Here is a 57,317-nt window from a genome sequence, read left to right on the forward strand (position 1 = left end):
AGGCGCTGGCCGGTCCGCGACGAGGTGTCGTCACGGATGTCGGCGATCCCGGTCATCTTGCCGGTGTTCACCAGCTCGGCGATCTTCTGCGCCAGGTTGTCCGGGTTGACCATGTACGGCAGCTCGCTGACGACCAGGCTGGTCCGCCCCTTGGCGTCCTCCTCGATGTCGACCACCGCGCGCATCGTGACCGACCCACGACCGGTGCGGTAGGCGTCGTCGATGCCCTTGTAGCCGACGATCAGGGCGCCGTTCGGGAAGTCCGGGCCCTTGATGTTCTCCATGCACGCGGCCAGGACCTCTTCCTGGGTCGCGTCCGGGTGCTCGAGGCACCAGTTCGCGGCCGCGGCGACCTCGCGCAGGTTGTGCGGCGGGATCTGGGTCGCCATCCCGACCGCGATGCCGGCCGAGCCGTTGACCAGCAGGTTCGGGAAGCGGGCCGGGAGGATCACCGGCTCCTGCGAGCGGCCGTCGTAGTTGGGGCGGAAGTCGACCGTCTCCTGGTCGATGTCGCGCACCATCTCCATCGCCAGCGGGGCGAGCCGGCACTCGGTGTACCGCATGGCGGCGGCCGGGTCGTTGCCCGGGGAACCGAAGTTGCCCTGGCTCTGGATCATCGGCGCGCGCATCACCCACGGCTGCGCGAGCCGGACCAGGGTGTCGTAGATCGCGGAGTCGCCGTGCGGGTGGTACTGACCCATCACGTCACCGACGATGCGCGAGCACTTGGAGAAACCGCGGTCCGGTCGGTAGCCGCCGTCGTACATCGCGTAGAGGATCCGCCGGTGCACCGGCTTCAGGCCGTCGCGCACCTCGGGCAGCGCGCGGCCGACGATCACGGCCATCGCGTAGTCGAGGTACGACTGCTGCATCTCCGTCTGCAGATCGAGAGGCTCGATCCGGTCGTGGCCCGGGGAAATGGGGGTCTCGGTCATGTGAAGCTCGTCCCGTTCGGTTCAGACGTCGTACGTCGGTGAGTTCGGCGCTGGGAACCGGCTCCGGTACGACGTACCGGAGCCGGCCGGGCGCTCAGATGTCGAGGAAGCGGACGTCCTTGGCGTTGCGCTGGATGAAGTTCCGGCGCGCCTCGATGTCGTCGCCCATCAGCGTCGCGAACGTCTCGTCCGCACGGGCCGCGTCGTCCAGGGTGATCTGCAGCAGCACCCGGTTGGCCGGGTCCATCGTGGTCTCCCACAGCTCCTGCGGGTTCATCTCGCCCAGACCCTTGTACCGCTGGGTCGCGTTCTCCTTGGGGAACTTCTTGCCGGCCTCGACGCCGGCCGCGATCAGGCCGTCCTTCTCCCGCTCGGTGTAGGCCAGCTCGTGCGGGGAGTTGCTCCAGCGCAGCTTGTACAGCGGCGGCTGGGCGGCGTACACGTGACCGCGCTCGATCAGCGGCCGCATGAACCGGAACAGCAGCGTCAGCAGCAGGGTCCGGATGTGCTGGCCGTCGACGTCGGCGTCGGCCATGATCACGATCTTGTGGTACCGCAGCTTCTCCTCGTCGAAGTCCTCGTGGATGCCGGTCCCGAGCGCGGAGATGATCGCCTGGACCTCGTTGTTCTGCAGGACCTTGTCGATCCGGGCCTTCTCGACGTTCAGGATCTTGCCCCGGATCGGCAGGATGGCCTGGAACTTCGGGTCCCGCCCACCCTTCGCGGAGCCACCGGCCGAGTCACCCTCGACGATGTAGACCTCGCACTCCTCCGGGTTGGTCGACTGGCAGTCGGACAGCTTGCCCGGCAGACCGCCACCCCCCAGCAGGCCCTTGCGGTTGCGGGCCAGGTCGCGCGCCTTGCGGGCGGCCAGCCGGGCGCTCGCGGCCGCGGTGGCCTTGCGGATGATCTCGCGACCCTCCTGCGGGTTCTGCTCGAACCAGGCACCCAGCCGGTCGTTGACGACCCGCTGGACGAAGCCCTTGACCTCGGTGTTGCCGAGCTTGGTCTTGGTCTGGCCCTCGAACTGCGGGTTGCCCAGCTTGACCGAGATGATCGCGGTCAGGCCCTCGCGGATGTCGTCACCGGTGAGCCTGTCCTCCTTCTTCTTGATCATCCCCTGGTCCTCGCCGAAGGAGTTGACCAGCGAGGTGAGCGCGGCCCGGAAGCCCTCTTCGTGCGTCCCGCCCTCGTGGGTGTTGATCGCGTTCGCGAAGGTGTGCACCGACTCCTGGAACGAGCCGCTCCACTGCATCGCGACCTCGAGGCTCAGGCTGTCGTCGCCCTGCGCGGCCTCGAACGCGATCACGTTCTGGTGCACGGTCTCGCGGATGCCGGTCAGGTACTTCACGTAGTCGACCAGGCCGTCGTCGTACTTGAACGACATCTCGACCGGCTTGCCGTCCTCGGTGTGGTCCGGGCGCTCGTCGCGGATGACGAGCTCGAGGCCCTTGTTGAGGAAGGCGTACTCGCGGAAGCGGGTGGACAGCGTCTCGTAGGAGTAGACCGTCGTCTCGAACACGTCCGGGCTGGGCCAGAAGGTGATCGTCGTACCGGTGGAGTCCGCCGGACCGACCTCGGCCAGGTCCTCGTCCGGGACACCGATGGTGAACGACTGCGTGTAGGCCTTGCCGCCGGTGTTGACGTCGACCTGCAGCCGGCTGGACAGCGCGTTCACGACGGAGACACCCACACCGTGCAGACCACCGGACACCTTGTACCCGCCGCCGCCGAACTTGCCGCCGGCGTGCAGCACGGTCAGTACGACGGTGACGGCCGGCTTGCCCTCGGACTCGACGATGCCGACCGGGATGCCGCGGCCGTTGTCGACGACGCGGACGCCGCCGTCGGCCAGCAGGGTGACGACGATCTTGTCGCAGTACCCGGCGAGGGCCTCGTCCACGGCGTTGTCGACCACCTCGTAGACCAGGTGGTGCAGACCGCGTTCACCGGTGGACCCGATGTACATGCCCGGCCGTTTCCGGACGGCGTCGAGGCCCTCGAGGACCTGGATCGCGCTGGCGTCGTACTCGCGCTCCACGACGCTGGACACGATCTCGGTCAGCGGTGCCTCTTCAGTGCCGGTGCTGTCGGCGGACGGGATGGCGTCGGTCTCGGTCGGCTCGTCGGTCACCGGCTGTTGTCCTCCTCGGACCCCGCGTCAACGGGGCATCGATGCACAGTGGACGCCGCCCCTGGCGGGCCCGCTGCGGGGGATACTGGAGGGGGACCTCAGTACGCTCCGGAGCCGATCCAGCAGGTGCGGCGCTCTCAACCCCTCCAGTCTACCCGTCGAGCGAAGCAGAACCTGCCATGCGGCGGCCGAAACTCGGGTCAGGGCGTCTTTTCTCCCTCGTCACCATGTCCCCTCTCGCGGGTGGGGGCCCGGAAAGCGCTCACGGCCCCTCAGTGCCTTTTGGCCGGGTCACCACTGACCGTCTGGTTTCCGAGACGAGCAACGCCCGGACCCGGCGCACCCACCGCCCCCTAAGATCGCTGCCGTGGAAAGTCTCGACGACGTCATCGACGCCATGATCGCCGACCGGGTGATCCACCGGCACCGGCGCAAGTGGCTGATCGCCCTGGCGCTCGTCGTCGTCCTGGCCGTCGTCATCTGGCTCACCGGCGGCTTCAAGGAGTACGGCGGCCGCACCATCCCGACCGTCGACGCCCCGACCACCGTCGAGGCCGGCCGCTTCGAGTTCGGCTTCACCGAAGCCAAGATCATCCGCGAGCCCAAGACCGACTACAGCGAGGCCAAGGCCCGGGTCCAGGTCTACTTCGACCTGAAGAACACCGACGAAGAGACCAAGACCAGCATCGTGATGTCGGGCAAGATCCTGCGCCTGGTCCCCGGTGGGGGCGCCGACGTGATCGAGTCCAACGGCGCCACCTGCCACGGTGAGCTCAACGTGCTGCAGGTCTACGGCCTGCCCTCGCAGCCCTGCTTCGCCAAGTTCGACGTACCGGCCGACTTCACGGCAGACGTGGTGGAGGTCGGCGTGATCGCCGAGGAGTTCAAGTCCGACGACGGTGTCATCGGTGCCAGCGAAGAGCCGTACTGGCACTCGGGCGCGGCGCACAGCGTGGTCCGGCTCAAGGCCACAGTCGAGATTGAGAAGGACGAATGAAGCTGTACCGGCCCATCACGATCGCCGTCGGCGTGCTGTTCGTGCTGCTCGGCGGCCTGACCCGCCTGCTGGACCCGTCGTCGGTCTACGAGGACAGGACCCGGATCATCACCAAGGGCGCGATCGGTGAGGACGTGAAGCTGTTCGACTCGACCGTCACGGTGACCCGGATGCGGTTCGCCAAGTCCTTCGCCGAGGACAAGGACGACAGCCCCCGGGTCGACACCGAGGGCGTGTTCGTCGCGGTCGAGTACGACGCCGTCCGCGGCACCAAGGATCCGGGCACCAACAGCGCCACCCTGACTGCCGACGACGGCTCGGTCTACGCGCCGGTCAGCGAGATCATCGAGAGCGGCATCAACTTCACCGAACCCGGCTTCGCCCGCAGTGGCGCCCTGGTCTTCGAGGTCAACCCGAGCGACGTCGTCGGCCTGACCTTCGAACTGGCTCCGTACGGCGAACTGTTCAACACCCTGAACCAGGAGCTGGCCATCGACCTCGGCGTACCGGACGAGGAGATCGCCGAACGCTCGATCGAGCAGGCCGAGGACCAGTACGTGATTCCCGACTCCGTCGTACGGGTGGCCTGATGATGCGACTGTCCGACCGTGTGCTGCCGCTGACCGCGAAGATCTCCCTGCTGGTCGCGCTGGCCTCGCTCAGCGCTTTTCTGCTGGCCAGGACCTACCTGGGCGACCCCGAGACCGTCTACAAGGAAGGCACTGTCACCGACACCGTTTCCAAGGGGCCGGTGACGCTCGAGAACGCGCGCTGGCAACTCGGGTCGATGCAGGTCTTCACCCAGCTCGTCGACGAGGACCAGAAGAAGGTCGCTCTCGAGAACAACGTGCCGGGCTCGGTCGTCGTCGCGGTCCACCTGGCGGTGACGCCGCTGGACGGTATCAACCGGATGAGCGGCGGCGGCTTCGTCTGCGAGACCCAGCTGAGGGACGACCGCGGCAACATCTGGAAGAACCAGGACGTCGACACCCCGCTGGGGCCGTCCTCCTGCTCCGACGACGACCACCCGATGAAGCAGAACCAGCCGAACAAGCTCGTCAAGCTGTACGTCGTACCGGCGTCCGCCGTACCGCATCTGGTGGGGATTCAGGTGGGATCGACCGAAGAGTTCCGCCGGGTGCTGATCACGTTCTGAGGCTCAGACCTGGGTGGTCTGCTGCTGCTGCTGCGCCTCGGCCTCGGCCGCCTCTGCCCGGCGCTCGGCACCGACCGAGATGCACAGGTCGAAAGCCGCCGCCAGCAAGGCGATCCGCAGCGTCTCGAAGACGATGTCGCTCAGCCCGCCGGCGATCTCGGAGATCATCAGGTTCCACTTCTCGCCGTGGATTCCGATCAACCGCTGGATCCCCAGGAAGCTCCAGTCCTTGCCGAGGACCCAGAACGTGTAGACCGTGCAGACGACACCGAGGAAGACCGGGCCGACCCGGACCAGCAGGCGGAACGCGTTCAGCGTCGGGTAGAACTTCTCCCGGAAGCCGCCCAGCAGCAGGTTGGGCGCCTGGTTGGTGAGCTTCACCAACCGGCTCGGCTCTGCGGCCTCAACGGTCGCGTCGCCCAGCCGGCGTTCGACCCGGGTGCCGCGGAAGACTCCACCGCTGGACAGCACCCGGTGGCCGAACACGACCGTCGTGATGGCCAGCCAGGTCAGAGGCTCGCCCACGCCGTCCTTGAACAGCGGCCACAGGGTCTCCCAGACAAAGCCCCACAGCCACTCGAGACCACCCGGCAGCGGGATGTTGATCTTGTCGAAGAACTCCTTCGCGCCGTCCCACCAGTCCACGGTGAAGAACCAGAACTTGCGCAGGGACAGCCAGTCCTTGAAGTCGCCCACCGCGTGCGGGGTGACCAGCACGGTGATCAGAACGAAGAAGGCCTCGGCCCACACCTGCAGGAACTTGGCGGGCCGACTCGGCCAGCGGTCGTCGACCGCCTCGACCACCCGGCGGATCACCAGCAGGATCACGATCGCCGGCAGGTAGTCCTTCCAGCCGCCGTCATTGAGGTCGAAGTACTGCACACCGCCCGCGATGCCGAGTTCGACGGTGTTGCTCACCGAGAGCTCCGCGAGTCGCTCGTCCAGGAAGCCCCAGGCCGACCAGACGGCAACGAGTGGCAGCAGCGTGACCGACAGCAACTCCATCAGGCCCTGCTGGGTCGGGTCCGAGGTCTCCTCGGACTTGTTCGCGGCCGCGTCGCGCCAGCGGTAGAGCGAGGTGGCGCAGGTCCGGATCATTCCGACCGAGGCCGCGATCTGGATCAGTACGCCGAGCGAGAACAGCCCGATGCCGATGCTCTTGTGCTGGTGCTGCCCCAGCCAGATCGCGCCGCCGATCGACGCCCGGAAGCCGACGTACCCGGCCAGGAACCAGGTCACCAGCGGCAGCAGGTTGCGCCACCACAACCGGAAGGTGTCTCCGATCAGGTGGACCATCTCGCGGAAACCGTCGACGATCGTGCGCATCGCGCCGATCCTAGGGGAGGGCCGGGTCGGTCCCGCACACCGATCCCGGACTGGGAGACGGCCGGGCCGCCGAAACCCCGATATTCCTCTGAGAGCGGCATCCTGAGCGACCTCGCCGATGCCGGTGAAGGCGAAGTTGAAGCCCAGCGGTAGCGGCGAAGGGGTGCGGAGCTCGACCGTGCGGCTGACGGGCGCGTCACCGTCGGCAGCCGTGATCGCGCTGCGTGCGGCTCAGGCGGCCGCGGACTCCGCCCCAGCCGTCGTCCTCGACGCGGATGTGTACCTCCTCCGGCGAGCGGGTCACCTGGACTCCGATCCGGCGTCGTCTGCCGGCTTCCAGCACCCGGAAGGGGCTAGCTGCGGCTCAGCCGTACGTGTCGCGCGGCCCTCGGCCGCCGCGGACCGTGCGGGGGCCCTTGCGCCAGCTGGGCTGGTGCGGGCCCTGGACGTTGACGTGGGTCACGGTGCCGTCGCCGAGCTCGGCGTTGAGGCGGCGGATCAGGTCGGGGGCGAGCATCTTCAGCTGGGTCGCCCAAGCCGTCGAGCTGGTGCGGACGGTGAGCTGGGTGTCCTCGTAGCTCTCCGGCTTGCAGTGCTCGGCCATCTCCGGGCCGACGATCGACGGCCAGCGGGCCATCACGCCGTGCACGGCGACGTCGACTTCCCAGCCCTGGTCGCGCATCAGGCGGCCGAGTGTCGACGTGAGCTTCTGCGGGTCGCGGTCATCCGGCCGGGCACCGCTGACCTGGAAGCCGTCGCCGGTGCGGCGGCGCTTACGCCGTACCGGCCGGAGCGGGCCGTTCGCGGCGGCGGCGTTCTTCAGCCGCCCGGCCAGGGACTTCGCCAGGTCGAGGCCGTGCTTGTCGTGCTCCGGTTCCTCCGCCGGCAGCGTGGGGGCGTCGTCGCTCTCGTTGCCGCTGTCAGAGGAATTCCGGGGTTCAGGCACGGGTGACCGACCCGTCCCCGACCGCGAACCGTACGCCGGACAGCTCACCCGGTACGTCGGCACCGACCGCCGCCGTCACCAGCACCTGCCGCGCCGGCGCCACCAACTCGGCCAGCCGGTCGCGGCGCTGGGAGTCGAGCTCGGCGAACACGTCGTCCAGGATCAGCACCGGCTCACCTCCGTCCGCCCGCAGCAGCTCGTACGACGCCAGCCGCAGCGCGAGCGCGAACGACCAGGACTCACCGTGACTCGCGTACCCCTTCGCCGGCAAGTCCCCGAGCCCGAGCAGCACGTCGTCGCGGTGCGGGCCGACCAGCGAGACGCCGCGATCGAGCTCGTCCTGCCGCTTCTCCCGGACGGCGGCCAGCAACGCCTCGGCCAGCTGCTCACGCGACCGCATCCCGGGCTCGAGCGGGACCGACGACTTGTACTCCAGCCGCGCGTCACCCTTGCCGCGGGCAACAGCGTCGTACCCGCTGGAGACCAACGGACGCAGGGATTCCAGCAGCTCCAGCCGCGTGGCGAGCAGCTCGGAACCGGTCCGCGCGAGGTTCGAGTCCCACACCTCGAGCGTGCGCAGCTGCCCTTCGGCCGCGGACGAGCGGTTCTGCCGGCGGGCCATCTGGGCGCTGCGCAGCAACGAGTTCCGCTGCTTGAGCACCCGGTCGTAGTCCTGCCGGACGCCGGCCATCCGCGGCGTCCGCAGGGTGAGCAGCTCGTCCAGGAACCGGCGCCGCTCGGACGGATCGCCCTTCACCAGCGCGAGATCCTCCGGCGCGAACAGCACTGTCCGGAGCAGACCGAGCACTTCCCGGGGCCGGGGGACCGGCGAGCGGTTGATCCGGGCCCGGTTTGCCTTCCCAGGATTGATTTCCAGCTCGACCACGACGTCCCGCTCGTACTCACCGCGGACCTCGGTGCGCACGATCGCGCGAGACGCGCCGGCGCGCACCAGCGGCGCGTCGGTCGCGACCCGGTGCGAACCGAGCGTCGCGGTGTAGTGGATCGCCTCGACCAGGTTGGTCTTGCCGTGGCCGTTCGGACCGACGAAGGCCGTCACGCCCGGGGAGAGCTCGACCTCCGCCTGCTGGTACGACCGGAAGTCGACGAGTCCCAGGGCGGTGACGTACACCTCAGTGCTTGATCGGGGGCGTCGCGTACGACGGGTCCTCGGCGCCCTTCACCGCGTGCCCGCCGAACTGGTTGCGCATCGCGGCGATCGCCTTCATCGCCGGGGAGTCGTCCTGGCGGGACGCGAACCGCGCGAACAGCGACGCGGCGATCGCCGGCACCGGGACGGCGTGGTCGATCGCGGCCTCGACGGTCCACCGGCCCTCGCCGGAGTCGTCGGCGTAGCCGCGGATCTTGTCCAGGTGGGTGTCTTCCTTGAGCGCGTTGACCATCAGGTCGAGCAGCCAGGACCGGATCACCGTGCCCTCGCGCCAGGAGTCGAACGCCTCCGGCACGCTCTCCACGATGTCGGCCGCCTCGAGCAGCTCGAAGCCCTCGGCGTACGCCTGCATGATCGCGTACTCGATGCCGTTGTGGACCATCTTGGTGAAGTGCCCGGCGCCGACCTTGCCGGCGTGCACGAAACCGAACTCGCCCTCGGGCTTGAGCGCCTCGAAGATCGGCATCAGCGTGGCGATCGTGTCGGCCTCGCCGCCGACCATCAGGGCGTAGCCGTTCTCCAGGCCCCAGACGCCGCCGGAGACACCGCAGTCGACGAACTTGATGCCCTTCTCGGCCAGCTGCGCGGCCCGGCGGGTGTCGTCGGTCCAGCGGCTGTTGCCGCCGTCGATCACGATGTCACCCGGGGACAGCAGGTCGGCGAGCTCGGTGATCACCGGGTCGATCGCCTGGACCGGCACCATCACCCAGACGACCTTCGGCTGACCGTCGGCGGTCAGCTTGCCGACCAGGTCGGCGGTGTCCTTGGCGTCGGAGATCTCCTGGTTGTGATCCAGGCCGATCACCGTGTGACCCGCGTTGCGGATCCGCTGGCGCATGTTGCCGCCCATCTTGCCGAGACCGACAAGCCCGAGCTCCATCGTGAATCCCCTTGTTCTGTTGGCTTTTCCCGTCTGAGCCGCTGCTGGTCAGCTGTTCAGGCGGACCGGCATCAGCACGTACCGGAACTCGCTGATCGGGTCACCGTCGAAGTCCCTGACCCCGGTCAGCTCGGCCGGCTTCGTCGCTTGGGTGAACGCCAGATGGGCCACCGGTGTTCCGATCGCGTTGAGTCCGTCCAGCAGGTACGTCGGGTTGAACCCGACGGTCACCGGTTCCCCGACGACGCGCGCCTCAATCGACTCCGACGCCTGGGCCTCGTCACCGCTGCCGGCGTCGAGCGTGACCGAGTCCTCGGAGAACGTCAGCCGGACCGGCGCGTTGCGCTCCGCGACCAGGGCGACGCGCTTGACGGCCTCGACCAGGGTCGCGGTGTCGAGCCGGACCCGCGTGGCGATCGCGGAGTCGGTCGGGATGATGCCGCGGACCTTCGGGAACTCGCCGTCGAGCAGCCGGGTGGTGGCCCGCCGGTTGCCACCGGAGACCTCGCCCTCGAAACCGACGATGCCGTCGCCGCTGCCGGGAGCCGCCAGCGACACGATGATGTCGGTGCCGGTCATCGCCTTCGCGGTCTCCGACAGCACCCGCGCCGGAATCAGCGCGGCGGCCGAGGCGTCGGGGGACTGCGGGTTCCACTCGAGCTCGCGGATCGCCAGCCGGTAGCGGTCAGTGGCCAGCAGCGAGATCGTGGATCCCTCGATCTCGACCCGCACACCGGTCAGCACCGGAAGAGTGTCCTCACGCCCGGCCGCGGTGACCACCTGGGCGACCGCCTGGGCGAACACGTCGCTCCGGACGGTGCCGCTTGCTGCGGGGAGGTCGGGCAGAGCCGGATATTCCTCTGTGGGAAGCGTCTGGAGCGTGAACCGCGAGCTGCCACAGGTGACCTGGGCCTTCGCGCCGTCCACGGCGATGTCCACGGGCTGGTTCGGCAGGCTCTTGGAGATGTCCGCGACCAGCCGGCCGGAGATCAGGCACTTGCCCGTGTCGGCCACCTGGGCCGGCACGGTGACGCGCACGGAGGTCTCGTAGTCGAAGCCGGACAGCGTGATCTGCCCTTCCTCGGCCTCGACGAGAAGTCCGGCGAGGATCGGGACGCTGGGACGGCTGGGCAAGCTGCGCGCGGCCCAGGCCACCGATTCGGCCAGTACGTCGCGCTCGACGCGAAACTTCACCGCTGGGTGCCTCCTGATTCGGCTGTGTGCCAGGCAGATCCTGCCACGGACGGATGTGATGTGTGTCCACCGGGCTTGACGCGGCGGTTCGCCACGTCTCGCAACGACAGCCTGACAGGTTCCACCGACACTGCCCAGCACCGGGAGGCGAGGGGTCGGTGAAGGGCCGAAAAACGGAGTTTTCCCCAGGTTGGGCCGCTCGAACCATTTGTGGACTTTGGAACCTCTGTAGATTCCATAAGGTTCTTCGCACCGGTGGATAGTGTGGAAAAGCCGCGAAACCGCAGGTCAGAGTGCGAATGACCCTGTGCGTGGGGTGTGGATGAAATCGGGCTTGCCTGGGGACGCCTGGGTACGACGAGATCTGTCCCCACAGCGAATCCACAACGAAGTGCCCTTCGTCCACCGGGATACCCACAGTTATCCACAGCTGTGTCCCCAGGCTGTGTGGTTCCGGAGACCGGGTCGAAGTGCTCGGCGGACCGGCTGTTCGCCGTACCGAATCGACCCGGCCGGCGGCTCATTGCTGCTTGGCCTGGTGCTTGATCCGGTTGGTCAGCTCGGTGACCTGGTTGAAGACGCTGCGGCGCTCCGACATCAGCTGGCGGATCTTCCGCTCGGCGTGCATCACCGTGGTGTGGTCGCGGCCGCCGAACTGCTGGCCGATCTTCGGCAGCGACAGGTCGGTCAGCTCGCGGCACAGGTACATGGCGATCTGGCGGGCCGTGACCAGCACCCGGCTCCGGCTCGAACCGCACAGGTCGTCGATCGACAGCCCGAAGTACGACGCCGTCTGACCCATGATCATGCTGGCCGTCACCTCGGGCTTGCTGCCCTCGGGGATCAGGTCCTTCAGCACGATCTCGGCCAGGCTCAGGTCGACCGGCTGGCGGTTCAGGCTGGCGAACGCCGTTACCCGGATCAGCGCGCCCTCGAGCTCACGGATGTTGGTCTGCACCTTCGACGCGATGAACTCCAGCACCTCCGGCGGCGCGGTCAGCCGCTCGGTGGCTGCCTTCTTCCGCAGGATCGCGATCCGGGTCTCGAGGTCCGGCGGCTGGATGTCGGTGATCAGGCCCCACTCGAACCGGTTGCGCAGCCGGTCCTCCAGCGCTTCCAGGCGCTTCGGCGCGCGGTCGGAGCTGATCACGATCTGCTTGTTCGCGTTGTGCAGGGTGTTGAAGGTGTGGAAGAACTCTTCCTGCGTCTGGATCTTGCCTTCCAGGAACTGGATGTCGTCGATCAGCAGGACGTCGACGTCGCGGTACCGGCGCTGGAACTGGGACGCCTTGTCGTCGCGGATCGCGTTGATGAAGTCGTTGGTGAACTCCTCGCTGGACACGTACCGGACCCGCGCGCCGGTGTAGAGGCTGCGCACGTAGTGGCCGATGGCGTGCAGCAGGTGGGTCTTTCCCAGCCCGGAGTCGCCGTAGATCAGCTGCGGGTTGTACGCCTTGCCCGGTGCTTCGGCGACCGCGACGGCCGCGGCATGGGCGAAACGGTTCGAGCTGCCGATGACGAAGGTCTCGAAGGTGTACTTCGGGTTCAGCCGCGCCTCGCCCTGGGCGTCGTTGGTCGGCGTTCCGATCAGTGCGGACCCGTTCGGCGGCGGAGCGACCGACCTGGGCGGCTGCTGCTGGTGACCGATGCCGTAGCCGTTGCCCTGGGCGTACTGCTGCTGGTCGTGCTGCGGGGACTGTTGCTGCTGGTGAGCCGGCTGCTGCTGGTGCGGCTGCTCGGGGGCCTGGTGGTTCTGCGGCTGCTGGGTCTGGGGGTGCTGCTGGTTGATCGTGTCCGGTGCGGTCAGCTCGGACTGGAGGGTCGGCTGGTACGAGCCCTCGTTCTGCACCGGCTGGCTCTGCTGCGGAGCCTGCTGCTGCGGCTGCTGCGCGTGGGCCTGTTGGGAGTGGCCCTGCTGGGACTGGTCGTGCTGAGGCTGGGACTGCTGCTGGCTCTGCTGCTGCGAGTACGACTCGTTCTGCTGGAGCTGGCTCTGCTCGTACCGGTTCTGCCCGAGCGGGCTCGGCTGGAAGTGCGCCGGCGGCTGCTGCTGATGCTGCCCGAGTTGCTGACCCTGCTGCTGGTTCTGCTGCAGGTGGCTGGGCTGCTGCTGGTGGCTCGGTTGCTGGTGGTTGGGCGGCTGGTACTGCGGTGCCGGCTGCTGGAACGGGTTTTGCTGGCGGACCGGCTCCGGCTGGGGCGCGGGCTCGCGGAGCTCCGGGTCCAGCGACGGGTCGACGGTGACCGCGATCCGGATATCCCGGCCGAAGCTCTCGCTGAGGATCCGCTCCAGGTCCGGACGCAGCCGAGTCTCGAGCTGCCCACGGGTGAAGTCGTCCGGTACGGCGACGATCGCGGTGCTCTCGTGCAGGGTGACCGGGCGGCTGTTGGTCAGCCAGGCCCGCTGGTTCGGGGGCAGTCCGGCGAGTACCCGGGTCCAGGCCTCGTCCAGGTCCTTCACTTCTGCCCTGCCGTCCGCACTGGCGGACTGGTCCTCGACCACGCGTTGCTCCCCGAATCCATCGCTGCGGTGGCCGGTCCGTCCGGGCTGTGCTGCCCCGGCCGGTGCGACCTCGTCCCGATCTCCGGCCACTGCTGGTGCGACCGGTGGCCGCACGTCGCAATCGCTGGTCTCCTCAACCGGGTTTTCCTCATTGTCCACACGGTTGTCCACAGTTGTGAACGAAGCGCGGACCAGGTTGGTTACCGATTGGGGAAAGTGGGACCTCTGGTGTGAAGGGCTGACGCTAACAAGTCCCGTCCCGCTGCTTCAACCCGTCATCCACAGGCTATGCACGCCAAATTGGGGGCAACTTGCGGCGTGTCGGGTGGACGTCGAGGTGTAGTCGTGGTTGTCCTGTCGCGGTCGGTAGTCGACCCGATCAGGCAGTCACAGCGCCCTGACGGTGGGTTTCGTCCACAAGCCTGTGGAAAACTATGGGGACGGCTGGTTTGACCTGTCCACAGGCCGCCACGTACCGTGGATCGGTCGGCGTTGAGCCGGCCGTTTCGTGCTGCGCTCCAGAAGGACCATTGTTTGTCGGCGTCATGTTGACTGGGTTCTGGGTCGGTGTGCAGGACCTGCACCATGGGGCAGATCTACCAGTGGATTTGTCGACAATCGTGATCGAGTAACCGGAGTCATTCCAGTGAGCAAGCGGACCTTCCAGCCGAACAACCGTCGTCGGCACAAGAAGCACGGCTTCCGTCTTCGGATGCGCACCCGCGCGGGCCGCGCGATCCTCGCCTCCCGTCGTGGCAAGGGCCGTCAGCGCCTCGCGGCCTGAGGTCCGCCGGCCGACGCGGTGACCACCTCGTGCTGCCCCCGTCGCACCGGCTCCGCCGGTCCGACGACTTCCGCCGCGCCGTCCGATCGGGACGGCGGGCTGGTCGGCGTGCGGTGGTGGTGCACCTGTTGGCCGGATCCGGCCAGGCCGCCGGGGCCGCGGACGACGCTGCTCGTGTCGGATTCGTGGTGAGCAAGGCGGTGGGCAACGCGGTTGTGCGCAACCGTGTCCACCGCCGGCTGCGTGCTGTCCTGGCGTCGCGGCTCCCCGACCTGCCGGCCGGCAGCCTGACCGTCGTCCGGGCCCTGCCCGCATCGGCCACGGCGTCGTACGCCGAGTTGGTCGCCGACGTGGACGGTGCCCTGCGGCGCGTCCTGGTGGACTCCCGATGAGGTTCTCGCCCGTGAAGTACGGGCTGATCGGGTTCCTCAAGCTGTACCGGAAGGTCGTCAGCCCGATGTACGGGCAGGTCTGCCGGTTCTACCCCAGTTGTTCGGCGTACGCCCTGGAAGCGGTCGAGCGGCACGGCGCGGTGCGCGGTAGCTGGCTGGCGGCGAGACGACTCGCCCGCTGCCACCCGTGGAACCCCGGCGGCTACGACCCCGTTCCACCCACAGATGTCGACCAGCGCGGAGAGTCCCTCTCCGCCAACCAGCCCGGATCGTCGACCGACGCCGGGCCTGTGCAGCGAGGTGCCTGAGTGATCATTCCCCTGGCCATCCCCGAGCTCGCCTTGTGGGACGGGATCGTCGATCTGTTCAACACGGTCATGACTCCGCTCTACTGGGCTGTCTCGGCACTGCTGGTGGGGTGGCACTGGCTGCTCTCGCAGGTGCTGGACCCGAACGGCGGCTGGGCCTGGGCGCTGTCGATCGCCGGCCTGACGATCGTCATCCGGACCCTGCTGATCCCGCTGTTCGTCCGGCAGATCCGCTCCAGCCGGAACATGCAGCTGCTGCAGCCGAAGATGAAGGAGCTGCAGAAGAAGTACGGCCACGACCGGGAGAAGCTCGGTCAGGAAATGATGAAGCTGTACAAGGAGACGGGCACCAACCCGTTCTCCTCGTGCCTGCCGCTGCTGCTCCAGTCGCCGATCTTCCTGGCGCTGTTCCGCGTCCTCGACTACGCGTCGAAGGGCAAGACGCACGCGAGCATCATGGACCCGCACGTCGCGTCCCTGCAGCACGCGAAGATCTTCGGCGCCGAGATCTCCCAGACCTTCCTGAAGGCCAACGGCGACGGCGCGACCAACGTCAAGGCCGTCGCGATCGTGCTGATCATCCTGATGACCAGCACGATGTTCATCACCCAGCTGCAGCTGATGCGCAAGAACATGCCGAAGGAGGCCCTCGAGGGCCAGGCGGCGCAGATGCAGAAGATCATGCTGTACGTCTTCCCGATCTTCTTCCTGATCGGTGGCTTCAACTTCCCGATCGGTGTGCTCATCTACTGGTTCGTCTCGAACGTGTGGACGATGGGCCAGCAGTTCTACGTGATCCGCCGCAACCCGGCCCCCGGTACGCCGGCGTTCGACGCGATGGAGGCCCGCAAGCGCGAGCACAACCGGCGCGCGGGCAAGCCGGAGGACACCGGCCTGGCCACCGCTGAGGGCGACGACGAGAGCGGTTCGGACCGTCGTCCGGCCCAGCGCCAGCAGCCGAAGCGGCAGTCCCGCAGCAACCGCAAGACCGGTCCGTCGGCCGGTGCCGGCGGCGCTAGCGGCGTACAGGACGAGCCGAAGGCCTCGAGCAACGGCCAGCAGGCCTCGACCCCGACCCCTGCTCCGGCCAAGAAGGCTCCGGCCGCGAAGAAGGCTCCGGCCGGCGGCAAGCGCCAGCCGGCCGCCAAGTCCCGTGCGCAGCGGACCGCCCAGCAGAAGGCCGGGCAGAAGAAGTCCGGCGGCGGTACGCCCCGCAAGACCGACAGCTGAGCCACCGGCCCGCTGTACATCCCTGCTTTTGTACGAACCGGGTCCCCGTGGGGCGGATCTCGAACCGTGAAGGAGTGGCCGTGAGCGACGGCATGCAGAACGAGTCGGCGGAGAAGTCCACCGCGAGTGGTGCGGACGAGCGTCTGAAGGCGTTGGAGGCCGAGAGCGACATCGCGGCCGACTACCTGGAGGAACTGCTCGACATCGCCGACCTGGACGGCGACATCGACATGGACATCGACGGCGACCGTGCTGCGGTCTCGATCGTCGGTGCCGACCTGAGCAACCTGGTCGGTGAGAACGGCAAGGTGCTCGAGGCGCTGCAGGAGCTCACCCGGCTGGCCGTCTACCGGGAGACCGGCGAGCGGTCGCGGCTGATGCTCGACGTGTCGAACTACCGCGCGAACCGCAAGGCCGAGCTGGAGAAGGTCGGCAAGAAGGCCGTCGAGGACGTTCAGGAGACCGGCCAGCCGGTCCGGCTCGACCCGATGACGCCGTTCGAGCGGAAGGTCGTGCACGACGTCGTCGCCGCGGCGGGCCTGACCAGCGAGTCCGAAGGCGAGGAGCCGCGTCGTCGGGTCGTCGTCCAGCCGGCCTGATCGTCGTGTACTGCTCGTGACTGGTGACGTTTCACGTGAAACCCCGCCGCTCGTGGAGGAGCTCTTCCCCCGGGCGGCGGGCCGGCTGGCGGCGTACGCCGAACTGCTGGCAACCGAAGGAACCCTGCGTGGCCTGATCGGCCCGCGGGAGGTGCCGCGCCTCTGGGACCGGCACCTCCTCAACTGCGCCGTGCTCGAGCGGCTGATCCCGGAGGAGTCCACGGTCGCCGACATCGGCACCGGGGCCGGCCTGCCCGGGATCGTGCTCGCGCTGGTCCGCCCCGACCTCCAGGTCGCGCTCGTCGAGCCGTTGCTCCGGCGCACCACGTTCCTGGAGGAGGCGGTGGAGCAGCTCGGCCTCGACAACGCGTCGGTCGTCCGTGCCCGCGCTGAGGACCTGCGCGGTACGACGTATGACGTGGTCGCCTCGCGCGCGGTCGCGCCGCTGGGCAAACTCGCCGGGTGGTGCCTGCCACTGCTCGACGAAGGGGGCCTGATGCTGGCCATGAAGGGCGAGTCCGCGGAGGACGAACTGGCCGGTGCCGAGGGGGAGTTGGAGGCCCTCGGCGCGGAAGTTTGGCACGTTCACCAACTCGGCGTCGAAGAACTGGCCCAGCCGACGACTGTCGTGAGTATTGTGGCCGGACGTGCTGCGCGGGGATCCCAGCACAAAAGACGCGGGAGGTGAACGGGTTGGTGAGTCGCGCCGTCGGATGGCCGGACAGGAGCACGGGGGAATCCCGTACGACCCAGGGGATCGGCTGGCCGACAGACCCCGGCACGCCCGTCGTTCGCATCACCACCAAGCACCCAGATCCGGCAGCATCTCAGGCGGCTTCACCTGCCTCGGCGCCGGTAGCCGCTACACCGACCGCCCCTGTTCCGACTACATCGGACCCGGTGGCCTCAGCGCCTACCACCCCGGCGGAGACCGATCCGCCGTCCGCCGCCCCGGCCTCTACAGGCCAAGGGTCGGCCTCTTCCACACTGGTCCCCGCACCGCCTTCAACCCCGCCGACAACTGTGCCTGCACCGGGCGGCACCACTCCGGGCTCTTCGTCGGAGTTCGCACCAACGCCGGCAACCGACGTAGCGACTGCGCCCACTCCGGCCGCTGACGCGGTGACCACCCCGAGCTCGGCTCCGCAAGCTGACCCTGCGCAGGAAGCCGTCACGCCAACTGGTCTTGGCTCCGCCGCCCCGGATGCAGCGCCCACTGAGTCCTCCTCGGCTAGCTTTCCCCCTGCAGCCGCTCCCGCCGAGTCCGGTACCGCCGAGTCCGATTCGGTGGACGACGCTCCGGTCCCCCCGAGTCCGACCGACCTCACCCCGGCCGACCTCACCCCGGCCGACCTCACCCCGGCCGACCTCAGTCCGACCGAGCCGTCTTCGACCGAGCCGATCCCGGCCGACTCCGTTCCGGCCGAGTCTGCTTCAGCTGACCCTAGTTCGGCCGACCCCACTCCGCAGGAGTCCGCTCCGGCTTCGGCCGTCGACGCGGACAACCGGCCCTCGATGCTGCAAGCGGCGGCTTCTTCGCTCGGCCTCGGAGCTGCCCCCGCGACTCCCGCCGCCGGGCCCGTTTCACGTGAAACAGCGCCCGCGCCGACTTCTGACGAAGAGTTCCCCGAGTCTCCACCGCCTGTGGATGACTACCCCCTGGAACCCGCCTCCCACGCTGGAATTCGTCCACAGGCCCCTGTGGACAAAGCTGGGGAGAGTCCGGCTCCGACCCCGACCGACATCCTCTTCGGGCCACGTCCCGTACCTCTTGGAATGGGCGCCATGACTGCCGCACAGATCGCCGCGCGGGCCACCTCGGACGAGCTTCAGCGACGACTCCTCGAAACTCCGATCGCCGCCGCCACCGAACGGACCCTGCTCGTGAACGAAGGACGCACGATGGGCCGCGAGTTCCCGCTGCCCGCCGAGACCCGGGTATTCGTCGTCGCCAACCAGAAGGGCGGTGTCGGCAAGACCACCACCACCGTCAACGTCGCGGCCGGCCTGGCCCTGTACGGCGCGCGCATCCTCGTCATCGACCTCGACCCCCAGGGCAACGCGTCGACCGCCCTCGGCATCGAGCACTCGGAGGGCACCCCCGGCGTCTACGAGGCGATCATCGAGAACGAGCCGCTGAGCAAGCTGCTGCAGCCGTGCGAGGAGCACCCCGGCATCGTCGTCGTCCCGGCGACCATCGACCTGGCCGGCGCGGAGATCGAACTGGTCAGCATCGTCGCCCGCGAGAGCCGCCTGAAGAAGGCCCTCGACGCCCACCTGGCCGAGACCGAGGCCGCCGGCGAGAAGTACGACTACGTCTTCATCGACTGCCCGCCATCACTGGGCCTCCTCACGGTCAACGCCCTCACCGCAGCCCGCGAGGTCCTCGTCCCTATCCAGAGCGAGTACTACGCCCTGGAAGGCCTCTCGCAACTCCTCCGCCACATCGAGATGGTCAAGTCCCACCTGAACCCGACCCTCGACGTCTCGACGATCCTGCTCACCATGTACGACGCCCGCACCAAACTCGCCGGCGAGGTAGCAGCCGAAGTCCGAGGCCACTTCCAGGACGCCGTCCTCCGCACCGCCGTCCCCCGCTCCGTCCGAATCTCCGAAGCCCCCAGCCACGGCCAAACGGTCCTGGCCTACGACCCCGCTTCCGCAGGCGCCCTCTCGTACCTAGAGGCTTCCCGAGAAATCGCCATGCGCAACAACGCCTGACCCCAAGACTCCTCCAGAAGGCCCGGACCCCAAGGTCCGGGCCTTCTGACGTTCCACGTGAACACGCCGCCAAGTGGGGGCCTCGTTCCTTCGGTCGTTCCACGGATACACGCTGGCGGGCGGCGGGCTCTCGTTCCTCCGGTCGTTCCACGTGAAACGCGCCGACAAGGGGCGGGCCCTCGCTCCCACCGTTCGTTCCACGTGAAACACGACGCGAGGTGGCGGGCCCTCGTCCCGCCGGTCGTTGCACATGAAACGCCGCACCCCGGTTCGTTTAGTGTCGACTTGTACGACGGCCTTCCAAATCCTGCAGGCCGTCGCGACGTGCTTGCCGACCAGTCGGGCCTTGTCCGAGCGGGTCCGGGGGATCGGTCCGGCTCGCCGTGGACCCGCCGCGGCCGGCTCGCAACCCGCTGGCGCTGATCAGCACGACCTGCCCTGCCGGCGAGGATGGCATCGCGCGATGGACGTGTACGCCGCCGGCGCAATGCGGTCGGACGTCACCGGCGCCTGCCTCGCCCGCATCCGATCGGCGCCGGCAACTTGTTGGGCCCCCATGGACCCGTCACGGGACCGAGGGCACTCGCATCAAGGGCTCGGATCCCTCCGCACTCTCCTGCGGTCGTCTCCGCCCGTGGTCGGAGGGTCCGAGTAGGCGGTCGGAGAGGTGGTTGACTATCCGGTGGCAACGGTCCACGCTCGCGATCCCCAACCGTGCGCGCCACGCTTCGGCTGTTGACTGCGCCACGTTTCGTCTGCTGCTGGGGCGTGCAGCCCGCCCGCCGCTGATCGCTTCAGATCCTGCCGATGCGCACCGAGCCCTTCTCAGCTGGGCAAGGATGCGGCCGTGACTGCCGACCGTCGAGTCCAGCTCGACTGACACCGGTCTCAGGTACGCGACGTGCTTTCCTCAGGATGCAGCTATGGGCCGATTGGTCCGGCGCGGGGGACGGTGAGGTGGGGCATCGTGCGGGCGCCCGGACACCGGCCGACTCGACTGCGGTGGCCCTGAGTGCAGCTGGGGTCGGACGCTGCCAGCCGTGGCTACACCGGCCTTGGAAAATGTGGTTGACCTTCCCGAACCGTGGATGCACGCCACCGTCCTGCCGTCGACCCCCGCATCCCGCCAGTTCGGTCTTCTGGGTTCCCGAACCTGTGGCCCAACCGCCGCCCGGACCGGCAATCCGACCGATGTCCCAATCTGACGCCCGACCCCATGCCCCATTGACGTAAGAGACGTCGACAACCGGCGTGAGGCAACGTCCCGGTTCATGGCTGTTTCACGTGAAACACGTCCTCTTCGATCAGCCGATTCCAAGCACGGCCGCGCCAGCACGCCCATGGCTCCCGGCCATCTGAGGCAACTGCAAACGCGAACTCGGCGCCAGCAGCCCCGCGAGATGAGCTAAACGTTCGCGACCATCGGCCTGGGCGACGTGCTGCTGCCTCAAATACGGACGGGTGGTCGCCATCATCGGCGGGCCGTCCGGCTACGGGGTGCCATCGCAGGCCGACCGCCGGCGCCGGCCGGATGCGGTGACGTGCCTTCCGCGTGTCCGCCGATACCGACGACGCGGAGTCCTCCCTCGGCGCCTGGCGTCTACTCGACTAGCTGCCAGCCAACGCGGCGGTCCGATCCTGGCGGCTGGCAAGGACCGAGCATCGCGTTCGACAGTGCCGCGTCGCCAGCTCCGGCCTCGAGTGTCGGCAATTCGGACCTCGCGGTCTCGCGTATCGACCCGGACACCACCGGAGAGAATCCTGAGTCAGAGCTGATCCGCGCCGGTGGATTCTCCTGCCCGGTGGGGTCCACCGCGTTCCGAAGCTTGTACGCGGCCTACCGCCGACCGTCCCCGCCGACCGTCCCCGCCGACCGTCCCGCCGACCGTCCCCGCCGGTTGCACAGCGCTGGCTGCGCGCCGCCGGTTGGTGCCGGACACCGGCCGCTGGCAACCAGCCGCTTCCCTGCCGGCGCCGGCTCCGGCAGCCGGGCGCCCGCGCACCGGCCAGCGGGAGTGCCCGGAGGCGCGGGTACGCACGCCGGTCAGGGCCGACGGTCAGCGTCGGGTGTGGGACGAACCTCTATCGGCTCGCCGCGAGGGGCGTGGGCGTTGGCGGACAGTAGTGGTCGACGACAGTCGCGGGCTGATCCATCGCCGCCTCCAGAGGTTCACGACCCGTGGGGGGACTGGCCGCAGTGCAGAAGCCCCGAAGCCGGAACATCCAGTTGTCGCAGTCCACAGGCACGGCATCGTCGCCTGCACTGCGGTCGCGAGGCCGGACGTCTACATGGGGAAGTCATCGGAGCTGGGTGCTTGGTTGGATCGTCGAGGATGAGTTCCGATCGCCTGCGGAATCGCGGGTTCGCGCCCCTCCGCCGGGTGGAAGGCTGTTGAGGTGGCGGTGGGCCTACCTGCAGGCTTATGGATGGCGCCCGCCGTTTGGCTGGGGACGGCCGGCAATCGTGGGGGCGGCGCTGACTGGGCCCGGCACGGCGGGGTCGGGGTGGCTCTGGTTCCGCTCGGCATGTGGGGTCGTGGTAGCGCTGGTTCCGCTCGGCATGTGGGTTGGGTCAGGGTTTGTGGCTGCGGGCTGGCGGCTAGTGAGGCGATCGTGCGATGTCCGCCGGGAGGTCTGGTCAGACCTCGCCGCATATCGCCAAACGGCCAGCATGGGCAGTCGCGGGGGATCCGTCGGACCGTAGCCGCGGAACTCAGGTGCTGACCGCAAGGGGCGACTGGTTCGGCACCCCTCGGTGGATGACGCGCAGCGCCGTTCGCAGGCGACCGCCGAGGAAGATTTGCCCGGCGCTCATCGGGTCGTTGGCAGCGTTGCTTTGTCGACATCTAGCTAAAAGGTCGCTGGCCTTCACCTCCGCGCTTTCGACTTAGACGGGGAGGGGCTCGTGGCCGGAGTAGCCGTTCGGCGAGGCCCCTTCCAGGCGCGTGTGACTACTGCTGATCAATCGGCTGGACAGCGGTGCTCAGTATGGCGCCCGCAGTCAGTCAGCTTCGAGATCGGGGTTCTCGCGGGAGCAGGACCGAGTGGTGTTAGCCGGCGGTGCTGGGAGGGAAGTTCCGCCTGAGGCGAAGGATTGCGCGTTTCACGTGAAACCTATTCGCCCTGAATTGGTCGGGGCGGAGCTGCGAGGTATCGCGCGGAGGGCGAAGTTGATGTGCGTCGTTTGTGGCTCGTGCAGGAGGGGCGGAGGCGTTCCACGTGAAACGGCGGTGGGTGGGGTGGGGCGAGGAGTGAGCGTCGTAGTTCGTTGTTGGTGTCGTATGGGATGCGTTCGTTGAGGCGGCGGTTAGGCCGGAACTAGAGGTGGTGTTGGCGCGGGGTCGCGGCGGACGGGGGTTGGGGTGAAGTGGCGACACGACATGGTGGGGGTGGGGGTGTTGGTTGCGGTGTCACCGGTTACCGTTGCGGGGTCGGTGGGTGGGTTTGGGGCATCGGCGGGTTGATCCGGTGGTAGCTGACGCGAGGAGCGGTATGAACACCAGGCTTGGACGTGGACTGGGTGCGTTGATTCCTAGCAACCCGGCTGCTGGCGGGTCGGCTCTGGGAAGCAAGTCGAACTCGATTCCGGGGGCGCCGCCGGTCAAGCCGGAGATTTCTGTGGGGGCGGCGGGCTCTGAGTTGGCGGCTGTGCCGGGGGCTGAGTTCGCGGAGATCGAGGTTGGGAAGATCACGCCCAACCCGAAGCAGCCGCGGAGCGTGTTCGACGAGGACGCGATGGCCGAGCTCGTGCACTCGGTGAAGGAGATCGGGCTGCTGCAGCCGATCGTCGTACGGCGGCTCGAGGGCGACAAGTACGAGCTGGTGATGGGCGAGCGCCGGTGGCGGGCGACCCAGGAAGCCGGCCTGGAGACGATTCCGGCGATTGTGCGGGACACGTCGGATGACGTGATGCTTCGGGATGCGCTGCTGGAGAACCTGCACCGGAGTCAGCTGAACCCGTTGGAAGAGGCTGCTGCCTATCAGCAGATGCTGGATGACTTCGGGTGCACGCAGGAAGTGCTCGCCACCCGGATCGGGCGGTCTCGGCCGCAGATTTCGAACACGCTGCGGCTGTTGAAGTTGCCGGCGTCGGTGCAGCGGCGAGTGGCGGCAGGGGTGCTGTCGGCTGGGCATGCTCGGGCGTTGCTCGGACTGCCGAGTGGGGACGCCATCGAGCGGCTTGCTCAGCGGATCGTTGCTGAGGGGCTGTCGGTTCGCACGGTCGAGGAGATCGTGGCGATGGGGGACATGTCGGCTGACGACCCAACACCGGCTCGGCGGCGGAACAAGCCGGTGGCTCCGCGGCTGGTGGATCTGGCTGACCGGCTCTCCGACCGGTTCGAGACTCGGGTGAAGGTCGACCTGGGGAAGACCAAGGGGAAGATCACCGTCGAGTTCGCGTCGATCGACGACCTCGAGCGGATCGTCACGCTGATGGATCCGAACAAGCAGAGCGAGTAGCCGGCCAAGAACAACGGCCCAAACAGAAGGCCGCCACCCGGTACATCCGGGTGGCGGCCTTCTGCTGTTCAGAGCGGTCTCGGCGGCTCGAAAGGGGCTCCAGAGGTCGCTGTGAGAGCGATTTTGGCCGATCGAGGTCGGCGCGCGACGGAGGCGAGGCGGCTTAGGATGCCGCTCACAGAACTTTTTGGGCCCTCTGGAGACGCATCAAAGGGCCAATTCGACAGCGTCAGTGGTCCAGATCGTCCGAGCAGACCCCTGTCGCGCTATGTCGACAAATTAATATAGCGGTTTGCGGGCCCAGTGTTTCACGTGAAACGAGGTCAGCGAGCGAGGTCGTGGTGGACCCTACGCTCGGCGTAGAACGACAAGAACGGGATCGTGCCGGCGAGCGCCACCAGGATCAAGCGGCCGAGCGGCCAGCGGACCCGGCGCGCCAGGTCGAACGAGAACAGCAGGTACACGACGTAGAGGAAACCGTGAAGGGGACCCACGACGTTCATGACCGCCGGGTTGTCGCCGAAGTACTTCAGGGGCATGGCGACGAAGACCAGGACGAGGAGCATGACGCCCACGACGTAGGCGATCGCTCGGTAGCGGGTCAGCGCCCCTCGGGTTGCCGCGGAGAGCGGCGGCTTGGTAGCGGACGGCGTGGCAGGGTCTGCGGGGGAGGTCACGCAGAAACGGTACCGCTTGGGTCCTCGTCAGCAGGGGGCTGGTGGTCGGGATCACCCGAGCGGTGGGCGTCGAGGACCATGCGGCCCCACATCCACAGGGTGAAGGCCGCGAAGATCCACCACTGGAAGGCGTACGCGACGTTGCGGAGACCGGCGTGGTCCGTGGGCGGGGACGGCGGCTCGACCATGGCCAGACCAGGAGCCGACGTACCGGCCGCCGGTGTGATGGGATCGGTCGCGGTCTGGACCACGAACGCGTCGTACACGCGGTAGTCGACCATGTGGACGATCGTCGGGATGCGCAGCGACTGCAGGATGCGAGTCTGGTTCACGTCACCCGAAGAGTCCTGGGCCTCGGAGCTCGCGATGCCGCCGGTCAGCGTGGCGGGACCAGTGGGCGCTTTCGCGGCAGGATCGTCGACAGAAGCGACCCATCCGCGCACGACCATCACGGCGCCCCGACCGGACGAGCCGGTGCCGTTCAGCAGCAGGGGAGTGACGACCCAGAAGCCGTCCCGCCCCTCGTGCGCCCGATCCGACACGTAGATCTGGTCGGCCGGCGAAGCCCACGTGCCGGACACCGTCACGCGCCGCGCGACCGCCGAAGCCGGCAGACCGGAGTCGATCGAGAAGAGCGACTGCAGCGGCACCGCAGGAATCGCGGCGCGACCAGCGGTGGCCGCGGCCGTCTTGGAGCGATAGACGTCGAGCTGCCAAACACCCAACACCGACATCACCGCGGCGATCGCCAACGCCAGCAGGAGCAGCGCCGACCAGCGAGGGGTCAGCGCAGTCCGCCACACAGGGCGATCAGCAGCGGTCATCGCAGCGGGGTCGGGATCGGTCGGCGGCGCAACGGTCATCGGGAACTCAACGAGCAGCGGCCGCGGCCAGCAGATCGCGGCACAGCACACCCAGCTCGATCCCAGCAGCCTCGGCAGCGAGCGGGACCAGCGATGTCTCTGTCATCCCCGGCGCCACGTTGACCTCGAGGAACCACGGCACCCCGTCGGCGTCGACGACCAGGTCCGACCGCGACAAGTCCCGCAGGCCAAGCGCCCTGTGCGCCGTCACCGCAGCGTCAGCACAGGCCGCCGCCACCGCGGCATCCAACCGAGCCGGTACGACGAACTGCGTCGCCCCCGCCGTGTACCGCGCCTCGTAGTCGTAGAACCCCGAGTCCGGCTGGATCTCCACCGCCGGCAGCGCCCGCGGCCCGTCGCCCGTGTCGACCACGGTGACGGCGACCTCGGTCCCGTCGATGTACCGCTCGATCAGCGCGACCGGGCCGTACGCGTAGCAGTTCACCATCGCCGACGGCAGCTCATCCAGCGTCCGCACGATCGAAGCGCCGAGCGCCGAACCGCCGCGCGCCGGCTTCACCACGAGCGGCAGCCCGATCTGGCCGACGACGGCTTCCATCAACGCCGCGGCGCCGAGCTCGCGGAACGTGTCGTGGCCGAGCACCACCGACTCCGGCGACTGCAGCCCGGCCGAGCGGACCATCGTGCTCGCGACCGGCTTGTCGAACGCCGTACGGCACGCGGCCGCGTCGGCGCCGACGTACGGGACGCCGTACAGGTCGAGGACCTGGCGGAGCGCGCCGTCCTCGCCGGTGACGCCGTGCAGGACCGGGAAGACCGCGTCCGGCGGGTCGTTGCGCAGGCGCTCGACCAGGCTCGCGTCGACGTCGCGTTGCTCGACCTCGACGCCCACGCTGCGCAGGGCGTCGGCGACGCGTCGCCCGGAGCGCAGCGAGACGTCCCGCTCGTGCGACAGACCGCCGGCCAGTACCAGCACTCGACCCAGATCACTCATAGAACTTTCCCGATCACTCGTGGGCGATTCCGGCTCGGCGCCGGTCCCGAGGCCCATGGGAACGGTACCGCTACCCGCTCGCGGACCCACGGGCCGCCCGAAGATCCCTGCACGGATTTAGCGCGAGCCGCCGGCCCCGCATCAGCTCAGCTCCGGACCCGGAGCGTCGTAGTCGTGGCCCGCGCCGGGAGTCAGCGGCCCGAAGGTCTGCCGCAGCTCGAGCTCCTCGTTGATCACCGCGGCCAGCCGGGCGACACCTTCGGTGATCCGTTCGGGCGTCGGGTGACAGTACGACAGCCGCATGCACTGCGAGCCGAAACCGTCGGAGAAGAAGGCCGTTCCGGGCACGTACGCGACGCGCGCCGTGACCGCGCGCGGCAGCATCGCCTTCGCGTCCAGGCCGTCCGGCAGCGTCAGCCAGACGTAGAAACCACCGTCCGGCTTCGTCCAGGTCGTTGCTGCAGGCATCTTCTCGGTGAGCGCCGCGAGCATCGCGTCCCGTCGCTCGCGGTACATCTCGCGGAACTGCTTCACCTGCCCCATCCAGTCGTGCCTGGTCAGGTACGACGAGATGGCCAGCTGGCTGAACACCGGTGGACACAGGGTCGCCGACTCCTGCGCCAGCACGAGTTTCTCCCGTACGGCGTGCGGCGCGACCGCCCAGCCCACCCGAAACCCCGGCGCGAACGTCTTCGAGAACGACCCGAGGTAGATCACGCCTTCGCGGTCGTCCGCGCGCAACGCCCGCCGCGGCTCGCCGTCGAAGCCGAGCAGGCCGTACGGGTTGTCCTCCAGCACCAGCAGGTCGTTGCGCTGGCAGATCTCCAGCACCCGCCCGCGCCGCTCCGAGGACAGCGAGACGCCGGCCGGGTTGTGGAAGTTCGGGATCGTGTAGAAGAACTTGATCCGCTTGCCGGCCGCACGCACGGTGGCGATCGCCTGCTCCAGCGCCTCCGGTACGACGCCGTCGTCGTCCATCGCGACGTGCACGACCTCACACTGGTACGCGCGGAAGACGCCCAGCGCCCCGACGTACGACGGCGCCTCGCAGATCACCACGTCACCCGGGTCGCAGAACACCCGCGTCACCAGGTCGACCGCCTGCTGGCTGCCGACGGTGACCACCACGTCGTCCGGATGCGCGTCGATGCCTTCCAGCCGCATCACGTCGCAGATCTGGTCGCGCAGCGTGGGATCGCCCTGGCCGGAGCCGTACTGCATCGCGGTGGCGCCGTGGTCGACGACCAGGTCGCGCACCGCCGAGCCCACCACGTCGAGCGGGAGACCGCCGATGTTCGGCATGCCGCCGGCCAGCGAGACCACCTCAGGCCGGCTCGCGACCGAGAACAGGGCCCGGATCTCCGATGCGGTCATGCCCTTGGTCCGTGCTGCGTACCGGTCGACGTAGTTGTCGAGACGGGTCTGCCGGACGTCGGGCAGGTCTGCACTCACGGAGCGGCTCCAGGGACTCGAGGGGGAAGTCTCAAGGCTACGCCGTGGTATCCGGGCGCGTGGATACCGATCGGCGCTTCCTCTCACTACCATGCCTTATAGGGGCAGGTTCGACCATGCCGCGGACTGGCAGCTGAGACGGCGGCCGGCCACACCTCACGCGGCGCGACCTGGCGGCACCGCGGAAGGCAGGATCGGAATGAGCGTGGGCAAGGCGTTCGGTTTGGCACTCGGAGGGCTGGTTCTCGGCCTGCTCGCCGGATTCGCCGGCGAGCTGTTCAGACGGCAGCCGGCGGACAAGGTGCAGCAGCGGTACGTCGCGCCGGAGGCGGCGGAGACGCCCGACGCGCGGACGCCGGCCCCGGCGGCGCGATGAGTTCCGAGGCTCCGATGAGTCCCGAAAGCACCAGGGCCCGCTGATGGCCCGCCGGCTGGAACCGTTGACGCTCGCCAACCTCGGCGAGCTCCCGGCGCCGTGCCGGGCCTGTGTGTTCTGGGAGCTCGACCCGGTGGCCGCCCAGACGGCGAACCGGACCGGCGACACCGAGCTGGAGAAGGAAGCCTGGCTGTCCCAACTCCTGCTCGACTGGGGGTCGGCGGGCTTCCTCCTGTACGTCGACGAGCAGCCGGCCGGGTACGTGATCTACGGTCCGGCCGCGAACCTGCCGCGGATCCAGGCGTTTCCGACGGCGCCGGTCAGCCCCGACGCCGTCGTCCTGGCGACCGGGCGGGTCCTGCCGCGCTACCTCGGGATGGGGCTCGGCAAGCTGCTCGTCCAAGCGGTGGCGAAGGACGTGCTCAAGCGGGGCTTCCGCGCCGTCGAGGCGTTCGGTGACTCGCGCTGGGACGGGCCGGGATGCGTCTGGCCGACCGACTTCCTGCGGGCGGTCGGCTTCGGCGTCGTACGGGAGCACCCGCGCAACCCGCGGCTGCGGCTGGATCTGCGGTCGACCGTGACGTGGCGCAGCGAGATGGAGGCGGCCGTCGAACGGGTCTGGGGTGTGATCCGGCCGGAGGCGCCGTCGCCGCGGCCGGTCACGGTACGCGAGGTCAAGGAACCCCAGCGCCTCCAGCACGCGCCCGGCTGACCACACAGAAGGGCCCGCCATGGTCTACCGCCTGCTCGCCGACGTGATGATGGTGCTGCACGGCGCCTTCCTGCTGTTCTTCGCGATCGGCGGGTTCTTGGCCTGGCGCTGGCGCAAGGTGATCTGGGCGCACCTGGCGGTCGGCGTCTACAACATCGTCAACGTCACGCTCGACTTCGCCTGCCCGCTGACCGGCGTCGAGAAGCACTTCCGCCGCGAGGGCGGCGAGGTGCCGTACGACGGCGGTTACATCGCGCACTACCTGGACGGCCGGATCTGGCCGGAGGGCGCCACCCCGATCGCGGAGAAGGTCGGGTTCGCACTGCTGATCGTCTCGTACGTCGGCTTCTTCGTGCTCGGTCACCGCCGCAAGCGCCGGGCAGCCAGGGAAGAATCAGTGGTCACCCGGACGTGAACCGGGCGCCGGTTCCCCATACTGGGACCGTGCCCAGTCCTGTCGACGTCTACATGGCCGACCTCAGCAGCGCGCTCAGCGGACCCCGTCGGCGCCGTGCCGACCTGATGGCCGAGGCGCGGGACAGCCTGGAGGACGCCACCGAGGCGTACGAGGCCGGTGGTCTGGGGCGCCTCGAGGCCGAGCAGAACGCGGTGGCCGACTTCGGCGAGCTGGCCGAGGTGGTCCCGGGGTACCGGGCGGAGCTCGGGATCGCGCAGAGCCGGCGTACGGCGTTGATGCTGTTCCTGGTGATGATCGCGCAGCCGATCGTCTGGCAGGAGGGCGCCTGGGCCTGGACGCAGCAGCCGGAGGGGACCACGCCGTTGCTCGACCTGCTCAACCGGTCGGTGATGGTGACCGGCTCGCTGTCGATCGTCGGAGCGGTCCTGGCCGTCGTCGGGACCGGTCTCGGCCTGCGCTACCCGTGGCTGCGGGAGCGGGTGGCCCGCGCGACGGCGGTCTTTGCCCTGGTCAGCGCTGCAGCGGTCGGCACGATCGCCGTGCTGATGGGCTGGTTCAGCACCGAGCTGGACGGCTCGAACCTGGCAGGACTCGGCGTGGTCGGCGGGTTCGTCCTGCTGCCACTGCTGCTGGTTTCCTACAGCGCTCAGCGCTGCCTGCGCCTGGCTTAGGTCGTTCGGGGCCGCAGTACGCCCTCGATGACCGTGCGGAACGTCTCCCACTCACCGCGCCCGTCCACGAGCATCTTCTGCCCGGCTGACGTCAGCTGGTACGTCCGGCGCTTCCGCCCGCTCACCGTGCTCCACTCGCTGGCCAGGTAGCCCGCGCGCTCGAGCCGGCGCAGCGCGGGGTACAGCGTGCCGGTCGGCAGGTCCACCGCGCCGCCGCTGCGTTCCTGCAGCGCCTCCATGATCGCGTAGCCGTGCAGGGGCTCGTGCTCGACGACCGCCAGGATCATCGGGTCGAGGTGTCCACGCAGCGCATCCGCCTTCATGTAGCCAGTCTACCCATACGGCTGCTACCGTCGTCAGTAGATAAGTAGAACGGCTACATGTAGCAAAGCGAGGCACAAACCATGACCGTCCAGACTCCCGTCCGGCCGCCGACCAGTCCGGGGCTGCTCCACCGCATCGCCGGCTGGGCCCAGCGGCACGCAGGCCCGGCCGTCGCCCTGTGGGTGCTCGCGCTGGTCGCGGTCACCGCCGCCTCGATGCTGGTCGGCAACGCGTACGAGAACGACACCTCGCTGCCCGGCACGGACTCCCAGCGCGTGATGGACGTGCTCGACAAGCACCAGCCACGAGGCACCGCCGACGAGCTGCAGATCGTCCTGGCGGGAGACCTGAACGAGCCGGCCACCAAGGCTCGCGTCGAAGCAATGCTCGGCAAAGTCCGCGACCTGCCGCACGTCGCCGAGGTCGCCGATCCGTACGCCGGTCAGGGCTCACTCGCGGAGGACGGCCGTACGGCGTACTCGACGGTGACGCTCGACGGCACCGGCGTTGATCCGGCGGCGGTCCGCGCGATCATCACCGAGGCTCAGAACGCTGCCCAGCAAGGGCTTCAGGTCGAGCTCGGCGGCGACGTCGTCCGGGAAGCGGCCGAGAGCGCCGGGGGAGCGGCCGAAGGCGCGGGCATCCTGGCCGCGCTGGTGATCCTCGTGTTCCTCTTCGGATCGTTGCTAGCGGCAACCTTGCCGTTGCTGACCGCGGTCTTCGCCGTCGGCAGCACGCTCGGCCTGCTGGTGCTCGCGTCGCACCTGTTCACCGTGCCCGACTACACCGCGCCGGTGATGATGCTGGTCGGTCTCGGCGTCGGCATCGACTACGCGCTGCTGATCTTCTCCCGCTACCGTGGCGAGCTCCGGCACGGCGTCGAACGCGAACGCGCCGCGGAGATCGCTCTCGACACCGCCGGCCGATCCGTCCTCTTCGCCGGCTGCACCGTCGTCATCGCACTGCTCGGCCTGCTGGCTCTGGGACTCGGAGCCCTGCAGGGCATGGCGCTCGGCGTCACGCTGACCGTCCTGATGACGATGCTCGCCGCGATCACCCTTCTGCCCGCCCTCCTCACCCTGTTCGGGAAGCGGATCGAGCGCAGCGTGCTCAAGCACGCCGCCAAAGCACGCCGTGCGCCGGGCGACGGCTGGCGCAAGCTCGCCGGTCTCGTCCAGCGCCGGCCGTGGACGCCGCTGCTGCTCGGCGTCACGGCACTCGTCGTCCTCTGCCTGCCCGCGCTCGACCTGCGGCTCGGCTTCGCCGACGCCGGCACCGACGACCCGGCGAAGACCAGCCGGAAGGCGTACGACCTGCTGGCCCAGGGCTTCGGACCCGGCGTGAACGGTCCGCTGATCGTCGTCACCGAAGGCGATCGCGCCGCGGCCGACACACTGAATCGCCGACTGGCCACCGAACCCGGGATCGCGGCCGTGACGCCGCCGCAGCCCAGTCCGGACGGCGCGATCTCCACGATGCTCGTCTTCCCGACCTCGGCCCCGCAGGACGAAGCGACCAACCAGCTGGTCGGCACGCTGCGGGATCAGACCCTGCCGGCGGTCGCCAAGGAGACGAAGGCGACGTACCTGGTCGGCGGCTCGACGGCGGCCGCGGTCGACTTCGCCGACGCGGTGAGCAGCCGGCTGCCGATCTTCGTCCTGGTCGTGGTCGGGCTGTCCGCCCTGCTCCTCCTGGCGGTCTTCCGCTCGGTGCTGATCCCGCTCAAGGCGGCCGTGCTCAACCTGCTCAGCATCGGCGCCGCGCTCGGCGTCATCACGCTGGTCTTCCAGGAGGGCTGGTTCGGTGCGCAGCCCGGGCCGATCGAGGCGTTCGTGCCGGTGATGATCTTCGCGATCGTGTTCGGGCTCTCGATGGACTACGAGGTCTTCCTGATCTCCCGGATCCACGAGGAGTGGCGGCGTAGCGGCGATCCCGTCCAGGCGGTCCGCGAGGGGCTGGCCAACACCGGCAGCGTGATCACTGCCGCGGCCGCGATCATGATCGTCGTCTTCGGGGCGTTCCTGCTCAGTCCGGACCGGATGCTGCAGCAGTTCGGGCTCGGCCTGGCGACCGCCGTACTGGTGGACGCGCTGCTGATCCGCTGCGTCGTCGTACCGTCGGTACTGCGGTTGTTCGGCAACCGCGCGTGGTGGCTGCCGCGGCGGCTCGACCGGATCCTGCCGACGATCGCGCTGGAACGTTCAGAAAACTGATCGGCCGGGCAGAAAAAGAGCCGCCCACCAGCAGGTGGGCGGCTCTCTCACGGCTCAGACAGTCAACTGACCGAAGCGCAGCATGCCGGTCGCGGCGTCCTGCTCCGGCGGGAGGTAGACCCGCTGGATCGCGACCACGATCGCCTCGGCGACCACGTCGCGGAACTCGGGGTCGGCCAGCCGCGACGCGTCGTGCGGGTTGGTCACGTAGCCGATCTCGAGCCGGACGGCCGGCATCCGCGTCCGGCGCAGCAGGTCCCAGGTCTTCTGGTGGGTGCGGCAGTTCAGCAGGTCGGTCCGGGCGACGATCTCGCGCTGGACCAGCCCGGCGAACTGCTCACCGATGCTGGACGACGTCCCGTGCAGGTCGGCGCCGTAGTAGTACGTCGCGACGCCCTGGGCCTCGGGGTTCATCGAGCCGTCGGTGTGCAGCGAGACGCAGAGGTTCGCGTCGGTCTCGTTCGCGAAAGCTGCTCGGGCCAGCTCGTCCGGACCCTGGTCGCGGCCACGCGACAGATAAGCCCGTACGCCGGTGGCGCCCAGCCGGCCCTCGATCCGGGCGGCCAGGTCGTAGGCCACGTCCGACTCCCGCAGCCCGAAGCCTTCCCAGCCGTAGTCGAAGCCACCGTGGCCCGGGTCGATCACGACGGTCTTGCCGGACAGCCGCGGACCAGCCGCGCGAACCGCCTCGGCGGACCGCAGCGCGTCCGGGCGGCCGCCGGTCGCCATCGGGCGGATCCGCTGCAGCGCCTTGAAGGTGGACGGGCCGCAGGTGCCGTCGGCCGGCAGGCCCATGTTGCGCTGGAACTCGGTCACCGCGCGCTGGGTGTCGGCACCGAAGATGCCGTCCACCCGCGCCACGGCGAACCCGAGCTCCTGCAACTTGGCCTGCAGGGCGAGCACGTCGTCCCCGGTCAACGGGTGCGACACGACGTACGTCAGCAACCGGTCGCCCAGCCGCCAGCGCGCGTCGTCGATCGCCCGGTAGGTCTGCGGGCCGACGATGCCGTCGATCATCAGCCCGCGTTGCTGCTGGAAGCCCCGTACGGCGTGCGCGGTCTCCTCGTCGTAGACGAAGTGGTCGCCCGGTGCCAGCAGGCCGAGACGCTGCAGCTTGCCGATGATCTCGGCCACCGCCTCGCCGCTGTCACCGATCCGGTAGATCCGGGCGCCGTTGCTGGCTTCCATCAATGCTCCTTGCCGTGCGGCGGAATCGTGTCCTCCGGAGAGGACGACATCAGGCAGTTCAGCTCGTGAAGTCGGCCAGTTCCTTCAGCAGCGCCGCCTTCGGCTTCGCACCGACGATGGACTTGGCCAGCTCACCGTTCACGTAGACGTTGATGGTAGGGATACCGGTGACGCGGTAGTTGCTCGGGGTGACCGGGTTCTCGTCAACGTTCATCTTCAGGAAGGTCAGCTTGTCGCTGTGGTCCTGCGCCAGCTCCTCCAGGATCGGGGAGACCTGGCGGCACGGGCCGCACCACTCGGCCCAGAAGTCCACCAGCACCGGCTTGTCGCTCTTCAGCACGGTCTGGTCGAACTCGGCATCGGTGACGGCGTTCATCTTCTCGCCCACGGCGAACTCCTTAAGAGGTTGGTACTCGAGGGGGTGTAGGTCAGACAGAGACGGGCTCGGTGGCTGCCGCCGCCGCGGCCGAGTCACTGTGACCCTCCGCGAACTCCAGCGTGGCCAGGAAGCGCTCGGCGTCCAGGGCCGCGGAACAGCCGGTGCCGGCCGCGGTGATGGCCTGGCGGTAGGTGTGGTCGACCAGGTCGCCGGCCGCGAACACGCCCGGCAGGTTGGTCTCGGTGGTGCCCGGCTGGACCAGCACGTAGCCGTCCTCGTCCAGGTGCACCTGGCCCTTGACCAGCTCCGAGCGCGGGTCGTGACCGATCGCGATGAACAGGCCGGTGACCGGCAGGTCGCGCTTCTCACCGGTGACGGTGTCGGTCAGCTGGACGCCGGTCAGCTTGCCGTCGCCCTGGATCTCCGAGACCGCCGAGTTCCAGGCGAACTCGATCTTGTCGTTCGCGAAGGCGCGCTCGGCCATGATCTTGGAGGCGCGCAGCTCGTCGCGACGGTGCACGATCGTCACCTTGTCGGCGAAGCGGGTCAGGAAGGTCGCCTCCTCGATCGCGGTGTCACCACCACCGACGACGGCGATCTCGTGCTGCTTGAAGAAGAACCCGTCACAGGTCGCGCACCAGGACACGCCGCGTCCGGACAGGACCTCCTCGTTCGGCAGGCCCAGCTTGCGGTAGCCCGAGCCCATCGCCAGGATCACGGTCTTGGCCTGGTGCACGGTGCCGGCCGAGTCGGTGACGGACTTGATGTCACCGGTCAGGTCCACGCTGACGATGTCGTCGGGGACCAGCTCCGCGCCGAAGCGCTCCGCCTGGTCGCGCATCTCCGACATCAGGTTCGGGCCCATGATGCCCTGCGAGAAACCGGGGTAGTTCTCCACCTCGGTGGTCGTCATCAACGCACCGCCGGCGGTCACCGAGCCCTCGAAGACCAGCGGCTCCAGCTGCGCCCGCGCGGCATACACCGCAGCGGTGTAACCCGCGGGGCCCGAGCCGATGATGATCACGTTGCGAACGGCTGTGTCGCTCACGAATGGCCTTCCTAGCTTCCGAAGAGACTTGACGTCGTACTCAACGGATCCTAGAGGCCGACCATTCCCACGGTACCCATCGCGGCCGTTCGGCAAGCCAGTGGCTCACCGAACGGAATCAGCGATTGCGCAGGGTGACAGTGGTGTCGTAGAAGGGCGTCGCGATCCCGCCGGAACCGCTACATCCGGTCACCACGAAGACCTTGACCTCCCGGGCCGATCCACCCGGCAGCCCGATCACCGTCGACCGCTTGCCGTCGACCGTCGCGGGCTGCACCAACCGGAGCTCGGAGTCCGGCTGGGTGGAGGCGAACTGCCTGGCGCAGTCCAGCTCGGCGGCTTCGCCGTGCAGGACCGGGCCCTTGGCTCCCTCGAGCCAACGCTGGGCGTCCGGACCCACCTGATCGGTGGAGATGCTGGGCACCGACGTCGGACTGCCGATCCCGGCAGCGCCTTCCTGGCTGTGGTCCGCGGTGGCCAGTACGACGCCGACCACCCCGGCTCCGGCGATGACGATCACGGCCGCCGCGGCGAGCAGCAGTTTCGGCAGGTGCCGGCGGGGCTCCTCGCGGAGCTGGACCAGCGAGTGCACCCCGACCGTCGAGGCGCGCAGTACGGACTCCGACGCGATCACGGCGTTCAGGTGCTCGGCCACGTCGGCCGGCATCGGGATGTCCATCCGGCCCTCGTCGGCCAGGTCCTCGGTCAGCTGCAGCAGCGCGTCGTACGTCTGCTGGCAGTCCGGGCAGGCCTTCACGTGCTCCCGGGCGCTGTGCGCCTCGGGCGCGGGCAGCAGGTTCTCGATCAGGTCGGCGATGGTGTCGGTGTCGAGGTGCTCGAGGTGCTCACTGGTCGGCAGACCGGCGTCGGTCATCGTGGATCCGCCCCCTCGCGGGACGTGCGCAGGTTGGTCATCGGTGGAGTGCTCCGGTCGGGGTGCGCGGACAGGTCGCGGGTGGGCGACTCTGCTTCGACGGGCGACCCGGTCATTCGGTTCCCACCGTTCCCGAACTCGTCGTGGCCGTCTTCTTGACCGCCGGTACGTCGTCGTCGGCGCCGCCACCGCGGGTGGTCTGCCAGTGCCGCAGCAGCGGGAGCAACTTGGCCCGCCCCCGCGCGCAGCGGCTCTTCACCGTGCCCGGCGCGCACCCGAGGATGGCGGCCGCCTCCTCGATCGAGTACCCCTCCATGTCGACCAGGACCAGCGCGCTGCGCTGGTCCACGTTGATCTGCTTCAGTGCGTGCAGCACGTCCAGCCGGCGCTCCCGCACCTCGGCCGGGTCGTCCTCGGCCGGGCCGGCCAGCTCGGCGGCGCGGTCCTCGTCCTCCGGCAGCGGGTCGGCGGCCCGGACCTGCCGGCGGCGGATCCGGTCCAGGCAGGCGTTCACCACGATCCGGTGCAGCCAGGTGGTCACCTTGGCGTCGCCGCGGAACGAGTCGGCCCGGCGGAACGCCGAGATGAACGCCTCCTGCAGCGCGTCCGCGGCCTCCTCCGGCTCGCCGAGCGTCCGGATCGCGACCGCCCACATCCGGTCCCGGTGCCGCTTGACCAGGTAGCCGAACGTGTCGGGGTTGCCGGCCACGTGCAGCCGGAGCAGCTCGTGGTCGTCCATCGCCTCGTAGCCCTGCGGCGGCACCGTCCCCGGGCTGGGGGGCGGGCCGATCCGGGTGATGTCGGAGGTCATTTCTGGATCTTGACCTCCGAGATCTCGCCGCGGTACCCGCCGCCCTCCTTGGGCAGCTTCGTCAGCCAGACCAGAACGTACCGCGACTGGACCGGCGCGGCCGGCTTCAGCTCGGCCGACTCGCCCGCGTCCTCGGCCTTGGCCACCGACTTCCAGCCGCTGGCGGCGGCCGGCGACGTGTTCGGGTCGTCCTCCGGGACCATCAGCTCCAGGTCGGTGCCGTCACCGACCAGGCCGACCGTCACCGACGACACGGCGGTCACCTGACCGAGGTCGTAGACGATGCCGACGCCGGGCTTGGTGCCGCCGAGGTCGGGCCGGTTCTTGTACGACATCGTCGTCCAGGTCGTGCCCGGCTTCTTGTCGTACGTGTTCGGCACGTCCTCGGGGTGCTCCTCGCCGTTGCCCTTCGGCTCCGGGTCGAAGTCCTTGGCGCCCACGATCGTGGCGGCCGCACCGGTCGACGGCGGCGGGCCGGAGCTCTGCGGCGCGTCCGGCGTCGTCTCGCTGCCGCCCTGCTCCTTGTTGATCGCGCCCTTCACCAGGAACTGCGCCATCAGTACGACGGACAGCAGCGCGAGCACCGCCAGCAGGATCAGGATCCGCCCACCCCAGCTGCCGCCCCGCCGAGGCTCGTCGACCGGTGGCCGCCGTCGGCCGCCGCCGTTCTGCGCGGGCTGCTGGCGCCGTACCGGCTGGGTCTCCTGGGTCGACGCGTACGCCGCCTGGGCCTGGCCGTTGCTGTGGGCTCGTGGCGGGGTCGGGTCGAGCGCGGGCGGCGGCGTGGCCGGAACGACCTGAGTGGCGTCGTCGATGCTGCCGTTCTGCCGGGCGACCGCGACCGTCTCGTCCATTTGGCTCGGCGGCTCGTGCGAGCTGCCGACGACACCGGACAGGGCGGCCGACAGTCCGGCCGCGCTGGTGATCACCGCGGCGTGGTGCCGGGGCGGGTCACCGAGCAGCCGGTCGGCGATGTCGTCGAGGGAGCGCGGTACGCCGGCGCGGACCTGACGTGGGCTGAGCAGTCGGCCGTGCTCGACCGGAGCGGGCTGCAGCCCCCAGGCCGGAGCCGGTCCGGGCCAGCGGCCGGTCAGCGACGCGTAGAGGAGCTCACCGAGCGCTCGGACGTCCTGCTCCGGCGTACCGGGGCCGGTGGAGCGCAGCGCGGCTTCGGTGGCGAGCCCGACCACCTTGATCGCACCGGCATCGGTGACGACGACCGTGGCCGGGCTGATCGAGCCGTGCGAGTGACCGGTGCGGTGCAGGTTCTCGAGCGCTTCGGAGACCTCGCGGGCCAGCCAGCCGGCCTGCTGGCCGGTCAGCGGTCCGGCGCCGAGCATCCGCTCCAGCGGGCGGCCGCCGGCCCACTCGCGCACGCAGTAGGTGACACCTTCGAAGACGTCGCAGTCGAGCACGCGCAGGAAGCGGGGGTCGTTCGCGGCCGCGGCACGCCGGGCCGCGTCGAAGAGGACGTTGGTCCGGGGGTCGCCCACCGGGAGGACGTCCACGACGACCGCTCGGCTGAGCACCTCGTCCACTGCCCGCCACACCCGCGCACCGTCGATCTCCGCGAGCAGCTCGGCGATCCGGTAGCGGCCGGCGAGCAGGGCACCAGGACTGACGGTCTGGTTCGACACGGTGTCTCTCGCCCTCCTCGATGCACTGGTCGGCCTGCGTCTCCGCTCCGGATCCGTCGCGAGGACCCGGTTGCGAGCGGATGGCGGTCCGATCGCAGCCCCATGCTAGTGCCCTGACCCACCCAACTGGCGGGCACGAGTGCACAAGCAGCGCGGATCAGGAGCGGCGGGCCCTTCCGGGCAGCTTCGATGTGACCATGGACACCACGTCGGTGACCTCGTGGATCCGCAGCACCCGGGCGACCCCGACGTACACCGGCAGCATCACCACGGCGCCGATGCCGAGCTGGAGGATCGAGGCCACCGGGCCGCTCCACTCGACCTGCGCGTTCACGACCGACAAGACAGCGCGGCCGATCCCGGCGCCGATGACCGCGGCGATCACCATCGCGAGCATCGGCAGCCCGATCCCGGCGCCGTGCACCCGCGGCACCTTGCGGGACAGCACCCGCCGCGAGATCACCACCGCGACCAGGTACGACAGCGCGTACGCCGCCCCGAGCATCACACCGCTGTAGCGCAGGTGGTCGGCGTCCAGGATCACCCTGACGCCGACCAGCGCGGCGGTGATGTTGGTGGCCGCGATGGCGACCTGCAGGAAGAACGGCGTCCGGGTGTCCTCGAACGCGTAGAACGTGCGCAGCTGGAAGTACTGCACCGTGTACGGCACCAGGCCGAGCGCCAGCGTCATCAGCGTGTACGCCATCAGCGTCAGGTTGTTCTTGCCGGAGCCGTAGCCGGCGATCACCGACACGATCGGGTGCGCGAACGCGACCATCGCGGCCGCGGCCGGGACGACGATGGCCAGCGTCTGCCGGATCGAGCGCGCCGACAGCCGGGCCACCTCGGTGACGTCGCCGTCGGCGGCCAGCGACGACATCTGCGGCATCGCGGCCGTCGCCAGCGAGACGGTCACGATGCCGTGCGGCACCAGGATGATCAGCATCGCCGTGCTGTACGCGAACAGACCCGCCTTCGCGCCGGGGTCGTCGCTCGCGCTACCGGCGATCGCGAGCTGGGTGACCACGACGAGCGTCACCTGGTTCACCGCGACGAACAGGACCGTCCACAGGCCGAGCTTCGCGGTGTGGCCGAGCCCGGTGCCACGCAGCCCGAACTTCGGCCGGTAGTGGTGACCGCTGGCCCGGAGGTACGGCAGCAGGACGAGCAGCTGGACCGCGATCCCCACCGTGTGGCCGAGGCCCAGCAGCAGCTCCTCGTTCGTGCTGTACGTCGGCGGGTTGTCGCCGGTGCGGTAGACCAGCAGGAAGACCACGATCGACGCGCAGGCGACGATGTTGTTCGCGATCGGCGCCCACATCATCGGGCCGAACCGGCGCCGCGCGTTCAGCACCTGGCCGACCAGCACGAACGCGCCGTAGAAGAAGATCTGCGGCAGGCAGAGCCGGACGAACATGATCATGTTCGCCTTCTCGGCCGCCCGGGACGGGTCGTGCAGCTCCTTGGGCAGGTACAGCTCGGCGATCGCCGGGGCCAGCAGCACGCAGCCGACGGTCACGACCGCGAGCACGACGAACCCGAAGGTGAGCAGCCGGTTGGTGAAGTCCTGGCCGCCGTCGTCGTGGTTCTTGATCGCGCGGACCAGCTGCGGCACCAGCACGGTGTTGAACACGCCGCCGGCCAGCAGGATGTAGAGGCTGTTCGGGATCGTGTTGGCGGCGGTGAAGATGTCGCCGCGCAGCGCGGTGCCGATCGCGGCCGCGAGCAGGGCGATCCGGACGAAGCCGAGCAGGCGGGACAGCACCGTCCCGGCTGCCATCACCGCCGCGGAACGCAGGGTGCGGTCAGCCATCCTTCGACCCGACTCCTTCTTTCAGACTCTCGGGGGTGATCCGCAGCGGTTCGGCCGGGGCCAGCGGGTTCGGCTCGTCCGGATGGGACTCGTCGGGGCCGAGCCCGTTCGACGGGGTGTCGGCCGCCAGCGCGGCCGGGTCGATCGGGGCCGGGTGCAGGGGGTCGTCGCCGGGCTCGGGTGTCGGGTTGCGCCGCTCCGAGCGCACCCGCCGATAGATCCGGACCGCCGACGTACCGAACAACAGAGCGACGGCGGAGCCGACCAGGATCCAGCCGACACTGCCGTACTGCGCGGCCTGGATGACGAGCTCGCGCGAGCTGCCGACCGACAGCTCGTCCACCGTCACCACCTGCGCCTCGGCGCGGATCAGGCCGTTCTGCTCGGCGCTCGCGTCGATCTGGTACGTCGCCTTCTGCCCCGGCGGGATCGTCCGGATCTGGACCGGGTCGATCCGCAGGTCGGTCCGGTTGACCGAGCGGACCACGACCCGGACCCGGACCGACAGCGGCAGCTCGTTGGCGATGGTCAGCGGGAACGTGCCCTTGCTGCCGGACAGGTTCACCTTCAGCTCGCGGCCGTTGGCGCCGGCGTTGGTGACCAGGTGGACCTTGCCGAGCAGGGAGTTCACCGAGCTCAGCTCCGCGGTCGCGAACCGCTGCGACTCGTCGGGGAAGCCGCGCCAGCTGGTCGACGTGCTGCGCAGCAGCGCGCGGCGCAGGTTCTCGTCGGCGCGGGAGCGGTCGGTCAGCAGCGAGAGGTACGTCGTGGTCGCGCTCGCCAGCGACTTGACCTGCTGCAACTGGTTGGCGGTCAGGCCGGGCGTGGAGCGCGGCACGTTCGGGCCCCTGGTCAGCACCGGCTTCGCCTGCGGGTGGGCCGGGTCGGCGCGGTAGAAGACGTCCAGGCCGACCGGAGTTGTCCAGGGCAACGTCAGGCCACTGGCCAGCGCGGCCGTGGACTGACCGGTCTCGTCCCAGCCCCGCGGCGGCAGGGCGACGACGGTGATCTGCCCCTTGCCGGTCGAGGCGAGCAGGGCGGTCTCGGCGGCGAACCGCTGCCGGACCTGGATCGGATCGTTCGCGGTCGTCGGGTCCGGGCCGCCCGCGGTCAGCGCCGAGTCGGCGATCACCGTGCGGACGCTCTTCACCGGGCCCTCGGGCGTCGTGATGTCGTACATCGGAGTCGGCGCCAGCGCGGGGCGGGTGTTGGGCGTCCAGGCGGAGCTGGGGACCAGGTTGACGTCGTCGGGCTTCGTCCCGGCGTACCCGGTCGAGGCGGCGGCGAGGGTGCGGCTGCTGGCGGAGCCGTTCTCCAGCCACAGGCCGGACTGGAAGTACTGCGGACCGCCGAGGTTGTACTGCTCGGTCGCGGTGCGGGTCTGACCGACCAGGTCGCGCAGCGGGGCGCCGCCGTCGATCAGGCTGCCGACGTCCGGGTCGCCGTACGGGAGCAGCACCACGGGATTGCGGGCCCGGCTCGCGTTGAAGGCCGCGATCCAGGCGGCGGCGACCTTCTGGCCCTTGCCGGCCCGGGTCTGGCCGTTGTCGGTGACGCGGTAGCCGGCGGCCATCCGCTTGACCTCGTCGAGCATCGCCGGGTCGACCAGCCAGGTGACCTTCTGGGCCTTGCCGATCGCGAGCAGTCGGCCGAGCTCACCGGCCGGGGCCAGCGCGTCCGCCAGAGAATCGTTCGTGAACCGGTCGCCGGTCAGCAGCGTCGGGCGGTGCCGCAGCGGGATCACCAGGGCGGTGCTCACCTTGCGCGGCATCGGCGTCGCGGGGACCACCGGCATCAGGGTCCGGGCCAGGCCGGCCGAGATCCGGCCGGTGTCACCGGTCTCCTCGTTGGTGTAGTCGCCGCGGAAGCGGACGCCGACCGTGTAGGCACCAGGCTGCTTGGAGGTCAGGCCCCAGTCCGACCAGCGCACCACGAGCCGGAACGGGACCGTGGCCTTCGGGGCCAGCGGGGCGTCGTACTCCTGGAAGGTGGTGGAGTCGGAGTTGTTCAGCCCGACGCAGTCGTTGCGGTCGTTCAGCGGCTGGTCGGCCTCGGTCGGGATCGCGGCCAGCTGCGCGCGGGTGGTCAGCCGCTTGTCGACGATGCAGACCGCGGCCTGCGGGTTGCCCAGCGTGGCCGAGCTGGTGTTGGTGACCCGGCCGGTGATCACCACCTGGTCGCCGACCTTCGGCGCGGTCGGCGTGAAGGAGTCGATGGCCACGTCGACCACCGGGTCCTCCGCCGAGGGGGCGGCGGCCGCGTCCGGGGCCGGCTGGGCCGCCACCGACGCAGCGATCACCAGGCTCGCGCCCACGCTCGCGCAGAGCCTCAGTCGCCGTCTGAACACGCCGTCACCGTAACCTAGTTCCCCGTGTCTCCTACTCCCGACCAGTCGCGCTCCTCCGGATCGTTGTCCGCCATCCAGCGGCAAGGCGTCCAGGCGCTGCTGAAGATCGCCCCGGTGGTCGACGAGCTGGGTGCCCGCTTCGACGCGGCCGGCCACGAGATCGCGCTGGTCGGAGGTCCTGTGCGCGACATTCTCCTCGATCGTGGGAGCAAGGATCTCGACTTCGCCACCTCGGCCCGGCCCGACGTCGTCCAGCGGCTGCTGGCCGGCTGGGCCGACCACGTCTGGGACATCGGCAAGGCCTTCGGCACCATCGGCTGCCGCAAGGACGACTGGGTCCTGGAGATCACCACCTATCGCTCGGAGTCCTACGATCCCACCTCGCGCAAACCGGAGGTCGCCTACGGCGACACCCTGGAGGACGACCTGGCGCGGCGAGACTTCGCCATGAACGCGATGGCGGTGCTGCTCCCGTCCCACCGCTTCGTCGACCCGTACGGCGGTCTCGAGGACGTCGCGCACAAGGTGATCCGGACGCCGGGCTCCCCGGAGGACTCGTTCTCCGACGACCCGCTGCGGATGATGCGGGCGGCGCGCTTCGCGGCCCAGCTGGCGTTCACCCCCGACCCGGCGGTGGTCGAGGCGATGACCGCGATGGCCGACCGGATCGCGATCGTGTCGGCCGAGCGCGTCCGCGACGAGCTGGAGAAGCTGGTCTGCGCGCCGTACCCGCGGGTCGGTTTGGACCTGCTCGTGTCGACCGGGCTGGCCGACCACGTGCTGCCGGAACTGCCGGCGCTGCGGCTCGAGCTGGACGAGCACCACCGGCACAAGGACGTCTACCAGCACTCGCTGACCGTGCTCGACCAGGCGATCGACCTGGAGCCGCGGCTGAAGAAGGACGGCATCGAGGCGCCGGACTTCGTGGTCCGGTTCGCCGCGCTGATCCACGACATCGGCAAGCCGAGGACGCGCAAGTTCGAGGGCGACGGCAAGGTCACCTTCCACCACCACGACGTGGTCGGCGCGAAGCTGGCCAAGAAGCGGATGCGGGCGCTGCGGTTCAGCAACGAGCAGATCGACGACGTCGGCAAGCTGGTCGAGCTGCACCTGCGCTTCCACGGGTACGGCACCGGCGAGTGGACCGATTCCGCCGTACGCCGGTACGTCCGCGACGCGGGCAAGCTGCTGAGCCGCCTGCACGTGCTGACCCGGGCCGACTCGACCACGCGGAACAAGCGCAAGGCGGACGCCCTGCGCGCGGCGTACGACGACCTGGAAGTGCGGATCGACCGGCTGCGCGAGCAGGAGGAGCTGGACTCGATCCGGCCCGACCTGGACGGCAACCAGATCATGGAGATCCTCGGGATCGGGCCCGGTCGCGAGGTCGGCGAGGCGTACAAGTTCCTGATGGAGCTGCGGATGGACCAGGGCGAGATCGGTGCCGAGGCCGCTCGCGAGGCGCTGCTCGCCTGGTGGGCCGCGCGCGGGTGAGCTGATCAGCGGTGACCTGATCGTGGCCTGTGAGTTGTACACAGCTCTGTCCACAGGAAGGTAACTTCTGTGGATGGAGTGGTTGCTGGCCGCCCTGGGAGGCGGTGGGGTGGTGCTGCTGGGCCGGTACGTGTGGGACCGGCGCAGCGCTCGTCGCGGCGACGCCGAGGAGCTGGCCGAGATCCGGCGGCTGGCCGACGAGGACATCACTCTGCTCGGCGAGGAGCTGGCGCGGCTCGACGCCCGGGTGACCGGGCGTGAGCTGGACGTCGATGCCCGGGCGGACTTCCAGATCGCGCTCGACGCGTACGAGGCGGCGCAGCGCGCGGTCAAGGGGATCCGGTCCGCCGAGGGGATCAGCGCGGTGACCGACGCGCTGGCGACCGGGCGGTACGCGATCGTCTGCGTCCGGGCGCGAGTCGAGGGCGAGCCGGTCCCGATCCGGCGGGTGCCGTGCTTCTTCAACCCGCAGCACGGTCCGTCGACGACCGACATCGTGTGGACGCAGCCGAAGTACGGCACCCGCACCGTCCCGGCCTGCGCCCAGGACGCCGCGCGGGTGCGCGCGGGTGAGGACCCGGAGGTGCGGTACGTCCGGTACGGCCTCCGACGGGTCCCGTACTGGGAGGCCGGCGCGGCCGTCACGCCGTACGGGCGGGGGTACTTCGCGCTCGGTCCGTGGACGAGCTACGTCCCGCTGACCGGCTTCGAGAAGAACGGCGAGACCGGGCCGGACTCCTGATCGTTCCGTTCCACGTGGAACGAAGAGCAGTCCACGCGACGAGCTGGTCTAGTCTCCGGCCATGGACTTGTGGAGCATCATCGGCTGGGGCGGTTCGGCCCTGGTGGTCGCGTCGTTGCTGCAGACCCGGATCCTGCGGCTCCGCCTGCTGAACCTGGTCGGCTGCGTCATCCTGGTCGCCTTCAACCTGGTGATCGGCGTCTGGCCGATGGTCGGCATGAACGCGGTGCTCGCGGTCATCAACGTCGTCCAGCTCTACCGCCTGCTCCGGCACCGCCACGACACCTCCGAGTACGCCGTGCTGCAGGTCGGTGCCGGTGACACCTACCTGAAGCACGTGCTGGACGCGCACGCCAAGGACATCAGCCGCTTCAACCCCGACTTCTCCGTCCCCACCGCGCCGTACGCGTTCCTGGTCCAGCGCGGCGAACGCACCGTCGGCGTCGTCCTGGCCCACGACGCCGGCGAGGGTCGCGCACAGATCGACCTGGACTACGTCCTGCCGGAGTACCGGGACTTCACCCCCGGCGAGTTCGTCTACCGCCGCAGCGACGTCTTCACCGACCACGGCTTCCACCAGGTCGTCGCCCCCCGCCGCATGCGCGAGTCCGCCTCCTACCTCGACAAACTCGGCTTCCACCGCGAAGGCGCCGACCTGGTCCTCAACCTCAGCTGACGCAAGTTGTATAAATGTATTTATAATAAGTACACTCATACATCATGCAGAAGCCTGACTGGATCTTCGCCCGCGACGCCGAGTGGCAGCACCTGTCGCGTTTCGCGGATGGTGCGCCTGAGCGCCCCCGGTTGGGGGTCGTCAGCGGCAGGCGTCGGCAGGGTAAGACTTTCCTGCTCCAGGCGCTGGCCGAGCAGACCGGCGGCCTGTACTTCGGAGCGACACAGGCGACCGAGACGGAGTCGCTCGCGCTGTTCGCCGACGCGCTCGCCGCGCACACCGGCGCCGCCGCTCCGCCGCGGTTCGAGAGCTGGGACGACGCGATCCGGTACCTCTTCGCGCTGCCGCCGTCGGCTGGTCCGTTCGTGATCGACGAGTTCCCGTACCTGAGCAAGATGTCGCCGTCATTGCCGTCGATCCTCCAGCGTGAGTTCGACCGTGCGGTGCCGGAGGGCCACGCAACGCAGTTGCTGCTCTGCGGATCCGCGATGTCGGTGATGGGTGGACTGCTCTCCGGTACGGCGCCGCTACGCGGCCGGGCGAACCTCGAACTGATCGTCAAGCCGTTCGACCACCTGCTCGCCGCCGAGTTCTGGCAGGTGGAGGATCCCAGGCTGGCGGTTCTGCTGCACTCGGTCGTCGGCGGCACTCCGGCGTACCGGCGGTTCGTCGACGAGGACAGCCCGCGATCGGCGAAGACCTTCGACGACTGGCTGCTGCGCACCGTGCTGAGTCCGGCCAGCCCGCTCTTCCGCGAGGCACGTTACCTCCTGGAGGAGGAGACCGAGGTCCGGGACACCGCGCTCTACCACTCAGTGCTCGCAGCAGTTGCCAATGGCAACGGAACGCGCGGAGGTATCGCCAACTACATCGGGCGCAAGGCGACGGATATCGGTCACCACCTGCTGGTGCTGGAGGACAGCGGGTTGCTTCGCCGGCAGCAGGACCTCTTCCGTTCCGGCCGATCGATGTACCAGGTGGCCGAACCGCTGGTCGTGTTCTACCAAGTGGTGATGCGCCCGCAGTGGGGTTTGCTGGAGAGCGGGCGCTCGGCGAACGTCTGGTCCGCCGCGCGCCAGCGGTTCGCCTCCCAGGTCGTCGGCCCGCACTTCGAGCAGCTCTGCCGTGATTTCGCGATGGCCGCTCCACCCGACCTGTACGGCGAACTGCCGGGGGAGATCGGAGCGGGCGTCGTTGCCGATCGTTCCAGGCGGTCCCAGATCGAGATCGACGTCGTCGTACTCGCGCCCGCGCAACCGGGTCAGCGCCGTCGGGTGCTGGCGCTCGGCGAGGCCAAGTGGGGCGAGGTGATGGGGCGCCGTCATGTGGCCCGCCTGGAACGCGCTCGCGAGCTGCTCTCCAAGGACTACGACACCAGCGGCACGGTTCTTGCCTGCTACAGCGGCGCCGGGTTCGAGCCCGACCTCGAGCCCGCTGTTCTGAAGGTAGGCCTCGAGGATCTGTACCGTCCCCTCAGCTGAGTAGCTTGGCGAAGCAGAGGGATGCCGGTTCGTCTTCGAAGGGTGGATAGGCGGGGATCGGCTGGTAGCCGTGGCCGGTGTAGAGGGCGATGGCGGCGTGCTGCTCGGTGCCGGTTTCGAGGCGCAGGGTGGTCAGGCCCTGGTCGACGGCCTGGTTTTCCACAGCGGTGAGGAGCAGGCGGGACAGGCCCCAGCCGCGGGAGGACGGTTCGACGTACAGGCGCTTGATCTCGCCGAGCTCCGAGGTGACCGGTTGGAGGCCGATGCAGCCGACGGGGGTGCCGTCGACGAGGAGCAGCGTGAAGGCCGTGTCCGGGTGCGGGGTGACGAGCGGCTGGTCCTCGCCGTAGAGGGCGGCGAGCTCGGCCTGCTGGGCGGTGGTGAGCGCGACCAGCGTGGGGTCGGTGGGTGCGACCGGGTGGAGAACTGCGCCGTCGATCATGCGGCGGACGCTAGCAAGCAGGCATGACGCGGCTGTTTCGGAAAGCTCTCCGCGGCCGGGACCGGCAGTGAGGTCCTCCGCCTTGACCTCAAGCGGGCTTGAGCGGTGAGGATCCTCGGCATGGTGATGACGTTGCGGGTCGAGGTGTTCGCGCGGGACCTGGAGGCGGCCGGTGAGTTCTACCGCCGGGTGCTCGGCTTCGAGGAGCTGAACCGTCAGCCGGGCTACCTGTGGATGGGACGAGGGACGGCACGGATCGGGATCGGCGAGCGGTCGGAGGTGGTCGACCCCGCGCACCGGCGGGTGCCGGCCGGGACCGAGCTCGTGCTCGAGGTGGACGACCTGGACGCGGAATACGCGCGGGTGGTCGCCGGCGGTTGGCCGGTCGAGAGCGAACCGCGGACGCAACCGTGGGGGCTGCGGGACTTTCGGCTGTTCGACGCCGATGGTTACTACTTGCGACTCACGAGCCGTGGCAGAACGACGGGCGGCGTGCTCTGATTGGCCGGGTGCTTTCGCTCGAGGAGATCGCTGCCCAAGTCCGTTCCGGTCAGCTCGAACCGGCCGACCTGGTCGAGGAGGCGCTGGCCAAGGCTCGCGACCATGCCGGGCTGAACGCCGTCGTGCATCTCGACGAGGCCGGCGCCCGCGCGGCCGCGGGCTGGCACGACCGCCGAGGGCCGTTGGCCGGTGTGCCCGTGCTGGTGAAGGAGATCGTCGAGGTCGAAGGCCTGCCCTACCGCTGCGGGTCGGCGGCGATGGACGAGACCGGGAAGACCGATGCCGACGTCGTACGACGGTTGCGCGCCGCCGGGGCGATCGTGATCGGGCTCAGCCACTCGCACGAGTTCGCCTACGGCTGCACCGGTACGTCGAACCGCGTGGGCCCGTGCCGCAACCCGCACGACCCGGAACGGGTGACCGGCGGATCGAGCTCGGGCGCCGGTGCCGCGGTGGCCGCGGGCATCGTGCCGCTGGCGATCGGGACCGACACGGCCGGGTCGGTGCGGATCCCGGCCGCGCTGTGCGGCGTGGTCGGCTTCAAACCGGCGTACGGGACGCTGTCGGCCGACGGCGTCTTTCCGCTCGCGCAGAGCCTGGACCACGTCGGCGTGCTGGCCGCGACCGTCGCGGACGCGGCCTACGCGCTCGCCGCGCTCACCAACTCGTTGCCTGCAGCACCTATCAGCACGGCGCCCCGGCTCGGCGTGGTGACCAACCGCGACTACGACGCCGAGGTCGCCGAGGCCTGGTCCTCGGGGCTCGCGCGGCTGCAGACGGCCGGAGCCCGGACCGAGCCGGTCGATCTCTCCGAGGATCACCTCAGAACGGCGTTCGACCTGCAAGGCCCGGAAGCCGTGGCCAACCACGTCGGTCGCGACATCACCGCCTACCAGCCCGACGTCCAGCTCCGGCTGACGGAAGCGGCGGAGGTCCCGGCCTGGCGCTACGTCCAGGCCCGCCGCGACGCGGAGAGGATCCGCGCTGAGGTCGGGACCCTGCTGGACAGGTACGACGCCGTCGTGCTGCCGACCGTCCCGATCGTCGCGCCGCTCATCGCGGAGGTCGCGGACCTCGAGCGATCGACCGCCGTTCGCGCCCAGCTGATGCGCAACACCCGTCTGGGCAACCTCACGGGCTTCCCCGCGATCAGCGTTCCGCTGCCGGTCCGCGGTCTGCCGGTCGGGCTCCAGGTAGTTGCCCGCGACAACGAAACCGCGGCCGCCACGGCCGGCTGGATCGCCGGACGCCTGGCGGCCGCGGAGGTGTGAGACCGGCCCCCAGGGCAGTGAGGGCCGGCCGGCTCAGCTGTAGACGCGCACGTCCGCGAGCGTCCACCAGTGATCGCTCGCAGCGGTCGACGTGATCCGCAGGTAGCGGGCCCGCGTCGGCGGGACGTCGACGGTGGTGAGCTGACCGTCGGACGAGCCGGTCTTCAGTGGGCGCCACGTCGTACCGTCGTTGCTGTACGCCAGTTGCCACGTGCCCGGGTAGTCACCGAGGTTCCCGCCGCTGTCGAGCGCGACCCGGCGTACCGTCCGGGCAGTGCCGAGATCGATCTGCACGGACTGGCCGGACGCGATCGCCGCCCTGCTCTGCCACAGCGTCGATCCGTCGTCGTCGATGGCAAGCGGAGCGAGGTCCGCGCCGGCCGACGCCGTCGCGGAGACGAGTGGCACCGCCCTGTACTCCGAACGCAGCTCGCGCGCCCAGACGAAGGTCCCGATCGCACCGCCGGGCAGGGTGTACTCGAAGGACTTGTCGCCGACCGCCACCGCGAAGCTGCGCGGTTCGTCGTTCTCGTTGTGCACGAGCAGCGCCGTCGAGCCGTCGGGGTTACGGAACGCCGAGGACATCAGCTGCCCGTTCCACCCCGTCGTGCCGTACGACGTGGAGCCGATCCGCTGCGCACCCGGCTTCACGAACTTCGACAGGTGACCGATCGTGTAGTACTCCGCGTCGGTGGTCACCGATCCGTCCGGGTGCCGCGTGACCAGCCCGGTGCAGGTGTCGCACCCGCCGTTGTGCGGACCGCCGTCGGCGTTGAGCGCAATGTTCCAGTTGACCACCGAGCGCGCCCAGTTCCGCGTGGTGCCGAGCATCAGCGTGCGGGCGTGCCAGGTGAGCGTGCCGCGGAAGATCTGCGGCGGGGTGTCGTTCGGCCCGTGCGAGCCGGAGCACTCGGTGAACCAGATCCCCTTCTCGGGGAACGCCTGGTGCAGCGCGGTCTGCGCCGCCGGGCTGCCGGAGTAGCAGTGGTACGCCGTACCGGCGATCCAGCGGGCGGCCGGCGAGCTCAGCAGTTGGTACGGGTAGTCGGTCTCGGGGTCCTCGCCGGGCGGGGTGTTGGCGACGTCGCCCGGGTGCGTGGTCCAGTTGTGGTCGTAGCCGAGGATCTTGGTCCGCGGGCTGGCCGCGCGCAGCATCGGGCCGAGCTGCTCGATCACCGCGGCTGCCTGCCGGACCGGCAGGTCCGTGCCGGGGTAGGCGGTGGGCGTGCGGTTCTGCGGCTCGTTCTGGATCGACAGGAAGTCGACCGGTACGCCGGCCGCGGTGTACGCCTTGACGAACTTCACCAGGTAGCGCGCGTAGGCGTTGTAGACGGCCGGGTCGTCCTTCAGCCGGCCACCGACCAGCGAGTCGCCGGTCTTCATCCAGGCCGGCGGGCTCCACGGTGTCGCCATAACCTTCAGGGCGGGGTTCAGCTGCTTGGCCCGGCGCAGCAGCGGCAGGATCTGCTGTTGCTCGTGGGTGATGCTGAAGTGCCGCAGGCCGAAGTCCGTCTGACCGGCCGGCACGTCGTCGTACGTGTAGTGCTCGGGCTGCGCGGTGAAGTCGGACGAGCCGACCACCTGGCGCAGGAAGCTGACGCCGATGCCCTGCTTCGGGTCGAACAGCGAGCGCATCGTCTTCTCGCGCTCTGCCGCCGACAACTGGTACAGCACGGCGGCCGAGGAGTCGGTGATCGAGGCGCCGAAGCCGTCGACGGTCTGGTACGTGGTCCGCGGGTCGACCGTGATCGTCGTCTGCTTGCTCGAGCCCTGGGCGAACGCGACGGGGGCCCGCTCGTGCAGCAGCTCGGCGCGGTCCGGCGTGGTCACCCAGACGCGGGCTTGGTCGGTCGGAGGCCGCTGCGCCTGCGCGGCGGCGGGACCGGTCAGTGATGCGGTGGCGAGCGCCAAGGCGGCGGCGACTGCCGGTGTTCTCATCGCACTCCTCAAGGTCTTCCCCCGATGAAACACGGCTGCAACAAACTGCCTCAGGAAACTCCGCGCTGCTGACCTCTGTCAAGATCTTGAGGCGGCACGCTAGGGTGCCGAGCGTGAAACAAAGCGATGTAACAAATGCCTAGCGGGCGCGCGACGGTGCGCGAGGTCGCGGCGGCCACGGGAGTGTCGATCGCGACCGTCTCCCGGGTGCTCAACCAGCAGGGGAGCGTCGCGCCGGAGACCCGCGCCCTGGTCGAGCGCGCGGTCGAGGAGCTCGGCCTGCGCGCCCCCAGCCCGCGCGGCGGTACGCCGAAGCCGGTCGCCGGCGCGGTCTACGTGCGCTGCCCGTACCTGCTCACCGACTACTTCGGCCTGATCGTCAGCTCGATCGCCGAGTCCCTCGACCGCCACGGCCGCCAGGTGATCCTCAACGCCGGGCAGGGCGTGGCGGGGGAGCCCGTCCTGTCCCGCCTCGCGAGCGGCCGGCGGCCTCCGGCGGCCGTTGGTCCGGCCGGTGAACCCGACCTCGCCGGCGCGATCCTCATCCTTCCGCCCGAGTCGGCCGACGAGCTCCTGCGACTGCGGGAGCGCCGGCTTCCCTTCGTGGTCGTCGATCCGAGGACACCGCTGCCCCGCGACATCGCCTCGGTCTCGGCCGCGCACTTCTCCGGCGCCCGCCAGGTCAGCGCACATCTCGCCGAGCTCGGCCACCGCCGGATCGGCGTCATCGCGGGCCCCCGCGAGTGGCTCGCGAGCGAAGCCCGGCTGAGCGGCCACGCCGCGGCACTCGCCGACGCCGGCTCCCTCCCCGACCCGTCCCTGGTCCGGTACGTCGAACCGACCACCGAAGAGGGGTACCGCGCAGCGGGTGATCTGCTAGACCTCCCGCAACGACCGACCGCGCTGGTCGCCTTCAACGACAAGGTGGCCGTCGGCGCGCTCCAGGCTGCCGCCCAGCGCGGGCTCCGGGTCCCGCCGGACCTGTCGATCGCCGGCTTCGACGACATCGACGTCAGCCGTGCGACCTCACCGATGCTCACCACCGTCCGTCAGCCCTTGCAGGAGATGGGCCGGATGGCCGTCAGCCTCCTGATCCGCCTGCTCGACCGCCACGAGGTCGAGGCCCTGCACGTGGAGCTGGCTACGGAACTGGTCGTCCGCGACTCCACCGGCCCGGCTAGCTGAGCGACTTCAGTACTGCGAGCGAACGATCCACCAGTTCCTCCGCCGAGTACGGGCGCTCGGTTTCCGGGAGCCCGGACCACTCGATCGCCAGGTCCTCGACGTACGCGAGCCAGGCGTGGACGGTCAGCCGCACCGGCGACGACGGCTGGTCCTCGGCGGCTTGGTCGAGCAGCAGCAGGACGCGGGCGGTCAGCGCCGCGCGCGTCTCGGCGTACACCTCGACGACGAACACGTCCCCGCCGGCCGCGCCGCGGACGAAGGAGATGTACGAGTCGCGCCGGCGGCCCACGAACGCGACGAAGGCGAGCAGCATCTGCCGCAGCTGGTCGGCCGGCGGCAGCGACGCGTCGGGCTTGGTGACCCGCAGCAGGCGACGGCCGGCCGCGCGCATCACCGCGATGTAGAAGTCCCGCTTGGTCGGGAAGTAGTGGAACAGCAGCCCGCGCGAGATCCCCGCCTCGGCCGCCACGGCGTCGATCGACAGCTCGTGGATCGGCTGGGTGCGCAGCATCATCAGGCCGATGCCGACCAGCTGCTTGCGCCGGTCGTCGGCGCTCAGCCGCCGCCGCACCGGCGTCGCACGCTCGGTCGCATCCTCCGCCCTCACGCTATTGAGCATTGCTTAGAACGTGCGCTACGGTCAAGAAACGTCGGGCAGTCCAGCGCGAGGAGTGGTGATGGGGTTCGAGCCGTCCGCACGGGCGCAGGAGCTGATCCAGCAGGTCGAGCGCTTCCTGCGGACCGAGATCGAGCCGGTCGAGGCCGAGCTGCACGCCGCGACCAAGAACTCCGCCGATCCGTGGCAGCCGCAGCCCGCGTTCAAGGACCTGCAGGCCAAGGCCCGCGAGCAGGGCCTGTGGAACCTCTTCCTCCCGCCCGCCGAGCCCGGCAACGAGCAGTACGGCGAAGGCCTGAGCAACCTCGACTACGCCCCGATCGCCGAGCTGACCGGCCGGTCGTTCCTGGCGCCGTACGTGTTCAACTGCAACGCCCCGGACACCGGCAACATGGAGGTCCTGCTCCGCTACGGGACGGCCGAGCAGAAGAAGCGCTGGCTCGAGCCGCTGCTCGACGGCGCGATCCGGTCCGCGTTCTGCATGACCGAGCCCGACGTCGCGTCGTCGGACGCGACGAACATGGCGGCGACCGCGGTCCTGGACGGCGACGAGGTCGTGATCAACGGCCGCAAGTGGTGGAGCACCGGCGTCGGCCACCCGGACTGCGAGCTGCTCATCTTCATGGGCCTGACCGACCCGGACGCGCACCGCTACGCCCGGCACACGATGGTCCTGGTCCCGCGCGACACCCCCGGCGTGAAGGTCGAGCGCCTGCTCCCCGCCATGCACCGGTACGACGAGCCGCACGGCCACGGCGAGGTCTCGTTCACGAACGTCCGCGTCCCCGCCGAGAACGTCCTGGTCGGCACCGGCCGCGCCTTCGAGATCGCTCAGGGCCGGCTCGGTCCGGGCCGCGTGCACCACTGCATGCGCCTGATCGGCCTGGCCGAGCACTCGCTCGAGCTGGCCGTACGGCGTGGGCTCAGCCGGACGGCGTTCGGCAAGCCGCTGGTCAACCTCGGCGGCAACCGCGAGCGGATCGCCGACGCGCGGATCGCGATCAACCAGGCCCGGCTGCTGGTCCTGCAGACCGCCCACCTGCTCGACACCCAGGGCCTGGCCGGCGCGCTCAGCGAGGTCAGCCAGATCAAGGTCGCCGTACCGCGGATGGCGCAGGACGTGATCGATATGGCGATCCAGTTGCACGGCGGCGGCGGGCTCTCCGACGACTTCCCGCTGGCGGCGGCCTGGACCGGTGCCCGCGCGCTGCGACTGGCGGACGGGCCCGACGAAGTGCACCGTGGAGTGGTCGCGCGGATCGAGCTGGCCAAGTACAAGGAGTCCGAATGAGCAGGGTTCTGGTCACCGGTGGAGCGAGTGGGCTGGGGCTCGCCCTGGTCGAACGTTTTGTTGCTGAGGGCCACCAGGTCCTGAGCACCGACGTGGCGGCCGGGCTGACGCCGCCGGCGGGCGCGACGTACCGGCAGCTGAACGTGCGCAGCCCCGAGGACTGGGACGCCGCAGTCGAGTGGGTCGAGCAGACCTGGGGCGGGCTGGACATCCTGGTGAACAACGCCGGGATCGCCACCGGCGGCCGGATCGACGTCGAGACGCTGGCCGAGTGGGACCGGGTCGTCGACATCAACCTGATGGGTGTGGTCCGCGGCTGTCGCGCGTTCACGCCGACGTTCAAGCGGCAGCGCTCCGGCCAGATCGTGAACACCGCGTCCGCGGCCGGGCTCGTGCACCCGCCGATGATGAGCTCGTACAACACGGTCAAGGCCGCCGTGGTCGCGCTGTCCGAGACGCTCTCGCACGAGCTGCACCCGTACGACGTGAGCGTGTCGGTGGTCTGCCCGTCGTTCTTCAAGACCAACCTGGCCGACTCGCTGCAGGGCGCCGACACCGCGATGAGCGACTCCGCGCGCCGGCTGATCGAGAAGTCGCCGCGGACCGCGGACGACATCGCGGCGGTGGTGATCGCCGGGGTGAAGAAGAAGCAGTTCCTGATCATCCCGGACCGGCCGGCGCTGCTGGCCTGGCGGACCAAGCGGTTCGCGCGGCCGCTGTACGACCGGCAGATGCGCAAGATCGCCGCCCGCGCCCGCCAGCGCGCGGAAGCGACCAGCGGGGACCAGGTGACGTCGGCCGGAGAGCGGTAGTGGCGGCGGACGTCGTCGAGGGAGCGCGCGCGGTCCGCGACGAGGACTCCTTCGACGTGCCGGCCGTCGATCGCTGGCTGCGCACGCACACCGACCTGCCGGACGGGCTTCCCGACGTCCGGCAGTTCTCCGGCGGCGCGTCGAACCTGACCTACCTGCTCCGGTACGACGGCCGCGATCTGATCCTGCGCCGCCCGCCGGCCGGGACCAAGGCGAAGAGCGCGCACGACATGGGGCGCGAGTACCGGATCCAGGCCGCGCTCGCGCCGGTCTTCCCGTACGTCCCGACAATGGTTGCCCACGGCACCGACCCTGAGCTGATCGGCTCCGAGTTCTACGTGATGGAGCGGATCGCCGGAACCATCCCACGGCGGTCCTCGCTCGGCGTCGACCTGACGCCGGAGCAGACCCGGCAACTCGGCTTCACGCTGATCGACACGTTGCTCGCCCTGCACCAGGTCGACCCGGTCGAGGCCGGGCTGGCCGATCTCAGCCGCGGCGACGGGTACGTCGAGCGTCAGGTGCACGGCTGGACCGAGCGCTACCGCAAGGCGAAGACCTGGAACGTGGGCGGCGCCGAGAAGGTGATGACCTGGCTGGAGGCGAACCGCCCGGCCGACGTCGGCTCCCGCGTGATCCACAACGACTTCCGGCTCGACAACGTCGTCCTCGATCCGGCCGATCCGCTGCGGGTGATCGGCGTACTGGACTGGGAGCTGGCCACGATCGGCGATCCACTGATGGATCTCGGCAGCGGCCTGGCGTACTGGGTGCAGGCCGACGACGACTGGGCGTTCCGCCGGTTCCGCCTGCAGCCGTCGGACGCACCGGGCATGATCAGCCGGGACGAGATCGTCGACTACTACTGCGCCCGGACCGGGCTGGACCGCGGGAACTGGGCCTTCTACGAGGTGTTCGGCCTGTTCCGGCTGGCCGTGATCGCGCAGCAGATCTACTACCGCTACCACCACAAGCAGACCCGGAACCCGCGGTTCAAGAACCTCTGGCTGCCGGTCAACCTGCTCGAACGGCGTTGCCGCCAGATCATCCGGAAGGCCTGAATGGGGACCGTCTACCTGATCCGGCACGCGCAGGCGTCGTTCGGCAAGAGCGACTACGACCGGCTCTCCCCGCTCGGTGAGCGGCAGGCGGTTCGCCTCGGCGAGACGCTGGCCGCGCGCGGGGTGAAGCCCGGTCTGGTCGTCACCGGCGCGATGCAGCGGCACGCCCGGACGGCGTCGCTCGCGCTGACCGCCGCCGGGCTGCCGACCGAGGTCGAGGTGGACGAGGGGTTCAACGAGTTCGACCACGACCAGGTGATCGTCGCGCACAAGCCGGCGTACAAGCGCCGGGCGGTGCTGCTCGCGGACCTGGCCCGGACCGGGCACCCGGCGCGGGCGTTCCAGGAGATGTTCACCGCCGCGACCGAGCGCTGGACGCGGGGCGGCGACGGGTACACCGAGAGCTTCACCGACTTCTGCGACCGCTCCGAGGCCGCCGTACGACGGGTGGCCGAGCGGGCCGGCAAGGGTGAGACCGTGCTGGTGTTCACCTCGGGCGGGCCGATCGCGGCCGCGGTGAGCCGGCTGTGGTCCGGCGGCGACGACCTCTGGCTGCGGCTGAACCCGGTGACGGTCAACACCGCGATCACCAAGGTGGTGTCCGGTCGCAGCGGGCTGACCGTGGTCAGCTACAACGAGCACGGGCATCTCGACGGCACCGACGAACTGACCTACAGATAGGGCAGCGATGCGACGACGCACGATCCTGATCACCGGGGCCAGCTCCGGCCTCGGCGCCGAGATGGCCCGGCAGTTCGCCGCCAAGGGCCACGACCTCGCGCTGACCGCCCGCCGCGAGGACCGGCTGACCGACCTGCGCGACGAGCTCGCGAAGGCCCACCCGGACCGGACCATCGTGATCCGCCGGCTCGACGTCACCGACCACGCGCAGGTGTTCGCGGTGTTCCGTGCACTCGACACCGAGCTCGGCGGCCTCGACCGGATCATCGTGAACGCCGGGATCGGCAAGGGCACGCCGGTGGGCACCGGCCGCTTCGACGCGAACCTCGAGACCACGATGACCAACTACGTCGCCGCGCTGGCGCAGGCCGAGGCCGCGATGGAGCTGTTCCGGGAGCGGAACGCCGGGCACCTGGTCTTCATCACCTCGGTCGCCGGAGTGCGCGGCATGCCGCGCTCGATGACGGCGTACGGCGCGAGCAAAGCGGCGGTCAGCTCGCTCGCCGAGGGCCTGCGGATGGAGCTGCTCGGCAAGCCGATCAAGGTCAGCGCGATCTGCCCGGGCTACATCAAGTCCGAGCTGAACGACCACGTCGCGAGGACGCCGCTGATCGTCGGGACCGAGGTCGGG

51 protein-coding genes and 1 pseudogene (2 of these 52 only partly in view) are annotated in these 57,317 nt (G+C 69.6%); 28 read left to right on the plus strand and 24 right to left on the minus strand.

From position 1 onward, the window contains the following. On the minus strand, positions 1–872 hold the start of the coding sequence (gyrA, locus tag ABD235_RS23900; protein ID WP_425553180.1) for a DNA gyrase subunit A. 1,789 nt of this gene lie to the left of the window's left edge; only the first 872 of its 2,661 coding nucleotides appear in the window; the start codon lies at positions 870–872; its stop codon lies off the left edge, out of view. Between the two features lie 157 nt (positions 873–1,029). After that, positions 1,030–3,069 carry a DNA topoisomerase (ATP-hydrolyzing) subunit B gene (gene gyrB / locus ABD235_RS23905; protein WP_425553165.1) on the minus strand — a complete coding sequence of 680 codons (2,040 nt, stop codon included), beginning with the start codon at positions 3,067–3,069 and terminating at the stop codon, positions 1,030–1,032. Positions 3,070–3,436: 367 nt separating this feature from the next. Between gyrB and ABD235_RS23910 the strand changes: the two genes are divergently transcribed. The 3 genes from ABD235_RS23910 to ABD235_RS23920 are packed head-to-tail and all read left to right on the plus strand — an operon-like array spanning position 3,437 to position 5,222. After that, positions 3,437–4,066: a hypothetical protein gene (locus tag ABD235_RS23910; RefSeq protein WP_344177711.1), complete on the plus strand. Its 630-nt coding sequence runs from the start codon at positions 3,437–3,439 to the stop codon at positions 4,064–4,066. Further along, the gene (locus tag ABD235_RS23915; RefSeq protein WP_344177713.1) at positions 4,063–4,656 is read left to right on the plus strand and encodes a DUF4352 domain-containing protein; all 594 of its coding nucleotides are present in this window, start codon (positions 4,063–4,065) and stop codon (positions 4,654–4,656) included. The genes ABD235_RS23910 and ABD235_RS23915 overlap by 4 nt, the downstream gene beginning before the upstream one ends. Beyond that, positions 4,656–5,222 carry a hypothetical protein gene (locus tag ABD235_RS23920; protein WP_344177715.1) on the plus strand — a complete coding sequence of 189 codons (567 nt, stop codon included), beginning with the start codon at positions 4,656–4,658 and terminating at the stop codon, positions 5,220–5,222. The genes ABD235_RS23915 and ABD235_RS23920 overlap by 1 nt, the downstream gene beginning before the upstream one ends. 3 nt (positions 5,223–5,225) lie before the next feature. On the opposite strand, the gene ABD235_RS23925 is transcribed toward ABD235_RS23920, so the two are convergent. From ABD235_RS23925 to dnaA, 6 genes are all read right to left on the minus strand, one after another. Then, positions 5,226–6,548, minus strand: coding sequence for a hypothetical protein (locus ABD235_RS23925; RefSeq protein WP_344177717.1), 1,323 nt, complete (start codon positions 6,546–6,548; stop codon positions 5,226–5,228). A 364-nt stretch (positions 6,549–6,912) separates the two neighbouring features. Then, positions 6,913–7,494, minus strand: coding sequence for a DciA family protein (locus ABD235_RS23930; RefSeq protein ID WP_344177719.1), 582 nt, complete (start codon positions 7,492–7,494; stop codon positions 6,913–6,915). Next, on the minus strand, positions 7,487–8,626 hold the full coding sequence (gene recF, locus ABD235_RS23935; RefSeq protein WP_344177721.1) for a DNA replication/repair protein RecF: 1,140 nt from the start codon (positions 8,624–8,626) through the stop codon (positions 7,487–7,489). Before recF ends, ABD235_RS23930 begins: the two co-directional genes overlap by 8 nt. A gap of 1 nt (position 8,627) precedes the next feature. After that, a complete protein-coding gene (gene gnd, locus ABD235_RS23940) occupies positions 8,628–9,545 on the minus strand; it encodes a phosphogluconate dehydrogenase (NAD(+)-dependent, decarboxylating) (RefSeq protein ID WP_344177723.1) in 918 nt (305 codons plus the stop codon). Positions 9,546–9,593: 48 nt separating this feature from the next. Next, positions 9,594–10,739: a DNA polymerase III subunit beta gene (gene dnaN / locus ABD235_RS23945; RefSeq protein WP_184800760.1), complete on the minus strand. Its 1,146-nt coding sequence runs from the start codon at positions 10,737–10,739 to the stop codon at positions 9,594–9,596. 520 nt (positions 10,740–11,259) lie between these two features. Next, positions 11,260–13,413, minus strand: a complete 2,154-nt coding sequence (gene dnaA, locus ABD235_RS23950; protein ID WP_344177728.1) for a chromosomal replication initiator protein DnaA — start codon at positions 13,411–13,413, stop codon at positions 11,260–11,262. A gap of 475 nt (positions 13,414–13,888) precedes the next feature. Here dnaA and rpmH point away from each other — a divergent pair, with 475 nt between their 5' ends. The 8 genes and pseudogenes from rpmH to ABD235_RS23990 all read left to right on the plus strand — a co-directional run bounded on the left by rpmH (position 13,889) and on the right by ABD235_RS23990 (position 23,737). After that, complete coding sequence (gene rpmH / locus ABD235_RS23955; protein WP_012924626.1) at positions 13,889–14,026, plus strand: 50S ribosomal protein L34; 138 nt, start codon at positions 13,889–13,891, stop codon at positions 14,024–14,026. A gap of 29 nt (positions 14,027–14,055) precedes the next feature. Beyond that, on the plus strand, positions 14,056–14,418 hold the full coding sequence (gene rnpA / locus ABD235_RS23960; protein ID WP_344177731.1) for a ribonuclease P protein component: 363 nt from the start codon (positions 14,056–14,058) through the stop codon (positions 14,416–14,418). Further along, complete coding sequence (gene yidD, locus ABD235_RS23965; protein WP_344177732.1) at positions 14,415–14,726, plus strand: membrane protein insertion efficiency factor YidD; 312 nt, start codon at positions 14,415–14,417, stop codon at positions 14,724–14,726. Before rnpA ends, yidD begins: the two co-directional genes overlap by 4 nt. Next, positions 14,727–15,716: pseudogene (yidC, locus tag ABD235_RS23970) on the plus strand (membrane protein insertase YidC); the annotation flags it as partial. Positions 15,717–16,036: 320 nt separating this feature from the next. Beyond that, positions 16,037–16,555: a Jag family protein gene (locus ABD235_RS23975; protein ID WP_425553166.1), complete on the plus strand. Its 519-nt coding sequence runs from the start codon at positions 16,037–16,039 to the stop codon at positions 16,553–16,555. Positions 16,556–16,607: 52 nt separating this feature from the next. Then, the gene (gene rsmG / locus ABD235_RS23980) at positions 16,608–17,243 is read left to right on the plus strand and encodes a 16S rRNA (guanine(527)-N(7))-methyltransferase RsmG (RefSeq protein WP_344177734.1); all 636 of its coding nucleotides are present in this window, start codon (positions 16,608–16,610) and stop codon (positions 17,241–17,243) included. 1,097 nt (positions 17,244–18,340) lie between these two features. Continuing rightward, positions 18,341–19,276, plus strand: a complete 936-nt coding sequence (locus ABD235_RS23985) for a ParA family protein (protein WP_344177736.1) — start codon at positions 18,341–18,343, stop codon at positions 19,274–19,276. Between the two features lie 3,492 nt (positions 19,277–22,768). Continuing rightward, the gene (locus tag ABD235_RS23990) at positions 22,769–23,737 is read left to right on the plus strand and encodes a ParB/RepB/Spo0J family partition protein (protein WP_344177738.1); all 969 of its coding nucleotides are present in this window, start codon (positions 22,769–22,771) and stop codon (positions 23,735–23,737) included. Positions 23,738–24,060: 323 nt separating this feature from the next. Here ABD235_RS23990 and ABD235_RS23995 read toward each other — a convergent pair whose 3' ends face one another. The 4 genes from ABD235_RS23995 to ABD235_RS24010 form a co-directional block, all read right to left on the minus strand. Next, on the minus strand, positions 24,061–24,414 hold the full coding sequence (locus ABD235_RS23995) for a DUF3817 domain-containing protein (protein WP_344177740.1): 354 nt from the start codon (positions 24,412–24,414) through the stop codon (positions 24,061–24,063). After that, the gene (locus ABD235_RS24000) at positions 24,411–25,277 is read right to left on the minus strand and encodes an SURF1 family protein (RefSeq protein WP_344177742.1); all 867 of its coding nucleotides are present in this window, start codon (positions 25,275–25,277) and stop codon (positions 24,411–24,413) included. Before ABD235_RS24000 ends, ABD235_RS23995 begins: the two co-directional genes overlap by 4 nt. Before the next feature lie 7 nt (positions 25,278–25,284). After that, positions 25,285–26,232, minus strand: a complete 948-nt coding sequence (locus ABD235_RS24005; RefSeq protein WP_344177744.1) for a D-alanine--D-alanine ligase family protein — start codon at positions 26,230–26,232, stop codon at positions 25,285–25,287. 141 nt (positions 26,233–26,373) lie between these two features. Continuing rightward, on the minus strand, positions 26,374–27,684 hold the full coding sequence (locus ABD235_RS24010) for an aminotransferase-like domain-containing protein (RefSeq protein ID WP_344177746.1): 1,311 nt from the start codon (positions 27,682–27,684) through the stop codon (positions 26,374–26,376). A gap of 199 nt (positions 27,685–27,883) precedes the next feature. On the opposite strand from ABD235_RS24010, the gene ABD235_RS24015 reads away from it, so the two are divergent. Genes ABD235_RS24015 through ABD235_RS24030 form a run of 4 tightly spaced genes read left to right on the plus strand, consistent with a single transcriptional unit; the run spans position 27,884 to position 29,861 of the window. Further along, positions 27,884–28,060 (plus strand): hypothetical protein, encoded by a 177-nt coding sequence (locus tag ABD235_RS24015; protein ID WP_344177748.1) that lies wholly within the window; start codon positions 27,884–27,886, stop codon positions 28,058–28,060. Positions 28,061–28,103: 43 nt separating this feature from the next. After that, positions 28,104–28,772, plus strand: a complete 669-nt coding sequence (locus ABD235_RS24020) for a GNAT family N-acetyltransferase (RefSeq protein WP_344177749.1) — start codon at positions 28,104–28,106, stop codon at positions 28,770–28,772. A 19-nt stretch (positions 28,773–28,791) separates the two neighbouring features. After that, the gene (locus ABD235_RS24025) at positions 28,792–29,187 is read left to right on the plus strand and encodes a DUF2784 domain-containing protein (protein ID WP_344177751.1); all 396 of its coding nucleotides are present in this window, start codon (positions 28,792–28,794) and stop codon (positions 29,185–29,187) included. A 29-nt stretch (positions 29,188–29,216) separates the two neighbouring features. After that, positions 29,217–29,861 (plus strand): permease prefix domain 1-containing protein, encoded by a 645-nt coding sequence (locus tag ABD235_RS24030; protein ID WP_344177753.1) that lies wholly within the window; start codon positions 29,217–29,219, stop codon positions 29,859–29,861. On the opposite strand, the gene ABD235_RS24035 is transcribed toward ABD235_RS24030, so the two are convergent. Continuing rightward, on the minus strand, positions 29,858–30,184 hold the full coding sequence (locus ABD235_RS24035) for a PadR family transcriptional regulator (protein ID WP_344177756.1): 327 nt from the start codon (positions 30,182–30,184) through the stop codon (positions 29,858–29,860). The two genes, ABD235_RS24030 and ABD235_RS24035, sit on opposite strands and share 4 nt — an antisense overlap. An 81-nt stretch (positions 30,185–30,265) precedes the next feature. Here ABD235_RS24035 and ABD235_RS24040 point away from each other — a divergent pair, with 81 nt between their 5' ends. Continuing rightward, positions 30,266–32,398 carry an MMPL family transporter gene (locus tag ABD235_RS24040; protein ID WP_344177759.1) on the plus strand — a complete coding sequence of 711 codons (2,133 nt, stop codon included), beginning with the start codon at positions 30,266–30,268 and terminating at the stop codon, positions 32,396–32,398. 54 nt (positions 32,399–32,452) lie between these two features. Here ABD235_RS24040 and ABD235_RS24045 read toward each other — a convergent pair whose 3' ends face one another. The 8 genes from ABD235_RS24045 to ABD235_RS24080 all read right to left on the minus strand — a co-directional run bounded on the left by ABD235_RS24045 (position 32,453) and on the right by ABD235_RS24080 (position 42,495). After that, entirely contained in the window at positions 32,453–33,586 is a 1,134-nt protein-coding gene (locus tag ABD235_RS24045; RefSeq protein ID WP_344177761.1) for an N-acetylmuramoyl-L-alanine amidase, read from the minus strand. A gap of 58 nt (positions 33,587–33,644) precedes the next feature. Beyond that, complete coding sequence (gene trxA / locus ABD235_RS24050; protein WP_202867696.1) at positions 33,645–33,962, minus strand: thioredoxin; 318 nt, start codon at positions 33,960–33,962, stop codon at positions 33,645–33,647. 52 nt (positions 33,963–34,014) lie between these two features. Then, positions 34,015–35,013, minus strand: a complete 999-nt coding sequence (trxB, locus tag ABD235_RS24055) for a thioredoxin-disulfide reductase (RefSeq protein WP_344177764.1) — start codon at positions 35,011–35,013, stop codon at positions 34,015–34,017. Positions 35,014–35,131: 118 nt separating this feature from the next. Further along, the gene (locus tag ABD235_RS24060; protein ID WP_344177766.1) at positions 35,132–35,887 is read right to left on the minus strand and encodes an anti-sigma factor family protein; all 756 of its coding nucleotides are present in this window, start codon (positions 35,885–35,887) and stop codon (positions 35,132–35,134) included. A 112-nt stretch (positions 35,888–35,999) separates the two neighbouring features. Continuing rightward, positions 36,000–36,698: an RNA polymerase sigma factor SigM gene (gene sigM, locus ABD235_RS24065; RefSeq protein ID WP_425553167.1), complete on the minus strand. Its 699-nt coding sequence runs from the start codon at positions 36,696–36,698 to the stop codon at positions 36,000–36,002. Further along, on the minus strand, positions 36,695–38,335 hold the full coding sequence (locus tag ABD235_RS24070; protein ID WP_344177768.1) for a protein kinase family protein: 1,641 nt from the start codon (positions 38,333–38,335) through the stop codon (positions 36,695–36,697). Before ABD235_RS24070 ends, sigM begins: the two co-directional genes overlap by 4 nt. Before the next feature lie 157 nt (positions 38,336–38,492). After that, positions 38,493–40,148, minus strand: coding sequence for a murein biosynthesis integral membrane protein MurJ (gene murJ, locus ABD235_RS24075; protein WP_344177770.1), 1,656 nt, complete (start codon positions 40,146–40,148; stop codon positions 38,493–38,495). Further along, positions 40,141–42,495, minus strand: a complete 2,355-nt coding sequence (locus tag ABD235_RS24080; protein ID WP_344177772.1) for a DUF6049 family protein — start codon at positions 42,493–42,495, stop codon at positions 40,141–40,143. Before ABD235_RS24080 ends, murJ begins: the two co-directional genes overlap by 8 nt. A gap of 63 nt (positions 42,496–42,558) precedes the next feature. Between ABD235_RS24080 and ABD235_RS24085 the strand changes: the two genes are divergently transcribed. The 4 genes from ABD235_RS24085 (at position 42,559) to ABD235_RS24100 (ending at position 46,888) form a co-directional block, all read left to right on the plus strand. After that, on the plus strand, positions 42,559–43,989 hold the full coding sequence (locus tag ABD235_RS24085; RefSeq protein ID WP_344178737.1) for a CCA tRNA nucleotidyltransferase: 1,431 nt from the start codon (positions 42,559–42,561) through the stop codon (positions 43,987–43,989). 73 nt (positions 43,990–44,062) lie between these two features. Beyond that, complete coding sequence (locus ABD235_RS24090; protein WP_344177775.1) at positions 44,063–44,731, plus strand: hypothetical protein; 669 nt, start codon at positions 44,063–44,065, stop codon at positions 44,729–44,731. Positions 44,732–44,792: 61 nt separating this feature from the next. Beyond that, on the plus strand, positions 44,793–45,407 hold the full coding sequence (locus ABD235_RS24095; protein ID WP_344177778.1) for a hypothetical protein: 615 nt from the start codon (positions 44,793–44,795) through the stop codon (positions 45,405–45,407). 44 nt (positions 45,408–45,451) lie between these two features. Continuing rightward, complete coding sequence (locus ABD235_RS24100) at positions 45,452–46,888, plus strand: AAA family ATPase (protein WP_344177780.1); 1,437 nt, start codon at positions 45,452–45,454, stop codon at positions 46,886–46,888. Here the strand turns inward: ABD235_RS24100 and ABD235_RS24105 are convergent. Continuing rightward, a complete protein-coding gene (locus ABD235_RS24105; protein ID WP_344177783.1) occupies positions 46,881–47,330 on the minus strand; it encodes a GNAT family N-acetyltransferase in 450 nt (149 codons plus the stop codon). The genes ABD235_RS24100 and ABD235_RS24105 overlap by 8 nt on opposite strands. 120 nt (positions 47,331–47,450) lie before the next feature. Between ABD235_RS24105 and ABD235_RS24110 the strand changes: the two genes are divergently transcribed. Further along, positions 47,451–47,831 carry a VOC family protein gene (locus ABD235_RS24110; RefSeq protein WP_344177785.1) on the plus strand — a complete coding sequence of 127 codons (381 nt, stop codon included), beginning with the start codon at positions 47,451–47,453 and terminating at the stop codon, positions 47,829–47,831. A gap of 8 nt (positions 47,832–47,839) precedes the next feature. After that, a complete protein-coding gene (locus ABD235_RS24115) occupies positions 47,840–49,102 on the plus strand; it encodes an amidase (protein ID WP_344177788.1) in 1,263 nt (420 codons plus the stop codon). Positions 49,103–49,135: 33 nt separating this feature from the next. Here the strand turns inward: ABD235_RS24115 and ABD235_RS24120 are convergent, their stop codons facing one another. After that, complete coding sequence (locus ABD235_RS24120) at positions 49,136–51,040, minus strand: discoidin domain-containing protein (RefSeq protein WP_344177791.1); 1,905 nt, start codon at positions 51,038–51,040, stop codon at positions 49,136–49,138. A gap of 135 nt (positions 51,041–51,175) precedes the next feature. On the opposite strand from ABD235_RS24120, the gene ABD235_RS24125 reads away from it, so the two are divergent. Next, a complete protein-coding gene (locus ABD235_RS24125) occupies positions 51,176–52,225 on the plus strand; it encodes a LacI family DNA-binding transcriptional regulator (RefSeq protein WP_344177793.1) in 1,050 nt (349 codons plus the stop codon). Here the strand turns inward: ABD235_RS24125 and ABD235_RS24130 are convergent. Further along, complete coding sequence (locus ABD235_RS24130; RefSeq protein WP_344177795.1) at positions 52,218–52,832, minus strand: TetR/AcrR family transcriptional regulator; 615 nt, start codon at positions 52,830–52,832, stop codon at positions 52,218–52,220. The two genes, ABD235_RS24125 and ABD235_RS24130, sit on opposite strands and share 8 nt — an antisense overlap. A gap of 70 nt (positions 52,833–52,902) precedes the next feature. Between ABD235_RS24130 and ABD235_RS24135 the strand changes: the two genes are divergently transcribed. The 5 genes in view from ABD235_RS24135 to ABD235_RS24155 are tightly spaced (at most 7 nt apart) and all read left to right on the plus strand, a layout consistent with a single transcriptional unit that may run on beyond the window. Further along, on the plus strand, positions 52,903–54,132 hold the full coding sequence (locus tag ABD235_RS24135) for an acyl-CoA dehydrogenase family protein (RefSeq protein ID WP_344177796.1): 1,230 nt from the start codon (positions 52,903–52,905) through the stop codon (positions 54,130–54,132). Beyond that, positions 54,129–54,944, plus strand: coding sequence for an SDR family NAD(P)-dependent oxidoreductase (locus ABD235_RS24140; RefSeq protein ID WP_344177798.1), 816 nt, complete (start codon positions 54,129–54,131; stop codon positions 54,942–54,944). The genes ABD235_RS24135 and ABD235_RS24140 overlap by 4 nt, the downstream gene beginning before the upstream one ends. Continuing rightward, positions 54,944–56,005 (plus strand): phosphotransferase family protein, encoded by a 1,062-nt coding sequence (locus tag ABD235_RS24145; protein WP_344177799.1) that lies wholly within the window; start codon positions 54,944–54,946, stop codon positions 56,003–56,005. Before ABD235_RS24140 ends, ABD235_RS24145 begins: the two co-directional genes overlap by 1 nt. Beyond that, the gene (locus ABD235_RS24150; protein WP_344177801.1) at positions 56,006–56,686 is read left to right on the plus strand and encodes a histidine phosphatase family protein; all 681 of its coding nucleotides are present in this window, start codon (positions 56,006–56,008) and stop codon (positions 56,684–56,686) included. It begins immediately after the preceding gene. Positions 56,687–56,693: 7 nt separating this feature from the next. Then, positions 56,694–57,317: the 5' portion of an SDR family oxidoreductase gene (locus ABD235_RS24155; RefSeq protein WP_344177803.1), read on the plus strand. It continues 126 nt past the right edge of the window; 624 of the gene's 750 nt are visible here — the first part of the coding sequence; the start codon lies at positions 56,694–56,696; its stop codon lies beyond the right edge, outside the window.

Source organism: Kribbella lupini (genome assembly GCF_039529595.1).
In the GTDB taxonomy this organism is placed as follows: domain Bacteria; phylum Actinomycetota; class Actinomycetes; order Propionibacteriales; family Kribbellaceae; genus Kribbella; species Kribbella lupini.

Excerpts from the sequence above, each read along its gene's own strand:
- ABD235_RS24060 (WP_344177766.1), bottom strand. The coding sequence starts at position 35,887 with ATGACCGACGCCGGTCTGCCGACCAGTGAGCACCTCGAGCACCTCGAC.
- ABD235_RS24045 (WP_344177761.1), bottom strand. The coding sequence starts at position 33,586 with ATGGAAGCCAGCAACGGCGCCCGGATCTACCGGATCGGTGACAGCGGC.
- ABD235_RS24015 (WP_344177748.1), top strand. The coding sequence starts at position 27,884 with ATGAGCGTGGGCAAGGCGTTCGGTTTGGCACTCGGAGGGCTGGTTCTC.
- ABD235_RS24140 (WP_344177798.1), top strand. The coding sequence starts at position 54,129 with ATGAGCAGGGTTCTGGTCACCGGTGGAGCGAGTGGGCTGGGGCTCGCC.
- ABD235_RS24005 (WP_344177744.1), bottom strand. The coding sequence starts at position 26,232 with ATGAGTGATCTGGGTCGAGTGCTGGTACTGGCCGGCGGTCTGTCGCAC.
- ABD235_RS24110 (WP_344177785.1), top strand. The coding sequence starts at position 47,451 with ATGGTGATGACGTTGCGGGTCGAGGTGTTCGCGCGGGACCTGGAGGCG.
- gnd (WP_344177723.1), bottom strand. The coding sequence starts at position 9,545 with ATGGAGCTCGGGCTTGTCGGTCTCGGCAAGATGGGCGGCAACATGCGC.
- ABD235_RS24000 (WP_344177742.1), bottom strand. The coding sequence starts at position 25,277 with ATGACCGTTGCGCCGCCGACCGATCCCGACCCCGCTGCGATGACCGCT.
- ABD235_RS23985 (WP_344177736.1), top strand. The coding sequence starts at position 18,341 with ATGACTGCCGCACAGATCGCCGCGCGGGCCACCTCGGACGAGCTTCAG.
- ABD235_RS24090 (WP_344177775.1), top strand. The coding sequence starts at position 44,063 with ATGGAGTGGTTGCTGGCCGCCCTGGGAGGCGGTGGGGTGGTGCTGCTG.
- ABD235_RS23915 (WP_344177713.1), top strand. The coding sequence starts at position 4,063 with ATGAAGCTGTACCGGCCCATCACGATCGCCGTCGGCGTGCTGTTCGTG.
- ABD235_RS23990 (WP_344177738.1), top strand. The coding sequence starts at position 22,769 with ATGAACACCAGGCTTGGACGTGGACTGGGTGCGTTGATTCCTAGCAAC.
- ABD235_RS24040 (WP_344177759.1), top strand. The coding sequence starts at position 30,266 with ATGACCGTCCAGACTCCCGTCCGGCCGCCGACCAGTCCGGGGCTGCTC.
- ABD235_RS24025 (WP_344177751.1), top strand. The coding sequence starts at position 28,792 with ATGGTCTACCGCCTGCTCGCCGACGTGATGATGGTGCTGCACGGCGCC.
- yidD (WP_344177732.1), top strand. The coding sequence starts at position 14,415 with ATGAGGTTCTCGCCCGTGAAGTACGGGCTGATCGGGTTCCTCAAGCTG.
- ABD235_RS24095 (WP_344177778.1), top strand. The coding sequence starts at position 44,793 with ATGGACTTGTGGAGCATCATCGGCTGGGGCGGTTCGGCCCTGGTGGTC.
- ABD235_RS24150 (WP_344177801.1), top strand. The coding sequence starts at position 56,006 with ATGGGGACCGTCTACCTGATCCGGCACGCGCAGGCGTCGTTCGGCAAG.
- ABD235_RS24125 (WP_344177793.1), top strand. The coding sequence starts at position 51,176 with ATGCCTAGCGGGCGCGCGACGGTGCGCGAGGTCGCGGCGGCCACGGGA.
- trxA (WP_202867696.1), bottom strand. The coding sequence starts at position 33,962 with ATGAACGCCGTCACCGATGCCGAGTTCGACCAGACCGTGCTGAAGAGC.
- ABD235_RS23920 (WP_344177715.1), top strand. The coding sequence starts at position 4,656 with ATGATGCGACTGTCCGACCGTGTGCTGCCGCTGACCGCGAAGATCTCC.
- sigM (WP_425553167.1), bottom strand. The coding sequence starts at position 36,698 with ATGACCTCCGACATCACCCGGATCGGCCCGCCCCCCAGCCCGGGGACG.
- ABD235_RS23925 (WP_344177717.1), bottom strand. The coding sequence starts at position 6,548 with ATGCGCACGATCGTCGACGGTTTCCGCGAGATGGTCCACCTGATCGGA.
- ABD235_RS24135 (WP_344177796.1), top strand. The coding sequence starts at position 52,903 with ATGGGGTTCGAGCCGTCCGCACGGGCGCAGGAGCTGATCCAGCAGGTC.
- ABD235_RS24120 (WP_344177791.1), bottom strand. The coding sequence starts at position 51,040 with ATGAGAACACCGGCAGTCGCCGCCGCCTTGGCGCTCGCCACCGCATCA.
- ABD235_RS24105 (WP_344177783.1), bottom strand. The coding sequence starts at position 47,330 with ATGATCGACGGCGCAGTTCTCCACCCGGTCGCACCCACCGACCCCACG.
- murJ (WP_344177770.1), bottom strand. The coding sequence starts at position 40,148 with ATGGCTGACCGCACCCTGCGTTCCGCGGCGGTGATGGCAGCCGGGACG.
- ABD235_RS24100 (WP_344177780.1), top strand. The coding sequence starts at position 45,452 with ATGCAGAAGCCTGACTGGATCTTCGCCCGCGACGCCGAGTGGCAGCAC.
- ABD235_RS24020 (WP_344177749.1), top strand. The coding sequence starts at position 28,104 with ATGGCCCGCCGGCTGGAACCGTTGACGCTCGCCAACCTCGGCGAGCTC.
- ABD235_RS24035 (WP_344177756.1), bottom strand. The coding sequence starts at position 30,184 with ATGAAGGCGGATGCGCTGCGTGGACACCTCGACCCGATGATCCTGGCG.